The organism is Brevundimonas pishanensis, assembly GCF_022750635.1.
Classification (GTDB): domain Bacteria; phylum Pseudomonadota; class Alphaproteobacteria; order Caulobacterales; family Caulobacteraceae; genus Brevundimonas; species Brevundimonas pishanensis.
Window position 1 is genome coordinate 56,755 of record NZ_JAJKBG010000003.1, and the last position, 52,935, is coordinate 109,689.

The following is a 52,935-nucleotide window of genomic DNA, read 5'->3' on the forward strand; positions in this document are numbered from 1 at the left end:
CTGACCAATGAAGATCGGACCATCATAGTCACGTGCCAACTGCGCCGGATCGCGTTTCATCCACGAGATCAGATAGGGCTGTACCGAAGGACGCAGCAGGGCCATGAGCGCAACGGGCGGATTTTCGACCGTGCGTCCGGCTTCCAATTCCGCCAGCATGTCGAACGTCTCGTCCTTCAACGGCTGGGGCAGTTGGACGCTTAGCTGTTCGCGCAGCACCACGCCCACCGGACGCCCCACACCAGCGAGCAGGATCTGGCCGCAAACCGGTGCATCCTTGTCGGCTGCAGCAGACTGGACCACCAGCGCGCCCTCGGAATGGCCAATCAGCCAGACGCACGGCGCACCCGTTTGTTCTGCGGTCAACCGGGCCCAGTTGCGGGCATCCTCGACATAGGTGTCGAACCTTAACTGTGCCTCCGACACGACGGCAGGAAGGCTGGCAGCGATGCCGCGCTTGTCGATGCGGACGGTGGCGATGCCCCGTGCGGCCAGCCCCTCGGCCAGCTGCTTCAAAGAGCCGTTGCTCACGCCCAACGGGCTGTTCCCGTCGCGGTCGGTTGGGCCGCTTCCGGGGATGATGACGGCGGCAGCGACCATCTCGCCTGCAGGCCGTAGCATCGTGCCGTGCAGAGGGGCAGGGGTCGCTTCTAGCGTCACATGAGTTTCGGTCGGCCCCGCAAACATCAGGGCGGCAGCCATAAGGCTCAGCATCATGCGTCTCCGTTTCGGGGCAGGTTAGAAGCTCTGCGCTTCGGGATCGTTACGCCACACGCGCCAGCTTTCGAACACCGACAGGCCCGCAGCGCCCAGCAGGCCGATGACCAGCGCACCGGTCAGAATATTTGCTGGCACCCACAAGGCTGCGACGAGGCCGGCCACGCCCAGCCAGAACATCAGCCGTCCGGCCAAGCGGTTCGACTTGTCCCACGCCAGACGGGATTTGTAGGCCCACGGGGTCTTCACCCCGATAAAGGCATTGGGGCCGACCTTGCCCAGTACCGCGCCCAGTAGAATGCTGATGCCCGACAGGAACAGGGCGGAGCCGACCATATTATACTGTCCCGATGCCGCCTGAGGGCCGAGAGCCGCCCAAGCGATCATCAACGCCACACCTGCCATGATCAGCACCGATACCAACTGCCCGTTGGCCAGCGCCTTGCGCCGGACAGGATCGGTCGCTGCCTTCGCCTGATGGGCGGTCAGATAGGCAACGACCAGATTGATCAGGCCCAGACCGCCCAGCGTCAGCGCCAGTTCGGTCCGGCTACCGAAACGGTCAGCATTGCCTTGAAAGTCGAAATGCAGCGGCACGGGCGTGGTCGGACCCTTCAGCGCAATCCATGCGCTACCTGCAAAGATCAGAAGGGAGACGGCCAGCGCCAGACGGGTGTTCAGGGTCGTATTCATGGCGTGTCCTCCGTGTTCTGATTTTTGCCTGCTCCGGCCATGTCCATGAGGAAGGCCAATCCTTCCTCGACCGCCGAGATTTCCAACCGGTACCGTACTGACTGACCGTGCTTCTCCGTGCTGACCAGTTCGGCCTCTTTCAGGGCGTTGAGGTGCCCCGTGACCGTTGGCCAGCTCATGTCAAAGGCTGCGGCAATATCGCCCGATGCCTTCGGTCCATCCCTCAGCATGGCGATAATCTGGCGCCGAACCGGATGGGACAAAGCTTTGAAGAGCGCATTCATTAGGAAAAGTCATAATTAGGAACATTCCTAAATGCAAGTTCGAAAATCAATGCTCGGCGAGCGCTTGTGTTGGACCTGCGCCCTGGTGGCGACTAAGGGATCACAACCACGGTTGAGGGGAGCCATCGCATGCACATTTCCGAACAGATCGTCCTCATTACCGGCGGGGCACGCGGTGTCGGCGCTGAAGCGGCGCGGGCCTTCGCCCGTGAAGGGGCGCGGGTGGTAATCAACTGGCGCAGCAGCGGCGATGCTGCCCATGCGCTGGCCGCCGATATCGGTGAGCAGGCCGTCGCCCTGCAGGCCGACGTGATCGACCGGGCCGCTGTCGAGGCGATGTTGGCCAAGGCCGATCAACACTACGGCGGGGCGGTTACGACCGTCATCAACAATGCGCTGGACTATAGCTTCAACGGTGATGCTCGGTCCCAGATGGAAACCATCGGCTGGGATGAGTTCGCCAGCCAGTTTCAGACCGTCATCCATGGCGCGCTGAACGTCATTCAGGCCGCTACGCCGGGGATGAAGGCCAAGGGCTTTGGCCGCGTGGTCAACATCGGCACCAACCTCGTGCAAAATCCGGTGGTGCCCTATCACGACTATACGGCCGCCAAGGCAGCCTTGATGAGCCTGACGCGCACGGCTGCTGGCGATCTGGGTCCGCACGGCATTACAGTTAATATGGTCTCGGGCGGCTTGCTTCGCACCACCAACGCCAGCGCCGCCACGCCCGATGCAGTCTTCGATCTGATCGCAGGCATGACCCCGCTGCGTAGCGTCACCACTCCGCAAGAGTTCGCCGACGCCATCCTCTTCTTCGCCTCGCCGTGGAGCCGCGCCGTTACGGGACAGAACCTTGTCGTCGACGGTGGTTTGGTGCGCGATTAATCACAGCTTTGGCGGCTTGGCCCTTAATCCTTGGCGTGCTGGGCAGGGGTAAGGACAACCGATACGTTCCCGATAATCAGGAACAGGGTTCAGCTTGACGGGTTCTATCTGCGTAGAAGCAGGAGAAACCTATGATCAAATGGGCCATCATCTTCGCTATCATCGCCATCGTAGCCAGTATTCTGGGCTTTGGCGGGGTTGCGGGGGCCGCTGCCGGTATCGCTAAATTCCTGGCGATTGCAGCGATCGTGATCTTCCTGGTCTTCCTTGTCCTCGGTGTGATGGCGGGCAAGAAGATCGTCAAATGACAAAAGGGCCTCCGGATCGGGAGGCCCTTTTTACATGGCAAAGCTTGGGCTAAGTCCTGCACTCCATAGTGCGAGAGCCGGGCATGAAGTCATTTTTGAGAACTACAGCGTGCCTGATCCTGCTCGCGGGGATGGTCGGCTTTGCCCTGAGCCCCTGGGGGCGTGCGCTCGCCGACTGGATCAGGGAAATCGCCTATTGGATCCAGGTGTCGCTGGCCGTGGTCGCGGGCGTAGGCGGGATGGTGTTGGGCATTGCCATGATGTTCCGCGACGCCCGCAAGAAACGCTCGGCCGAAGCCGCAAAAGCGCCGAAAGCCTAGATCGAGAAGCTGACGCCGCAGCCGCAGCTGGAGGCGGCGTTCGGGTTTTGGATCACAAACTGCGCACCGGCCAGTTCGTCGACGAAGGTGATCTCCGATCCCTTCAGGAACGGCACCGACACCTTGTCCACCAGCGCGGCCTGACCGTCGCATTCGATGCGGATGTCGTCGGCCTGCGCCTCTTCGACCAGATCAAGCTGATACTGGAAGCCGGAACAGCCGCCACCCTCGACCGCGACGCGAAGCATCAGGGACTTGCCCTCGGCCTGCGACAGGGCCGCCAGACGGCGCGCCGCCGCTTGCGACAGGGTGATGCCTTCCGGTGCTCGGGCACTGATGGAAAAGGCGGCTGTGGATTGTTCTGTGGATTGGACGGTGCTCACAGGGTTCTATATGAGGCGTGGGAAGCCAATAAAAAAGCCCTGCCTTGTTCAAAGTTGATGTCGTGAGCCAGATCGAACGCGCCCCATACGCCGAACGCCACGAAAACAGCCGTGGTCGCCGCATCCCCGAGCCGCCCAGCCGCACCCGCACACCTTTTGCGCGCGACCGTGACCGCATCATCCACGCAACGGCTTTCCGCCGTCTGAAAGAAAAGACGCAGGTCTTCGTTGCGCACGAAGGCGATACCTATCGCACGCGCCTGACCCACTCGCTGGAAGTGGCGCAGATCGCCCGCTCGCTAGCCCACGCGCTGCGCCTCGATGACGATCTAGCCGAAACAATCGCTCTGGCGCACGACCTCGGCCACCCGCCGTTCTCGCACGCGGGCGAGGACGAACTGGCCGAGCTGATGAAGGACTACGGCGGCTTTGACCACAACGTCCAAAGCTTCCGCGTCGTGACCGAACTCGAGATGCGCTATCCGGCGTTTGCGGGGCTGAACCTGACGTGGGAAACCGTCGAGGGCGTGGTCAAGCACAATGGTCCGGTACTGCATCACCTTGGTGATCCGGCGTGGGCCAGGGTGGCCGAGTATCACGCGGGCGGTTCGATGAACTGGGACCTGCGCCTTGGCACCTTCGCCTCGCTTGAGGCCCAGTGCGCCGCCATTGCGGACGACATTGCCTATAACAACCACGATGTGGACGATGGCGTTCAGGCGGGTCTGTTCACCTTGAACGACCTGTCGCAGATCCCGCTGATCGGCCCGGCCATTGCCGCGGCGCGGGCGGACTATCCCAATATCGACGACCGTATGCTGCGTCTGGAGGCGGTACGCCGCATGATCGGCGTCATGGTCGACGACGTACTGGCCGAGACCGAGCACCGCCTGAAATCGCACCGGATCGAAACGGTCGAAGACGTACGACTGGCCCCCGAAACCCTCGTCCAGTTCTCGGCGGGGATGATGGAGGAGCTGGCCGTTCTGCGCCGCTTCCTGTTCGAGCGGATGTACCGCCACTATCGCGTAAACCGTACCCGCAGTCAGGCCCGCCGCGTGCTGGCGCAACTGTTCAATCTGGCCATGGCCGAGCCCGAGGTTCTGCCGCCGGAGTGGCAGAAGGCGGCGCTGACCGACAATATGACCGAGCGCGCACGCGCTGTGTGTGACTATATCGCCGGTATGACCGACCGCTATGCCATTGAAGTGCATAGAAAGCTGTTCAGCCTCGACGTCACCCTCGATCTATGATTCGAAAGACGGGGGCCGGGGGTGATAAAATAATGACGACCGCGCACCGATTCGCGCGGGCGGAACCGAGTTAAAGGCGCGACCCATGTCCTACGATGATGATAACCGAGGCTACCCCCAACAGGGCCGCGATGCCGGCCGCGAACGCGGGGCCTATACGCCTCCGACCGACGACGACCTGCCGTTCAACCGTGGTGGCTATGATGCCCGCCGCGCCCCGTCGTCGAAGTCTCCGCCGCTGACGCTGATCATCAGCGTTGTCGTGCTGCTGGCGATCGTCATCGGTATTATCCTCGCCTATACGATGGGTGGCTCGCGCAAGGAGGGCCAGATGCCCGCCGCTGTCGGCACGCCGGTCGAGACCATGAAGGTGGACTCTCCGCTGGACGCCCAGCCGGTTAACCCCGAAGCGGGCATCAGCGTCTATCGCGATACGCCGGAAGCCGAAGCCGCCACCCCGACCCTGACGGAAGGTCCTGAAGCCGTTCTGCCGCGTCCGGCACCGTCGGCAGATACCCAAGCTGCTGCGCCCGCTCCGCTGGCACCGGCTCCGGCCCGTCCGGCTCCGACGCCCGCACCGGCACCAGCGCCGGCTGCTGTTGCGCCGAAACCGGCCGCTCCGGTTGCCGCTCCGGCCCCTGCGCCTGCTCCGGCGGCTGCCGCTACGGGCACCTCGCGCGTCCAGATCGGTGCCTTCTCCTCGCGTGAACAGGCCGAGCAACAGTATTCGGCGGCTGCAGGTCGTCACGGCGGTTTGACCGCTGGTGCTCGTCGCCAGATCGAAGCCGTCGAGCGTGACGGCAAGACCCTGTACCGCACGTCGTTCGGCGGTCTGAGCCGCGAACGCGCCACCACGCTGTGCAACGCCATCAAGGCGTCGGGCGGCACCTGCTTCGTCGGCTGAGGCTAGACGATTGACTTCTGCTGCCATTTTCGGCTGCACGGGATACCGGTTGTCGGCACAGGAGCGCGCCTTCTTTGCCGACGCCAATCCGTGGGGCTTTATTCTCTTCCGTCGCAATGTCGAAAGTCCGGATCAGGTTCGCGCCCTGGTTCAGGACCTGCGCGACAGCGTGGGCCGCGACGACGCTCCTGTCCTGATCGATCAGGAAGGTGGGCGGGTGCAACGCCTTGGCCCGCCGTTCTGGCCTAAATATCCGCCGGGTGCGGCCTACCTTCAGGCTGCCGAAGGCGATGTGTTCAAAGCGCGCGAACTGGTGCGCCTCGGGGCGCGCCTGATGGCCCATGACCTTCATGAACTGGGCATCAATGTCGACTGCGTTCCGGTGATGGACGTTCCGGTCCCTGGCGCTCACGACATCATCGGCGACCGCGCCTATGCCCGCGATCCCCAGACGGTGGCCCAACTGGGCCGCGCCGCCGCCGAGGGCATGCTGGCGGGCGGTGTTTTGCCGATCATCAAACACATCCCCGGTCATGGCCGCGCCTTTGCCGACAGCCACCATGACCTCCCGATCGTGGAGACCCCGCTGGCCGAACTGGACGCGTGGGACTTTGTGCCCTTCCGCGCCATGTCGGACATGCCGATGGCCATGACCGCCCACGTGGTGTTCACCGCCGTGGATGCCGAGGCTCCGGCTACGACGTCCAAGGCAGGCATCCGTCTTATCCGCGAGCGTCTCGGCTTTGGCGGCCTGATTATGACCGACGACCTCTCGATGCAGGCTCTGTCGGGCACGCTGAAAGAGCGCACCGAGGCGTCGTTCAAGGCCGGCAATGACATCGTCCTGCACTGCAATGGCAAGCTGGACGAGATGACCGAGATCGCATCAGTGACCAAGACGCTGGGCGGCATTGCCGCTCGCCGCGCCGAGGCTGTGCTGGAACGTGTGGTCCGCACGCCTGAACCGCTAGACGTCGACGCTGCGCGCGCCCGCTTCGCTGCGGCAATGGAAGGCCGCTATCAGGCGGCCAGCGGACCTGACGTGGGCGAAGCCCAAGCGCCGGAACTGGCGTGAACTGATATGGGGCAGGGGGCATGACAGATACCTTCCAGCCGAACCTAGACTTCACCGCGGTCCAGCAGGCCGAGGCGAAGGAGGCGTTCGTCGTTGATCTGGAAGGTTATGAAGGTCCCCTGCACGTCCTTCTGGAACTGGCCCGCAGCCAGAAGGTGGACCTGCTAAAGCTTTCGATCACCCGACTGGCCGAACAGTATCTGCTGTTCGTTCACGAGGCGCGGCGACGTAACTTCTCGCTGGCGGCGGACTATCTGGTGATGGCGTCGTGGCTGGCCTATCTGAAGTCGCGCCTGCTGATCCCGCGTAACGAGAAGGACAAGGGCGAAGAGCCACCCGCAGAGCAGATGGCTGCCGCGCTGGCCTTCCGCCTGCAAAAGCTGGAGGCCATGCGAACCGCCGTGGCCAACCTGACGAAACGCCCGCAACTGGGCCGCGACGTCTTTATGCGCGGCGATCCCGAGCAAACCGTGATCGTGCCATCGGATCAGATCGACGCCAGCCTCTATGAACTGATGACCGCCTATGTGACCCAGCGGGTCAAGCAGGAGCGGCGCAACTATAACCCGACTGCCCGCGTCGAAGCCTTCCAACTGGAAGCCGCCCGCGACTGGCTACGCGAGATTATGCCGCGCCTCGCCGAATGGACGCCGCTGGAGCGCGTTGCCCCGCAGCGACCCGACGATCACGACGGCCCGTCACAGGCCAGCTATACGGCCTCGACCCTCTCGGCCTCGCTGGAACTGGTAAAGGAAGGCGGCATGGACATTCGTCAGGAAAAGCCGTTTGACGATATCTGGCTGCGTCGGCGCGGACCGGCCCCCGCGCTGGAGTTGGAACCGTGAGCCTGAGTTTTGCCCCTGACCATCTGGAAATCGAGCGCCGGATCGAGGCCCTGTTGTTTGCGGCGGCCGCGCCTCTGTCCCGCGAGGAACTGGCGCGTCGTCTGCCGGAAGGTGCCGATGTATCCGGTGCCCTGACCGCACTTCAGGAGCGTTATAAGGGCAGGGGGGTAGAACTCGATTCCGTGGCGGGGCGCTATCGTTTCCGCACCGCCGAGGACCTCGGCTTCCTGATGACGGAAGAGCGCGAAGAGCCTCGACGATTGTCTAAGGCTGCGCTCGAGACGTTGGCTATCATTGCCTATCATCAGCCTTGCACCCGCGCCGAAATTGAAAGCGTGCGCGGTGTGTCGCTGTCGAAAGGCACGCTGGATGTGCTGCTGGAGATGGGATTCGTTCGCCTGCGCGGTCGTCGTCGCACGCCGGGTCGTCCCGTAACCTACGGAACCGCAGACCGATTCTTGGAACATTTCGGTTTGGCGGGTCTGTACGATCTGCCGGGCGTGCAGGAAATGAAGGCGGCGGGACTGCTGGATCTGTCCATGCCTGTCGGCTTCGAAGTTCCGGATCCTTCGCTTTCCCGCGATGAAGACGGCGAAGAATTATTGCCGGGAATGGACGCGGACACGCCGGAATTTGCCCAAGATTTCATAGGCGAAGGCGGCGAGTCGTAGCTTTAGGGGCGACCTTGCGTCGCGTCTGAAAATAAACCACGAAAATCCATACACTTAAGTCTCAAACCTGTCGCCTTGACCTGAAGGCCCTCCGCCTATAGGTTCCGCGCGAAATTCAGACCCCTGCCGACAGCCCGTCGGCGATGAGCGAATTGGCCATGTCCTCTACGAAGGAATCGCGCGAAGAGGCGATGAAACGTCTCTCGGAACGCGCATCCGCCCTAGAGGCGCGGACAAGAACCGCGGTGGTAGCAACCGCCGAGGCTCAAAAGGTCGTTGGTCAGGCTTGGCGCATCGTCGCCGAACTGATCGGTGGCGTTTTTAGCGGTCTGGGACTTGGTGTGGCTGTCGATTACTTCTTCGACACTGCGCCGATAGGCGTAATCGGCGGGGTCCTCGTGGGCTTCGCTTTGTCATTTTTTATGGCCCGCAATACAGCCAAACGGCTTATGGCGGAGGCCAAGGCACTCGGTGAAACCCCTTCGGGTGAGCCGATTGTCGAGGTTAACGAAGACGAGGAACGATAGGCTTCATGGCCGGTCCGATTGAACAATTTGAGGTCAAGCCGCTCGTAGAGTTCGGCACGGTCAATGTTCCCGTTCTCGGTGAGCAAGTGATCGCTATCACCAACTCGCACGTTGCGATGACCATCGCCTTTGCGGTTGTTGTGGGCTTCCTGGGTCTAGCCACCAGCAAGAATGCTGTGGTTCCGGGCCGTATGCAGGCTGCGGGTGAAACCCTGTTCGGCATGGTCGACAACCTGACCTCGTCGATCATCGGTCACGACGGCAAGAAGTATTTCCCGTTCGCCTTCACCATGTTCATGCTGGTTCTGGCAATGAACTTGCTGGGCATGTTCCTGACCTTCACCGCGACCTCGCAACTGGCCGTCACCCTGACGCTGGGCCTGATCTCCTTCCTGACCGTCGTCGTCGTCGGTTTCGTCAAGAATGGTTTGGGCTTCTTCAAGCTGTTCTGGCCGGCTGGCGCGCCTCTGGCGCTGCGCCCTGTCGTTGGTCTGATCGAGTTTGTTTCGTTCCTGCTGCGTCCGGCTACCCTGGCCCTGCGTCTGTTCGGTAACATGCTGGGTGGCCACGTCGCCCTGAAGATCTTTGCCCAGTTCGTTGTGCAACTGGGTGCTGTGGCCATCGCCACCGGCGGTATCGCCTACGCCTTCTTCGGCGTTGCAGCTCTCTCGCTGTGCATGACCGTTGCGATGACCGCACTTGAGTTTCTGGTGGCCTTCCTTCAGGCCTTCGTTTTCACTGTTCTGACCTGCATCTATCTCAATGATGTGGTCAACCTGGGTGAAGGCCACTAAGGCCTAATCTCAGCTACTTCACCCTACCTCTAACGTCTCTCGATTTAGGAAACACATCATGGACGCTGAAGCCGCAAAGTACATCGGCGCTGGTCTGGCCACCCTGGGCATGATCGGTTCGGCTCTGGCCGTTGGTAACATCTTCGGTAACTTCCTGGCTGGCGCTCTGCGCAACCCGGCTGCTGCCGCTGCTCAAGTCGGCAACCTGTTCGTGGGTGCCGCTCTGGCAGAAGCCCTGGGCATCCTGGCCTTCGTGCTGGGCGTCCTGATGATCTTCGGCTAATCCTTAGCCTCTAAGAAGACCACACAGTACCGACGGCGCGTAGGTTCGTCCTACGCGCCGTTGTCCTGATCTAAAGATAGACGGACCATGGCCGCAGAACCCACACTCGAAGCACCGACCGGCGACGTACACGCCGAGACCCATGCCTCCACCGAGCACGCCTCGGGCGGCCTGCCCCAGTTCGAATTCCAGCACTGGGTTGGTCAGATTGGCTACCTGCTGATCCTGTTCGCCATCACCTATGTGCTGATCGCCAAGGTGTTTGCACCGCGCATGCGCCGTGTGATCGACGAACGTGCCGAAACCATCGACGGTGCCGTTGCCACCGCCCGTTCGGTTCAAGCCGAAGCTGAAGCGCAAGCTGAAGCTGCCCGCGCCGAGGTCGAAAAGGCCCGCGCCGACGCCCGCGCTACCGCAGCCGCTGCGAAAGCCCGCGTCACCGAAGAATTCAACGCCCGCCTGGCCGCTGACGAAGCTGTCGTCAACGCCCGCATCGCTGAAGCCGAAGCCAAGATCGCTTCGACCCGCGACGCTGCCATGGGTAACGTCACTGCCATCGCTTCGGACGCCACCAGCGCTATGCTGGAACGTCTGACCGGCAAGGCCCCGACTGCGGCCGAGCTGGAAGCTGCCATCAAGGGAGCTGCCTAATGCCCGCTTTTCTGACCGCCCACTTCTGGGACATCAGCAACCCTGAGTTCTGGGTTGGCGTCGGCCTCGTCATCTTCTTCGCCATCGTCATCTTCGCTGGCGTGCCGAAGCTGGTTGCTGCCGGTCTGGACGCCAAAGCTGCCAAGATCCAGCAAGACCTGGATGAAGCCGCCCGTCTGCGTGCCGAAGCCGAAGCCATGCTGGCCCAGATCCGCAAGGAAAAGGCCGAAGCCGAAGCTCAAGCTGCCGAGCTGCTGTCGACCGCCGAAGCCGAAGCCAAGCGTCTGGAAGCCGACGCCAAGGCCCGCATCGAAGAATCGACTGCCCGTCGTCAGGAACTGGCCGAGCGTCGTATCGCTCAAGCCGAAGCCGAAGCGACCCGCGAAGTGAAGTCGGCTGCTGCTGACCTCGCCGCCATGGCTGCTCAGGAAATCCTGGCTGCCCGCATCGCTGGTGCCAAGACCGATCCGGCTCTGGACGCAGCGATCAGCCAACTGGCTGGCAAGCTGAACTAAGATTGGGGGCAACCCTGAATGTCAAAAGGCCCCGCTTTCGCGGGGCCTTTTTTCTTGTCCTGATCTGCCGAAGCCCTAGTGGGCGGGGGCAGCACCCATGGGGTGGATATGCGCCTTCTCGCGCTTGAGGAGGCGTTCAAAGGTCGAGCCGAGCACTGCACCATAGATAGCGTGCGTGACCAGCATCCAAGCCAAGCCTTCAAAACCACCAGACGGAATGATCCGCTGATCCGGGACAATCATGGTCGCATAGATCATCAGGACCACCCATGCGCCGACGGCAAAGGCGATACCTTTAGCCATAGCAACCTTGGTGGGTAGGCGGTCGTAGAGCAGGCCAAAAAGGCCGCCCAGAACCACAATGCCGAACAGGATATGAAGGGCCCATCCTGCTGCTGCATTCCCCGGCATGCCGAACATCTTGGCGACGATCAGCGGGAACGGGGTGAACATCTTCAACACATACATGTTGATGGCCTCAACTGCGGCCACAATCACCGTTGCGGTAAGACCTGCAACGATGCCGTTTTTTACGCGTGACATCATTAGTTTAGCGCCTCCCAACGCCAACACTTCGAGACTACGCGAGGTCGAGGGTAAGCCTTTTTTTGGCTAATGTCGAAGAACGCTGTTCACATTAACGTGCGGGCGCGCAAATGGGCGGGCTGTCTTAAGCCCGTGGCGCAGCGATATTCCGAGTCAAATCGGGAGGTTAAGCGGCCTTGGAGGCGCTGCGGCGGGCCGCACGGTAGGCCCGCACACGTGCCCGCAAACGCCGGCGCAAACGCGGCAGTGCACGGCGGCGACGGCTGCGGACAACCATCTTCTCCATGCGCAGAGCCTGCTGCCAGAAAACCGGTGCCACTTCAGGGTTCTTCCGCATGAGGCGGCGGAAGGGATAGACCCAGTTCGGCTTGGCGCGCTGCGCCTTGATGAACTGGCGCTTGGCCCAGAACGAGTTGCGCAGCACGATCACCAAACCCAGCGTGATCACCGGAATACCGCCCGGACCCGGCAGCGGCGCGATGATCAGGCCCACCAGCATGATGAACAGCCCCACGCCCATCAACGCCAGACGGCGAAGACGGCGGCTCGCACCTGTACGGGGCGGCGGAGGGATCAGTGGTGTCAGGACCAAGGTCACAGCGAGCTACTTGCGTATAGGAGGAGGCGGGGAGACGCGGGGAGGAAGTACTAAACAGATGGGAATCCGTTGTTCCCACACAAGGCCAGTTTGAGGGCCGAACCATGACTTCCGAATGAACGATCAGTCACGTTGGGCGAAAAGAAAACGCCGTGTCTCGAAAGACACGGCGTTTGGTTAGCTAGGGTTGAAAACAGGCGCTCAGGCGGCCTGGTTCGAACCTTCCGGCTTCACCCAGCGCAGCTTGGGCGAGCGGGCTGCCTTGGTTTCGTCGAGACGACGCATCGGGGCGTGGAACGGTGCGCCCTTGAAGCGGTCAACGTCACCAGCCTTGGCGGCCTGTGCCAGCAGGCGCATGGCCTCGATGAAACGATCCAGTTCGGCCTTGGATTCCGTCTCGGTCGGCTCGATCAGCATGGCCCCGTGGACGACCAGCGGGAAATACATGGTCATCGGGTGGAAGCCCTCGTCGATCAGAGCCTTGGCGAAGTCGAGTGTGGTGATGTCCGTGCCCTTGAGCCATTCATCGTCGAACAGGGCCTCGTGCATGCACGGACCGTCCGGGAAGGCGGCGCTCATCAGGTCCGACAGGCGGGCCTTGATGTAGTTGGCGTTCAGGACAGCGTCCTCGGCGACTTGGCGCAGGCCGTCGGCACCGTGGGACATCATGTAGGAAAGGGCGCGCACATACATGCCCATTTGCCCTTGGAAGGCGCACAGACGGCCAAAGGCTTGTGCAGCCTCGTCCTCTTCACGCTCGACCAGTTTGAAGCCCTCACCGGTGTTCACGACCCATGGAGCGGGCGCGAACGGAGCCAGAGCTTCGGACAGGACAACCGGACCTGCGCCCGGACCGCCGCCGCCGTGCGGCGTCGAGAAGGTCTTGTGCAGGTTGATGTGCATGGCATCGACGCCCAGATCGCCCGGACGCACGCGACCGACGATGGCGTTGAAGTTCGCGCCGTCGCAATAGAAATAGGCACCTGCCTCGTGCGTCAGGCGGCTGATTTCCATGATGTCGCGCTCGAACAGGCCGCAGGTGTTCGGGTTGGTGACCATGATGGCCGCCACGTCCGGACCCAGCTTCGACGCCAGATCAGTCACGTCCACGCGGCCGTCTTCGGTCTGGGCGACCTCGACGACGGTGTAGCCGACGAAGGCGGCGGTGGCAGGGTTGGTGCCGTGGGCCGAGGTCGGGACCAGCACCTTGCGGCGCTGTTCGTGCTCGCCCTTGGCTTCGTGGGCGGCGCGGATGGCCATCAGGCCGCACAGCTCGCCGTGAGCGCCTGCCTTGGGCGACAGAGCCACAGCCGGCATGCCGGTCAGGGTGGTCAGCCAGTGCGACAGGCTATCCATCAGCTCCAGCGCGCCTTGGACCGTCGATTGCGGTTGCAGCGGGTGGATGTCCGAGAAACCGGCCAGACGGGCCATTTTCTCGTTCAGGCGCGGGTTGTGCTTCATCGTGCACGAACCCAGCGGATAGATAGCCAGATCGATGGCGTGGTTCTTCTGGCTCAGGCGCACATAGTGGCGCATGGCTTCCGGCTCCGACAGGCCCGGCAGGCCAATCGGGTCGCGGCGGACCAGATCACCGAGGTCCGAGCCATCGGTCTTCGGGGTGGCAAGGTCCACACCGGTCTTGCCCCAGCCTTCGCCTTCGAAGATCAGCGGCTCGTTCTGCAGCAGGCCACGGCCACCGGTCAGGGTAGCGGGTTTTTCAGAGACGGCGTTCGGGGTGGTCGGGCGGCCGACGTTGTTCATGGTGCTCATGTCTGTTGCCCTTCCTTACGCGACTGCGGCTTTGAGTGCGGTGGCGAGGATCTGTATGTCCGCGTCCAGCGTCGTCTCGGTGGCGGCGACCAGCAAGACGTCGTCCATGCCCGCTTCCGGTGCGAGGCGGCTGTAGGGCACGCCAGCGAGGATGCCTTGGGCGGCAAGGGTCTCGACGACCTCGGCAGCGTTCTTCGGCAGCTTCACGGCGAACTCATTGAAGAAGCGCGGGGTCAGGACCTCGACGCCTTCAATGGCGGCCAGCGCATCGCGGGTAGCCAGTGCCTTTTCGTGGTTCAGCAGGGCCAGTTGGCGCAGACCCGTTTCGCCCAGCAGGCTCATGTGGATGGTGAAGGCGAGGCAGCACAGGCCAGAGTTGGTGCAGATGTTCGACGTCGCCTTGTCGCGGCGGATGTGCTGCTCGCGGGTCGACAGGGTCAGAACGAAGCCGCGCTTGCCCTCGGCATCGACGGTCTCGCCGCAATAGCGGCCCGGGGTCTGGCGCAGCAGCTTTTCGCGGGTGGCGAACAGGCCGATGTACGGACCGCCATAGTTCAGGGCGTTACCGATCGACTGGCCTTCGCCAGCGACGATGTCCGCGCCCATTTCGCCCGGCGACTTCAGCAGGCCCATCGACACAGCTTCGGTCACGACGACGATCAGCAGGGCACCATTGGCCTGAGCCGCCTCGGCGATCTTGGTGACGTCGGTGGCGGTGCCGAACACGTTCGGGGTCTGGACGACGACGCAAGCGGTGTCCGGACCGATCTGGGCGATGACGTCAGCTTCGGCGTCAACGGCAGCCGGAAGGACTTGGGTTTCAACGCCCATGGCGTGAACCACAGTCTCGGTCGCCTTGACGTAGTGCGGGTGAACGCCGCCCGAGATCACAGCCTTGTTGCGGCGGGTGACGCGGGTGGCCATCAGCACGCCCTCGGCCATGGCGGTCGAGCCGTCATAAAGCGACGCGTTGGCGACCGGCATACCCGTCAGGTTCGCAACCTGTGTTTGGAACTCGTACAGGTACTGCAGGGTCCCTTGTGCGATTTCCGGTTGGTACGGGGTGTAGGAAGTCAGGAATTCCGAGCGTTGGATTACGTGATCCACGGTCGCTGGAACATGGTGCTTGTAAGCGCCCGCGCCGCAGAAGAACGGAACCGAACCGGCGGTCTTGTTCTTGGCCGCCATGGCCGACAGGGCACGCTCGACTTCCAGTTCGCCCGCCACGCGCGGCAAGTCCACAGGGCCGCTCAGGCGTGCGCTTTCCGGCACGTCTACAAAGAGGTCATCGATCGACTTGGCCCCGATCGCGGCCAGCATGGCCTCGCGATCATCGGCTGTCAGAGGGAGGTAACGCATGTTCAGTTCCGATCCGTCCGGCATTCGGCCGGATTATGGGGAAGGGGTAGAAGAAACCCGCCCCGAACAAGTCGGGGCGGGCGAAAGGCATTAGAGGGTCGCGAGGAAGGCGTCGTAAGCCGCCTTGTCCATCAGGCCGTCGAGTTCCGAGGCGTCCGACACCTTGATCTTGGCGAACCAGCCTTCGCCTTCCGGCGAGGCGTTCACGGTTTCCGGTGCATCGGCCAGCGCGCCGTTGGCTTCGACGACCTCGCCCGAAACCGGAGCGTAAACGTCCGAAGCGGCCTTGACCGATTCAACCACGGCGAAGCTGTCGCCCTTGGCTACGGTCTTGCCGACGTCCGGCGTTTCAACGAACACAACGTCGCCGAGGGCTTCAGCCGCGTGAGCCGAGATGCCGACGGTGGCGATGTCGCCGTCCAGCGAGACCCATTCGTGATCTTTGGTGAATTTCATGGCTGATCCCTCTCAAGCCTTGGGTTTGCGGTAGTAACGGGTGGGAACGAACGGGCTGGCCACGACCTCGGCCGCAGCAGGGCGGCCACGGACGACGACTTTCAGCTCGGTTCCGATTTCGGTGAACGCGGGCGGCACGAAGCCGATGGCGATCTTGTTGCCGGTCGAAGGCGACGGGCCACCCGAGGTGACCACGCCGATGATATTGCCGTCCTTGTCGGCGATCTCGGCACCCTCGCGGGCCGGAGCGCCTTCCTTGACCAGCAGGTTCACGCGCTTGCGCGACGGGCCTTCAGCCAGTTCCTTGAGAATGCGCTCGGCACCCGGGAAGTTCGCCGCTTCCTTGCGCGACTTCGACAGGGCGAAGGTCAGGTCGGCTTCAACCGGAGAGACGGTGGCATCGAGGTCGTGGCCGTGCAGCGGCAGACCGGCTTCGAGGCGCAGGCTGTCGCGGGCACCCAGACCGATCGGCTTCACGCGTTCGTCACTGAGCAGCAGGTTCCACACGCGCTCGGCATCGGCGGCGGGTACCGAAATCTCGAAGCCATCCTCGCCGGTATAGCCCGAACGCGAGATGTAGCAGTTCACGCCAAAGACGTTCAGCCAGGTGATGTCCATGAACGACAGCTCGGCCAGTGCCGGTTCGTGCTGGACCATGACGTCGATGGCTTCCGGACCCTGAATGGCCAGAAGCGCGCGGTCTTCCAGAACTTCCAGCTTGGCATCGCCCTGAAGGTTCGCACGCAGGTGGGCGAAATCGGCGTCCTTGTTACCGGCGTTGACCACCACATACAGACCATTGTGGTCGGGCTTGCCCGCCATCAGGTCGTCCATGATGCCGCCTTGGTCGTTCAGCAGCAGGGAGTATTTCTGTTTGTGATCCTTGAGGATCTTGTAGTCGCCGGGGACGAAGCGCTCGAACTGTTCGATGGCGTCCTTGCCGGTGATCTTGGCCTGGCCCATGTGGGAAACGTCGAACAGACCGGCATGCTCGCGGGTCCATTTGTGCTCGGCCAGAACGCCTTCGTACTGGACCGGCATGTCATAGCCGCCAAAGCCGACCATACGCGCGCCAAGCGCACGGTGCGCCGCATTCAGGGGGGTGGTTTTCAAAATTTCGTCACTCATGGGCGCACTCCGGAGTCGCGTCATCACGGCGATAGCTTCGCCGTACGCGCCCCCGCTGTCCCTTAGGCCTGAGAGATTCCGATTACCGTTTTGGCGGCAACCTTGCTCCTTCGGCGCGCCTTGGACCCCTCTCGACCCAATAGCGACTTTCCAGCGTTCCGTGCGCCTCGCGGTCCTTTTGCCTGAGCGTTTCCGGGGCGGTTGCGCCTTCGGCTCCGGAAAGATGGTTCCCATCCCCCCGATCTCTCCCGCGAGAGCTAAGGCGACCTAAGCCATCGACTCCGGTTCGAAGTCAAGCGCCGCCACACTTGCGGCATCAATGAACAGGCGTCATTGAGAGGTTCATCCCCAGTCTCTGATTTGGATTTAAAGAAACCATCATGACCGACGTCCGCACCGATCTGTCTGCCCACCTGTCCGCCACGGGCGTCGAGGGTGATCTGGCCGAACTGCTGCTGAAGATCGCGGCCTCGTGCGTGGATATCCGCAAGGTCGTATCGGGCGGCGCGCTGGCCGGTGCGCTGGGCGCGTCGGGCAATGTGAATGTGCAGGACGAAGAGCAGAAGAAGCTGGACGTCATCTCCAACGACATCCTGACCGACAACCTGCTGGCCCTGCCGCTGGTGGCCGGTGTGGCGTCCGAGGAAATGGATAACTGCCAGCCCGCCAAGCACGACGGCGGCAAGTTCCTTGTCCTCTTCGATCCGCTGGATGGATCAAGCAACATCGACATCAACGCCCCGGTGGGGACCATCTTCTCGGTTCTGGCTGCGCCGTCGGGCGAAATCACCGACGCTGCCTTCCTGCAGGACGGCCGCAAGCAACTGGCGGCGGGCTATGTGCTTTACGGCGGCCAAACCATGCTGGTGCTGACGACGGGCTCGGGCGTTGCAGGCTTTACCCTGTCGCTCGACGGCCAGTGGCTGCTGACCCACGCCGACATCAAGATTTCGCCGGACACCAAAGAGTTCGCCATCAACATGTCGAACCAGCGCCACTGGGCTGAAGGTGTGCAGACCTATGTCGCCGGTTGCCTGCAAGGTGCCGAAGGTGGTCGGGGCAAGAATTTCAACATGCGCTGGGTTGCCGCCATGGTCGCCGACGTACACCGCATCATGATGCGCGGCGGCGTCTTCCTCTATCCGTGGGACAAGCGGGAGCCGAACAAGCCGGGCAAGCTGCGCCTGATGTATGAAGGCAATCCGATGAGCTTCCTCGTCGAACAGGCGGGCGGCAAGTCGACGACCGATGGCCGCAACGCCATCCTCGACGTCACCCCGACCCAGCTTCACCAGCGCGTACCGGTCATCCTCGGCTCCGCCAACGAGATCGAGGAAATCGCCGCCTGCTGCGGAGTGTAATCCCATGACCATCCCCGCCTTCGACGTGACGGACCACGACGCCCTGATCGTAGTCGATCCGCAGAATGACTTCTGCGAAGGCGGGGCACTGGCCGTGCAGGGTGGGGCGGGGATCATGCCCCTGATCAACGAGATCGCGGCGCGGTTCAAAACCGTGATCGTGTCTCAGGACTGGCACACGCCGGACCAGATCAGCTTTGCCTCTAACCACGAAGGCGCGGCCCCGTTCACCCAGATCGAGGTCGCTTACGGTCCGCAAATGCTGTGGCCGGATCATTGTGTGCAGGGATCACACGGGGCGGATTTTCACCCCGATGTCGCGCCCGCCATCCAGCGGGCTGCTGCCATCATCCGCAAGGGCGCGAACCCTACGGTCGACAGCTATTCGGCCTTCTTCGAGAACGACCACAAGACGCCGACGGGCCTTGCGGGCCTGTTGCGTGATCTAGGCGTGAAGCGGGTGTTTATCTGCGGGCTCGCCTACGACTATTGCGTGCGCTTCACCGCCGAGGATGCGGTGCACGAAGGCTTTGAAGCCGTCGTGATCGAAGACGCCACCCGCGCCATCGCCGAAGATACGGCGCAGATGGCGCGGGACAGTTTTACAGCTTTGGGTGTGACACGGCTCTAGGCGCGTCAGTCCAGTTCGGTGATCTCGACAACCGCCGCAACCGGCTCTTCGTCCAGCGTACCCACCCAGATGTCATAGACGCCTTCTTGCGGGTCGGAGAAGGTGACTGCAGGGTTTAAGCCGTCGTCGCTGTCATCGTTGCAAGCCCACTCGCCGTTGGGGTCATTCACCACCAGCGTGGTATCTGCACCGGCAATCGCCTTGATGGTCAGGGACGCTTCGTCGGGTTTGTAGGTGAGGCGCAGATCCGGCGGGCCGGCGATCATACCGACACATTCGCCGCCGATGCTGGACGCGGCATCGATATCACCGCCCGCGGTTAGTTCGACGCGATGTGGATCAGGCTCGAAACCGGCCATCAGGGTCAGTTCGCCAAAGGTCGGCTCTGCTGCCAGTTCCTGAGCCATGACTGGGCCAGCCAAAGCGGCGGCAAAGGCGGCGATACATGCGCCGGTGCGGATCAGTCGAAACGTCATCCCGTTCCCCAAAATATGCGCAGCTAGCCGCGGCTTTCACTGAATGGGTGATCGCCGTTTAGGCTCCATATAAATGCAGCTCTATTCCCAGAAATCGTGCTCGTCGGGGATGCGGTTAAAGGCGATCTTGGCCCCCATATATTCCGGCAGGTTGTTGGTCGGGCCGATGCTGACGGTGTCCTTGCCAAAGCGTTGGTTCAGGGCGTCCACGGCCTTGGAAAGCTTCAGCGAGCGGGCATTGCCGCCCTGATCGGGACTGGCTCCGAACAGGTCGGGCGCATGGTCGGCGCGGGCCTTCAGGTCGTGGATATGGACCCCGACCGTATGTGGCCGCGCCCGCCGAAGGGCAGGGGCGATCTGCACCCACAGATCATCCAGCGCCTCCAGCAAGGCAAAGGTATCCTGCGTCGGAGCAATGGGCCGCTGTAGCGACAGACGCTCTCCGCGCTTGCGCTCGAACCGCTCGGGGCTTTCAAGTTCCAGGCTAAGGCCCAGAACCGATCCCGTCATATCCATCCGCCGTAAGCGTGAGCCGCATTTGACCAGCAGGCGTCGCGCCACGGCGCGGGTTTTATCCGGCGTCCGCATCTCCGATTGCAGGACGTGGCTGTGGCCAAGGCTGGCAGGCGGTTTGACGGGCGGCGGCTCGACATGAAGGCCATGCAGGCCACGCCACACCCGCTCGCCTTCGACACTGCCCCAGACCAGACGCGCCTGTTTGGCGTCCATGTTCCAGAGGTCATCGGTGGTCAGGATGCCGGACTGGCGCAGCCGCTCCTGCATACGTTTGCCAATACCCGGAAAATCCGAGATCGGCAGGTGGGCGATGGCGGCGGGCAGTTCGTTCTGGCGGATCACCGTCAGCCCGTCCGGCTTCTTCATGCCGCACGACGTCTTGGCCAGAAACCGGCTGGGGGCCAGCCCCACCGAAGAACGCAGGCATTCGCCGACATTGTCCTTGATGCCCTGCTGGATACGGCGGGCCAGGGCGACGGCATTGGCCTCGATCCGCTGCGGTCCCATCAGCTCGCACGAGCATTCGTCGATGGAGCCGATCTTGTAGATCGGCATGTGACGCTCGATCTCGGCCATGATCTGCTTATGCAGCTTCACATAGACGTCGGGGCGCGCCTCGGCGATGACCACATCGGGGCACAGACGCCGCGCCTCGCGCACGCTGGTGCCAGTGCGGATACCATAGAGGCGGCTCTCATAGCTGGCCGCAATCGCGCCGGAGAACTCGCTGGGGGCAGGGCGCACGATCACCGGCTTGCCGCGCCACTGCGGATTCATCTGCTGTTCGGCGCTGGCAAAAAAGGCGTTCAGGTCGATGAAGAGCCAGCGCAACTGCGCGGGATCATGCTCGGGGTCTGTCTGCTCCATGCGTCGGAACATATCAGGAACATAATCGCGTGTGGAGTCGCTGCCTTGGTCGATCAAACGCGACCACTGTGGATGGATGTGTGGACATCCCTGTGCGCAATCCGGTGGATAAGGGCCCTTGCGACTGTCTAGGGACGCAGGGCCGCATCCAGACCCATAAAGACGCCAAGGGTCGTCAACGGAAACAGGACACCCAGACAAAGTCCGACCCGTGCTGCAAAGGCCAGATACCGGATTAGCGGCGACTTATATTCCGCGTACCAAGGGGTGAATACGATCAGCAGGTTCATCCATCGGCCGACCGGAACACCGGCAAACCTGACAATGTTCAAAAGCGCGGGGGCGTTGCGGTCTGCATCTCCACTGCGGCGTTCTTCTTCAGCCATTGCATCGGCCGCATTGGCGCTCAGCGCGGCCACGACAAGCCCGATCAGGCCGATCCAGATCAGGGAATACACCACCGGATTCATCAGACGACCTCTAGCAACAACCATTACACGCTAGGGACCGGCGATCACCGAGTAAAGCTGAGCAAAAAGCCCCGCCATTTCTGACGGGGCTTGGAAAGTCCTAGTTCGCTGCCACGTAGGCGTCGATTTCGGCCAGATACTGTGCCTTCTTCGCGTCAGGCAGGAAGCTGCCTTCAAACGAGTTGCGGGCGATCTGGATGATCTGTTCGCGGGTCAGGCCGACGGCGTTAGCAAGCTGGATGTAGTTGTCGTTCATGTAGCCGCCGAAATAGGACGGGTCGTCCGAGTTCAGGGTGACGTGAAGACCCTTGGCCAGCATGGCGGGGATCGGGTGATCCTTGAGATCGTCAACCACGCACAGCTTCAGATTCGACAGCGGGCAGACGGTCAGGGTCATCTGTTCCCTGGCCAGACGCGCGACCAGCGCCTCGTCTTCCATGGAGCGGTTGCCGTGGTCCATGCGGTCGATCTTCAACAGGTCCAGCGCTTCGTGCACGTATGCAGGCGGGCCTTCCTCACCGGCGTGGCAGCAGATTTTCAGGCCCAGCTCGCGGCAGGCGGCGAAGACGCGCTCGAACTTCGAGGGCGGGTGGCCGACTTCCGATGAATCGAGGCCGACGCCGATGAAGCGGTCCAGATACGGCTTGGCCATTTCCAGCGTTTCAAATGCGGCGTCTTCCGGCAGGTGGCGCAGGAAGCTGAGGATCAGGCCCGAGGTAACGTTGAGTTCCTCTTCGGCGCGCTTCATGCCCGCAATGATGCCTTCGACGACGGTTTCAAACGAAACGCCGCGGTCGGTGTGGGTCTGCGGGTCGAAGAAGATCTCGGCGTGGCGCACGTTGTCGGCCGCGATGCGCTTGAAATAGGCAAAGGTCAGGTCCTCGAAGTCCTGACGGGTCAGCAGCACCTGCGCGCCCGCATAGTAGATGTCGAGGAAGTCCTGCAGGTTCGAGAAGTCATACGCAGCACGCACGGCCTCTACGCTGTCGTAGGGGATGGCGACGTTGTTGCGCTGGGCCAGTTCGAACATCAGTTCCGGCTCGAGCGAGCCTTCGATGTGCAGGTGGAGTTCGGCCTTGGGCAGGCCGGCGATGAAGGCATCGAGGCCGGATACAGAAACGGCGGGGAGGGTATTGGTCATGCCTGACCTTTAACCCAACCCCGCCGTTCGATCCATCAGCCTAAGTGGTAAGGCTTAGCTGAAGCGTACGTCCGAGACCTTCTTGATCTCGTTGTGCAGGCCCATAGCCACGTTCGGACGCAGGAAGCCGGCGACGTTGACCGTGTTGCCCATGGCCTGAACGGTCACAGTGGCCTGGCCGAAGAAGCGGGTGCTCTTGTTCACGTCCCACGACAGATGGGTGATGTTGTCGAACGGGACGGTCTGGCCCTTATGGGTGACGATGCGGTCCGGATAGACGGTGAAGCTGTGCGGCACAGCATTACCGAACAGACCAAAGCAGATGATGAAGGCCAGCACTGCAATGAACAGGAAGAAGCCGAACGGGGTGGTGAAGGCACCGTAGACGAAGATGGCAATGGCGATGATGCAGATCAGGCCGCTGACCATCGGGGCGAAACGCGAACCCATATAGGTGAATTCAAAGCCACCATCTGCGGTGGGGGTGCGGGCGTAACCCGACTTCGGAGCTTTGGACATTCGGGCAATCCCTCGAAACGAATGGCGATACAAGCCATGTCCAAGCTTAGCCATTAGGGCGCATTTGCTGCAATGCGCAATCAAGGCATTTTTCTCGAAAAGTTGCTTATCAAACAATCAACTAGGATGGCGTGATCCAGAGTTGATCGTGAGCAAAGTTTGCAACCTTCACGAGGCTGAAAAGCTAAACGGCGGATCGAGCGCCGCTCGTCGCGACCTCTGTCCGCCGTTCATTGAGACAGCCCTATGGGCCGGCCTGCGCCCGCTTAGGTTTTGGGGGTCAACGGGACATTTTCGATGTGATCCGTCGTCTGGCTCGTCGGGGCGGTGCCCGTCTGTTGCTGGTTGCGGATGCGCTGTTGTTCGTCTTCCTGATCCTGCGTGGTCAGGGTGTCGGTCACCTGCGGCGTATTCTCTGCAGGCGGAACGGCGTCACCGGTCATGCCCGGACGGATGTAATGCGGATTATTGGCATCGGTCATCTTGCTGTTTCCTCGTCTTGCCTGGTTTTCGCACCAGTTCGTTGATTTACGGATTGTCGGTGTTGGAGCCTTGGTTCACGCCACCGTCCGGCTGCACCATGCCGCTGGATTGTGGTTGGCGCGTCTGGCCGTTGTCGCCCTGCATGGCTTCGTCGGTTTCACGGTCAGCCTGCGTGCGCGGCTGGGCTTCCGGACGGGCACCGCCTAAGGCAAGGCGTTGGTCGTCCGGCTCGTCGTGGGTGTGAGCGCGCGAGCCTTCGCGGGGCACATCGTCCTGCATGCGTTGCTGCAGGTCCTTCTGGGCCGGCGTTTGCGGCGTGAAGGTATCGTCCTGACCCGTGTGGGTCGTAGGTTGGGTTGGATCAGTCATCTGCGTATTCCTTTGGTCAGTGGTTTCGACAAAGGCTCAACCGCCATCAGCCCTGATTGAGCTGGGGGTCGGCGTTGCCGAAACCGCCGGTTGCGGATTGCGAGATGCTGTCGGCACCGTCGCGATTGACGTCCTCGGCCAGTTCCTCGCCGGCTTCTTCCGGACGTTCCTGTCCGGTGCCGTTACCCATGTCGGTACGAAGATCTTCCTCGTCGCGTTGATCGTCGCCGACGAAGTCGGGCTGCGAGGGGTCTTGCGAGGGATTTTCGCCGCCTGCGCCTGTGCCTTGCGGCTGGAGCGGCACGCCGGACGTCGCGTTTTCCTGGCGATCCGTGTTCGGGCTTTGGTCAGTCATCTGGGCCTCTCCTCTTTAAGGCCCCCCGCAATAATCAACCCTGCGCTCCGATAGGTCGTTCCGCTCTATCGCTCTGTGTCCGATTACGAACGTGCCTCTTGCCGAATGGGTCTTTCTCGCTACGCCAGACGTTGGTGCGACATCTATTTACTTTCATCAATGATCCCGTTCGCTCCTCGCGCATTCTATTCGCAGGAGTTCAGTGAACGTTGGTTTTCAATAGGTGCCGATCATGTCGCATGAAGAGGTTTGGACCGCTCAACCCATCCAGGACGCCGCCCATGACACAGCACGCGAGACGGCTGTCAAGGTGAGAGCAACCGAAGAGGAAGCATCCTTCGCGCCGCGCGTGCCGCGCAAGGAGTTCGGGCTTCGCCGCGTGCCGCCGTCTGTACTGAAATCGCTTACCAACTGACCCAATAAAAAAGGCCGGATGAGAGATCATCCGGCCCTTTCCTTATGTCGTGCAGCGCGTGGCTTACATGCGTTCCGGCGTCTGGATGCCCAGCAGGGTCAATGCGGTTTCCAGTTGCAGCAGCGCAGCGGCCGACAGGCTCAGACGCGACCCACGGGTAGCTTCATGGCCTTGGGCCAGCACAGGGCAGGCGGCGTAGAACTTAGAGAAGCTCTGCGCCACGCGATAGGCGTGCTCGGCCACCAGGTGCGGCATACGCTTGTCATAGGCATCCGACACGGCGGCGCTGAATGCATCCAGCGTCAGAGCCAGATCGCGCTCGGCCTGCTCGGCGATAACGATCTCACCGTGTTCGGCACCTTGGTCAGCAGCCTTGCGCAGCAGGGATTTGATGCGGACGGCTTGGTACAGCAGGTACGGGCCGGTCTTGCCCTCGAAGCTGGTGAAGCGGTCGAGGTCGAACACGTAAGATGTCGTGCGGGCGTTCGACAGGTCGGCGAACTTCAAGGCGGCGATAGCCACCTTGTGCGCGATCTCTTCGAACTCTGCCTCGGTCAGGTCCTCACCCAGTTTCGCATCCTTCAGACGCTCGCGCGCCATGTCGGTGGTCATGGTGATGAGGTCGTGCAGTTTCAGCACGCCGCCCGCGCGGGTCTTGAACGGCTTGCCGTCGGTGCCGTTCATGGTGCCGAAGCCAAGGTGCTCCAGCGACTTCTCGGGCGCATAACGGGCGAGGTACGAGGCGCGGAAGACCTGTTCAAAGTGCTCGGCCTGACGCTCGTCCACGACGTAGAGGATCAGGTCCGGCGACAGCGACTTCTTGCGATCCAGAATGGTGGCCAGGTCGGTGGTGCCATACATGGCCGAACCTTCCGACGAGATGACCAGCAGCGGTGGCGGCGAAGGGACCTGAACGACCGAACCGTCATCCAACTTCTTCTTGCGGAACTCGCCTTCGCGGGCGACGTGCACGACTTGCGCGCCGTTGTCCTCGACCAGCAGGTTCTTGGCCTTCAGGTCGGCGATCATTTCTTCCATGACCGGATCGGCGTCAGACTCGCCGTTCCAGAGGTCAAAGGTCACGTCCAGCGCCGAGAACTCGCGGGTCAGGGCCGTGCGGCTGACAGCCACGAAATGCTGCCACAGGGCGCGGTAGCCCGCACGGCCGGCTTGCAGTTCTGCGGTCGCCTTACGGGCGCGGTCGCGGAAGGCAGGGTCTTCCTTGGCCTTGCCGGCAGCTTGCGGATACAGGCGCTCGAGGTCGGCCAGCGAGACAGGCGATTCAGACGGGAAGGGCCCATCGCCTTCGGCCATGAAGGCGTCGGCGATACCTTCGTCACCGCAGGCGGTGATCAGCAGGCCCATCTGGAAACCCCAGTCGCCGAAGTGGGCATCGCCGATCACTTCGTCGCCACGGAAGCGGAAGATGCGCTTCAGGCTTTCACCGATGATGGAGGAGCGCAGGTGGCCGACGTGCATCGGCTTGGCCACGTTCGGGCCGCCAAAGTCGATCACGACCTTGCGGGCGTCGGTGACGGTTGCGGCACCGGCCTTGTCGGCATCGGCGGCGACTTCACGCGCACGCTGCGACAGGGCGGCGTCGGACAGCTTCATATTGATGAAGCCCGGACCGGCGATCTCGACCGCCGACAGGGCAGGGTGCCCCTCGAGGTGAGCGGCGACCTTGGTGGCCAGATCGCGCGGATTCATCTTCAGCGCCTTGGCGGCAGCCAGCGCCCCGTTCGACTGGAAGTCGGCGAGGTCGGGACGATCCGACGGGGTCACGCGGGCAAGGGTCTTGTCCACGCCTTCGGCAGCGAAGGCGGTGGCGACCGCTTCGCTGAGAACAGTTTTGAGGTCAGTCATAATCTTAGTTGGTTTGTCCGGCGGTCGGACGGAAGCGGCTGCCCGAGCGATTGAACTCGGCCTGTTCCGGCGAGACTTCAAAACCGATCAGGATCTCGAAATTACCGCCCGAGGTGGTGGCCTCTGCGCGGGGAATGACGATGGTGTGCGACGGTTCTGCGGTGGCGCGGTCCGAACCGCCGAAGTTCACCGGCAGGTCGAAATATTCTTTCTCGAGGATGGCCGAGTTACGCTCGGTCACGGCAACCCAGTAGCGATAGGTCTTGCCGTCACCCTGGGCCGACGGGCCCTTGCCCAGCGAGAACAGGAGGTTGAAGTCCACGCGGATCGGATCGTTCTCGCGGTATTCGCAGTCCGAGCTGACGCCTTCGATCTCGCCGGTAAAGCCTACGCCGTTCACGGTCGGGCGTTGATAGTCGTTCAGTTCGACATAGCGGGCGGCATCGTACAGAACCTTCACATACGGGCACGGACCGGAGTTGGCGCGGCGGGCCAGCGGCTGAAGGCGGAACTGGCGCTGGGGAGCAGCGTCGTCTTTCTTGGCGCCGCTCTGTTGGCGTTGCTGGGCATCGGCAGCGTGCGGCATCACCGTGGCAGCGATGGAGAAGGCAGCAAGGGCAGTCAGGACGCGACGCATCGGGTTCTTTCCAGCAATCCAAAGGAACGGGTGATCTTACAGACCGCGAAGTCTGCAATAACACGCTGTGTGGTGATAGCGGCTAAAGCGAGGCGCGGCAAACGGCCAGTGCGCCTTCGTGAACATGTATGACGGATTGGCCCGATGTCGCGGTGGCGAAACAGGCTGCAAAAGACTAGGTTAGCGCTATGAACGCCCCAGTGACCGCCGCCCTTTCCCCGAATGACGCAACTGCACGTGCAAAGCGCCCGTTGACCATCCGTATGGCCACGCCGCGCGGCTTCTGCGCGGGGGTGGATCGTGCGATTCAGATCGTCGAACGCGCCATCGAGAAATACGGCGCTCCGGTCTATGTGCGGCACGAGATCGTGCACAACCGCCACGTGGTGGACCGCCTGAAAGGGCTGGGCGCGGTATTCGTCAAGGAACTGGACGAATGCCCCGATGATCGCCCGGTGGTGTTCTCGGCCCATGGCGTGCCCAAGTCGGTGCCCGAGGCGGCCAAGTCACGCCAGATGCTATACCTCGATGCGACCTGCCCGCTGGTGTCCAAGGTCCACGTCGAGGCCGAGCGCAACTTCAAAAACGATCGCCACATCATCCTGATCGGCCACGCAGGCCACCCCGAGGTCGTCGGCACCATGGGGCAGCTTCCTGCGGGCGCGATCTCGCTGGTCGAGACGGTAGAGGATGCCGAAGCGTTCGAGCGTCCGGGTGATGTACGGCTGGCCTATGCCACCCAGACCACGCTGTCGGTGGACGACACCGCCGACATTCTGGGGGTGCTCAAGCGCCGCTTCCCCGAACTGCCGGACCCGCACAAGGAAGACATCTGCTACGCCACCACCAACCGTCAGGAAGCTGTGAAAAAGCTGGGTGACGGTTGCGATCTGGTGCTGGTGGTCGGCTCCAAGAACTCGTCCAACTCGGCGCGTCTGGTGGATGTGGCGCTGAAAGCCGGTGCCAAGGCCGCCCGACTGGTCGATGACGCAGGCGATGTGGACTGGAGCTGGTTCGAGGGCGTTCAGGTTCTGGGCGTTACCGCCGGTGCATCGGCCCCCGAACCGCTGGTCGAAGGCCTGATCGACGCCGTGCGCGAGCGTTTCGATGTCACCCTGACCGAGGACGATGGTGCCCGCGAGACCATCACCTTCAAACTGCCGCGCGTGCTGCAGGGATAGGCCGCGTCAGGCGCTGTACTGCGTCCAGACGCCTTGCTCGTGGTCGTATAGGGCGGCGGTGTCGCCTGTGACCTCGATGTTGAAGTGGGTCTCGGTCTTGTAGTCGTAGCCGGTGTATTTGCCGTTCTCGCCTGTCATGTGGACGTGGCTGGAGCGGCTGTGGTCGATGAAGGCGGGCAAGGTGCCGTTGACCTTGGCCTTGCGCTCCAGATCGATGGCATTGACCGTCTGACCCGATGCGCTGGCGATCAGGTTCAGATGGCGTGACTGGGCATGATCGTAGAGGCCGGTGACATTTCCACCCTTGGTGTGGGCGATAGCGATGGCAGCAAAGATAGCGCGGGCGTCGACGGGGATCATGCGGGCTCCGGTAAGCGAACTGGTCGTGGTGAACAGTTAAGCCTTCAAACTGTTCCAGGGGCAAAGAAAAAGGGCGTAACGGCCAAGCCTGTCACGCCCTTTTACAATCCGGTTAGTGGCGGGTCTTAAAGACCCGGCAGCTTGAAGCGGCGGCTGTCCTGACGCGGGACGATGGTGATGCCTTCGCGGCCACCGGTCAGGGCTTGCACGCGCTGATGCTCGGTCATGGCGTCAACGGTGCGCGAACCATCCGGACCTTGCAGCGTGGACGCAGCCTGGGTGGACGGGTCGTTCTTGCGCCAGAACATCAGGCGGTTGGCCCAGCTTTCTTCTTTGTGGGCCAGATCGCCGAACTCGTCGTCGATGACATAGCGGGCCAGCGGGTCGGCGCGGTCGCCACCGGCGTTGGCCACCAGAACCTGTTCACCCGGCGTGCGGGTCACAGCCTGACGCTGGCCGAGCAGGATTTGGCGGGCTGCCGATTCGGGTGCCAGTTCTTGCGGGCGCGGGGCACCCGGCGACGGCGGGGTCAGGCCGTATTCCGGCGGAACGACCAGCGGGGCGGACGCCACGGTGACGAACTCGTCCGGCGTTACCTTGGTCAGACCAATACCCTGTTTCAGCGAGCTGCAAGCGCCAAGGCTCAGCATCGCAGCAGCGGTAACAGACAGGGTGAGGACGTTACGAATACGCATGTTCAGGCTCGGCTCCGGTCGGTTAGCACCCTGCAGGGTGCTGCTCGGGTCGAATAGGAAGGAATGTGATTACGACTTTTCGTGGGCCACGCCAACCTTGGAGCGACGTTCTCCAAGGAAGGAATCGAGGATTAGCAAGGCAACACCCACGGTTATACCGCTGTCGGCGATGTTGAAAATCCACGGAAACACGCCGGTACCCGAAAAATCGAGGAAGTCGACGACGCCGCCGAAACGGATACGGTCGATGACATTGCCGATGGCTCCGCCAATAACCATGCCTATCGCAGCGGCCAGCAGGCGACGCTCGGCCTTATAGGCCCAGACGGCCAGCGCGATAGCCACGATGATCGAGAAGGTGCTGAGGATCCAGCGGGCTTCACCGCCGCCAAACATGCCAAAGCTGACGCCCGTGTTCAGGACGAAGGTCAGGTTGAAGTAGGGCGGCAGCACCTCGGCGATGCGGAAACCGTCCAGCATGGACGACGGCGTCGCGGGCATGGCGTTGATCACCATTGCCTTGGTGATCTGGTCCAGAACGATGATGATGAGGGCCAGAGCGTAGGCCATCCAGGCAAGGCGAGAAATCTTCATAGGCTTCGCCTAACAGGAACTTGGGGCAGGGGGGAGAATAAAAAACGCCCCACCGTGTCCGATGGGGCGTTTTTCGTAGCTCAGCTTTAGGCTTCCAGGCTGTCCAGATAGCGGACGGTGTCCGCGTCGCGGGCCGACAGATCCGGATATTCGGGGTCGGAACCCACGTCCGGAACCTTGCGCCACGAGCGGGCGCATTTCGGATAGTCGGCGGTTTTGACTACTGCGGTGATCTCCGCGCCCTCGGTCAGATCGGCACCCGAGGTACGGAAGACTTCGGCAGCGTCCAGACCTTCATAGGCGGCCAGCAGGTCGGCAGGGGCCGTAACGGTCGGCCATGCGTCCAGAGCACCACCGATGACCTTGTCGCGGCGGGCCGCTTCGAGGGCTTCGTTGACCACTTCCATGACCTTTTGGACCTTGGCCCAGCGGGCGGCCTCGGCGTCGTTCTGCCATTCAGCCGGAGCCGACGGCAGAACGCGGGCCGAGTTGGCACCGGCTTCGGCTTCAGGGAAGCGCGAGGTCCATGCCTCGTCCATGGTAAATGGGGTGATTGGCGACAGCCATGCGGTCAGACGGGCGAAGACTTCGTCCATGACGGTGCGAACGGCGCGGCGCTTGATGCTGTCCGGACGGTCGCAATACAGGCTGTCCTTGCGGACGTCGAAATACAGCGACGACAGGTCGCCGGTGCAGAACTCGATCACCGGACGGACCACGTCCTGGAAGCGGTATTCCTCGAACGCCTTCTTCACGTGGGCGTCCAACTCCCACAGTCGGTGCAGGATGTACTGCTCCAGGGGCGGGAACTGCGAATAGTCGGTGATGCGCTCTTCATCGGTGAAGCCGTTCACAGCGCCCAGCAGGTAGCGCACGGTGTTGCGCAGCTTGCGATAGGCATCGACCGTGGTTTGCAGGATCTGCTTACCGATGCGCTGGTCTTCCGAATAGTCGACCATCGCCACCCATAGACGCAGGATGTCGGCACCCGATTCCTTGATGACGGTCGCAGGGTCAACGGTGTTGCCCTTGGACTTCGACATCTTCTCACCCTTCTCATCGAGGGTGAAACCGTGGGTCAGGACGGCGTCGTATGGCGCACGGCCACGCGAGCCGCAGCCTTCCAGCAGCGAGGACTGGAACCAGCCGCGGTGCTGGTCCGAACCTTCGAGGTACAGGTTCGCCGGCCAGTGCGACGGACGGTCGCCCTGATAGCCGTGGGCCGGATCGCGCGCTTCGAGGGTGAAGGCGTGGGTCGAGCCGGAATCGAACCAGACATCGAGGATGTCGGCGATCTTTTCGTACTGGGCCGGATTGTGGTTGCCGAGGAAGTCTTCGTCCGGTGCGGTGAACCACACGTCTGCGCCACCTTGGGCGACAGCAGCGACGATGCGGGCGTCGACTTCGGCGTCGATCAACGGCTGGCCGGTGGTCTTGTCGACATACATGGCCAGCGGGGTGCCCCATGCGCGCTGACGGCTGATCAGCCAGTCGGGACGGCCCTCGACCATTGAGCGGATGCGGTTCTTGCCAGCCGCAGGGTGGAAGGCGGTGTTGTCCAGCGCGGTCAGAGCCCGCTCGCGCAGGGTCTCGCCGTTGGCCAGTTCCTCATCCATGCGGATGAACCACTGCGGCGTGTTGCGGAAGATGACCGGAGCCTTGGAGCGCCACGAGTGCGGATAGGAGTGCTCGACGCGGCCACGCGCCAGCAGGTTGCCCGCCTCGATCAGCTTTTCCATCACCGCGCCATTGGCGGGACCGAACTTGCCGGTCTTCTTGCCTTCGGTTTCCAAAACCTTGAGGCCTGCGAACAGCGGCACGTGCGGATAATAGGCACCGTCCGGATCGACGGTGTCCGGCACATCGCGATGACCGTGGGCCAGCCAGACGGCATAGTCGTCCGCGCCGTGTCCCGGAGCGGTGTGGACGAAGCCCGTACCGGCATCGTCGGTGACGTGGTCGCCCGACAGCAGCGGCACCGAGAAGCCGTAGCCGCTATCCAGTTCGGCCAGCGGGTGGGCGCATTCCAGACCCGACGGGTCGATGTCGTAGATGCGCGTGAAGGTCGCGACCTTGCCAGCCTTCAGAACATCTTCGACCAACTTGTCGGCGATGATGAAGCGGTCACCGGCCTTGGCCCACGGCTCGAACTCCAGACCTTCTTCCATGGCCGTGACTTCGTACAGGCCGTACTTGATCTCGGGGCCATAGGAGATGGCGCGGTTGGCCGGAATGGTCCACGGAGTGGTGGTCCAGATCACGACCGAAGGGGTCTGGTTGCGGAAGGCCAGCAGGTCGTCCGGATGGCTGTCCGACATGCCGGTGACGGGGAATTTCACCCAGATCGTCGGCGAGACGTGGTCGTGGTACTCGACCTCGGCGTCGGCCAGAGCGGTGCGCTCGACGGGCGACCACATCACCGGCTTGGAGCCGCGATAGAGTTGGCCCGAGTTCTTGAAGCGGTGGAACTCGCCCACGATGGCGGCCTCGGACTTGAAGTCCATGGTGGCATAGCGGTTGGCGAAGTCGCCCGTGATGCCGAGGCGCAGGAACTGGTCACGCTGCAGGTCGATGAACTTGCCCGCATATTCACGGCAGGCGGTGCGGAACTCGTCTTTGGAGACCTCGTCCTTGCGGCGGCCCTTCTTGCGGTACTCTTCCTCGATCTTCCACTCGATCGGCAAGCCGTGGCAGTCCCAGCCAGGAACGTAGTCCACGTCATTGCCCATCAGGAACTGCGAGCGGACGACGAAGTCCTTCAGCGTCTTGTTCAGGGCGTGGCCGATGTGGATGTCGCCGTTGGCATAGGGCGGGCCATCGTGCAGCACGAACAGCGGTGCGCCCTCGGCCTGACGCTTGGCGCGCAGGGTGCCGTACAGGTCGCCCCACTTTTCGAGGATTTCCGGCTCCTTCTTCGGCAGACCGCCGCGCATCGGGAAGTCGGTTTCAGGCAGGAAGACGGTGTCGCGGTAATCGCGGCCAGCAGTCTCGGTCGAGGTGTTTTCGGCGTCGGACATGGGTTGTCTTTTTCGTCTATGCGCACGGCATCCCGACGGACGGGATGCGAAATATCATGGCAGTGTAGCGTGAAGTGACGACACGCCCCAAGGGCGCACATCGTCTAGGCGTTCGGATATGTCGATCCCGGCGCGCGCGGGGCGGTTCGCCCCAGTCTCCAAACTCGGGGTTCGGAGCGCTACGCCGGGCGGCTAATCGAAATCGTGCCTGTCACGCAAAAGGTCATGCGAGGGGATGTAGCAAGACGGACCGCGTCAGGCCAGACCCGACGCTGCATCAGTGCTTGAAAGACTTGCAGTTCTTACGCAACGTCGTCTGGAAAACCAGAGGGAGGGTAACGTGAAAATAGGACTGCGAAAACCGAGCCTGCGGAAAAGCCTAGCTGCTCGAACTTCGGTCAAGCGTGCCGTGCGGCATAATCTCGGCCTGAAAGCGCCTCGAGGCGCGGGCTGGATCACCAATCCCAAGCGCGCAGGCTACAACCGCGTGTACAACCGTACTTCCGTCAGCGTTTGGACGATCTTAGCAAAGTTGCTTCGCTGAAATGAGAATGTTCCTGAAGTCCGCGCTTCTATTATCGCTTGCTTGTGTTTGCGTCTCGGCTTGCTCGCAACCCGCCGAGCCGGAGCCTGCGGCTCCCCCTGCGCCCAAGCTGGTCGGGCGTGCGGCGGCGAAGGCGGCGGGCGAGGTGTCGCCCGAGGCATTCGTTCGCGCGCTTTACGAGGTCTATCAGAACCCGCCTGCCGAGCCTGTTCAGCCGGGGCGCGATGACCTGATGCAGCGCAGCCTGAACGCCATGATCTTTTATGACTGGAAGAATGCCCGCGATGCGGGGCGTAAGCCGGTGCTGCAAAACGATCCGGTCTGTGGCTGCACGGGAGGTGATGTGGTGCTGAAGTCGGTGAAGATCACCGAGGGCGAGCGCAATTTTGCAGACGCGGATGTCGTCTTTACCGTCGATGGTACGGAGAAGACCCAGATCGTGATGCTGGAAAAGGAAGGCGGCCGCTGGAAGGTGCTGGACATCGTCAAGCCGGGCGAAAAGCCGCTGACCGAACAGCTTCTGGCCGCGATTGGCTGAGTGAAAAGAAAACGGCCCCGCACAGGATGCGGGGCCGCCCTTACCGCACCGATGGCGAACGGTGCGGTGACGCCGAAGGGTCTGACCCCTCTTCGGCGAAGCTTAGGCTCCGAAGGCCCCGTCGATGGTGTGCATCGCGCCGGTGACAAAGCCTGCATCCGGTCCGGCCAGATAGGCGACCATGGCAGCCACCTCGTCCGAACGGCCATGGCGTTTGATGGCCATGAAGCTGTGCAGCACCTCCTTCATCGGGCCGTCGGCGGGATTGGCGTCGGTGTCGATGGGGCCGGGCTGGACGACGTTGATGGTGATGCCGCGCGGGCCGAAGTCACGCGCCAGACCGCGAGCCATGCCCTGAAGCGCGGACTTGGACAGCGCATAGGCGGCCATGCCCGGTACCGGCATGCGGTCGCCGTTGACCGAGCCGATGACGATGATGCGTCCGTCCTCAGGCATCTGGCGCGCGGCCTCGACCGAGGCGTGGTAGGGCGCGTGGACGTTGATCGCCAGCAGACGGTCGATATCGTCTGGGTTGAGATCCAGCGCATCGCCAAACACGCCGATCCCTGCATTCACCACCAGAATATCCAGCGGGCCGCTGTCGCGAACGCGAGCGATGACGGCGTCGCGGTCGGCGCTGTCGGTCTGGACGGCGGTGGTGCCGGTCTCACGGGCAAGGGTGTGGGCGGCATCGGGCGAGCCGGAATAGGTGAAGACGACCCTTGCGCCATCCTTGGCAAAGCGACGGACAATGGCCGCGCCAATGCCGCGGCTGCCACCCAGAACCAGTACGGATTTGTCTTTAAAAGCGGCCACGAGGGCCTCCTGTGATCAAATGTAATGATCGCCACATAAATGGTCGCCTCGTCCGCGCAACCTTTATTTAATGATCGTTACATTAACTCGCTTGCGGTCCCCGCTCAGGCTCGTCCGAGACCGAGCGGAGGATATCGACGCCGCCCTTCAAGGCGATGGCGGCCACGATCATCCCGACGACAAGATCGGGCCATGACTGTTTGAGCCCCATGACGAGTCCGCCCGCGACCAGAATGCCGCCATTGGAGGCAAAGTCGTTGAAGCTGAAGGTCTCGGCGGCCCTCATATTCACGTCGTTGCTCTTCTGGCGGCGGATCAGCTGCAGACAGCTCAGGTTGATCACTGCGGCCACTACCGCCAGCGTCATCATCGTCCAGCCGCCTGGTTCGCTGCCATAGACAAACCGGCGGATGGCATCGATCAGAACCGCCGCCGCTATGACCAGCAGCATGATGCCGGAGGTTCGCGCCGTCCGCTGCTTCCAGATTAGCGCGCGCCCAACGGCCAGAAAGCTGAGCAGATAGACGACCGCATCGGATCCGTTATCGACGGCATTGGCCAGAAGGGCGCTGGAGTTGGCGAACAACCCGCCAAGGCCCAGCACCACAAAAAGCAGAAAGTTCAACGCGAGCACGATCAGCAAGACGCGCTTTTGCAGATGGTCGGTGTCGCTGTGGTTGCCGCTCATGGGGACCGCCGTGGGGAGGGGGATCACCTCAAAGCGGTCGAGCGCGCAAATGGCTGCACCTAGCGCATCAAGCCATAGTGGACCGCCAGCGCCTGTAGCCCCTGTTTCAGCACGGTCTTCCCCTGACGGCGGCGCAAGCTCAGTTCCTGCTCGGCCAGTTGCAGGGATGATCCGCGTACACAGACATGTTCGAGCATGGCCCGAAGGCGCGGCCCCGCCGCCGCCAAGGCCGCCTCGACGCGCGCCGAGGCCGACAGGGCGCGGTCGCTTGGTTCAATACGGGCCGGAGAGGCACCGGACTGGCTGCGTGGCAGGCCGTCCCAACGCATGGTCAGGGAGGGACCGGCCAGCGCCATCTCCGCTTCGGCCCGCAGACGTTCTCCAGCCGCAACTTCCTGAGGGGTAAGCCACGGGCGGCCGCTGTGGTCCTTGCGACGGGCCAGCCATGCGATCGGGCTTTCACCCAGATTGGCGGTGTGGGTCGTGGCGCGCCCGTCGGCCTGCATCAAGGTGCGCTCTCCAAGGATCTGACCCGGACGTCCGGCAGCGGTAGATGTGTTCTCGGAGCCTTGACGCCTTGCCTGCCAGCCGCCGCCGTTTCGACGGCGAAGACCTGGCGTCTGGGCCATGGCGCGAAATGCGGCTTCGTCCAGCGTCAGGACCACGCGGCCGCGACGGTCCCCGCCCAGACGCAAAGGGTATCCGGCGGCTGTCTCGTCCAGCCATGCATCGGGGCGCTGCATCAAACGGCGGGCGCGTTCGGTCAGGCGGGCGGCGCTCATCGGCGCACCTTCAGGCCATGCTCGGGCGCAAGATCGACCAGCGGCATATCCATGACCCCGCGCAGCGCACCCTCCAGCCCATCCATCAGCAAATCGTAATCATCGCGGTCGCGTTCATCCTCGGCCCAGCGGCAGGCGGTTGAGGCGGTGGCGCGGTTAAGTCCGAACGCATGCGCCACCCGTTCCAGCGGCCAGCCATAGGACACATGCGCCAGATACATCGCAGACCAGCGGGCACGGCACGCCCGCAGCCTTACTCGCTCGCGCCGGTTCATCTCCTCGACGGGGATGTGAAAAGCGAGGGCCGACAGGCTAAGGGCGGCATCGGCCCTGATCCGGTCACCCTCAAGAACAGGAACGCGGTAAGCTTCCATCACTCGGTAAATCTCCCAACTCCCAACAGAAGGCCATCATGCGGCGCAGGGTTGGGTTGGCTAGGAAAATGTTCCTACCGTGCGTCAACTTCGGACGCTTCGCCTTGTAAAGCTTAGCTTTGGGATAATGGTGATTGGTGAATCGTCTGGGGATAGTTCGCCAGCGAGGGGATTTGGCTTTGGTGACCGAACCTGATTCTCCAAAAAATTAAAGAATCGTTGACTCACCCCCTAGACGGCGATTCGCAAATCAGCCTAGGCGTTTCATATCGGGACCCGTTAACCATTTCTAAGCTTTTTAATCGTTAACGTACGAACAAGGTTACCCGGATCGCGTAGTACGCGCGGTTTCAGCCAAGCTTTGCCTGGAGGGGCATGAATGCGCGTCCTGTTGATTGAAGATGATCACGCCACGGCTCAAAGCATCGAGCTGATGCTGAAGTCGGAAGGCTTCAACGTTTACACGACCGATCTGGGTGAAGAAGGCATCGATCTGGGCAAGATCTATGACTACGACCTGATCCTGCTCGATCTCAACCTGCCGGACATGAGCGGTCTTGAGGTTCTGCGCCAACTGCGCAACGGCAAGGTCAATACTCCGGTCATGATCCTCTCGGGCAGCCACGAGATTGAAACCAAGGTCAAGACTTTCGGCGGCGGTGCCGACGACTACCTGACCAAGCCGTTCCACAAGGACGAGCTGATCGCCCGCACCCACGCTGTGGTTCGTCGCTCCAAGGGCCACGCCCAGGCGATCATCCACACCGGCGAAATCGCTGTGAACCTCGACGCCAAGACCGTAGAAGTGAATGGTCACCGCGTGCACCTGACCGGCAAAGAATACCAGATGCTGGAACTGCTCTCCCTGCGTAAGGGCACGACGCTGACCAAGGAAATGTTCCTGAACCACCTGTACGGTGGCATGGACGAGCCGGAACTGAAGATCATCGACGTCTTCATCTGCAAGCTGCGCAAGAAGCTGGCGACGGCTGCCGGTGGCAAGCACTACATCGAAACCGTCTGGGGCCGTGGCTACGTGCTGCGCGACCCGTCGGAAGTCGGCCAGATCATCGCCGCCTAAGTCGATACGTATCCGATTTGAAAACGCCCGCTGGAAACAGCGGGCGTTTTTCGTTTCAGCCCTGTTTCCACAGCCAGTCGGCGGGCAGGCCCATCCGCACGGATGATTGTCCGGCAGGGGACTGTTTCAGGGGAAACCGCTCGGCTCCTTGCGCCAGCGTCTTAACGAGCGGGCGCTGCCATGATGCGAGGCCGTCAGAGTGTTTGAGGCCGACGAACTTGGCGACCTGCGGCGGGGTCATGTCTATGGCGGCGCGGATCAGCAGGTGCTGGATCGGACGCGCATAGGCGGGGAAAGCATTGGCCCTGCGCATGATATCGAGAAACTCGAGTACGATGGGCGAGGGCGTCAGGTGCGGCAGCATGGCGGCCAGCTGGGTCTGCCATTCAGCCTCCGACTTGGGGGCACCGACCGCGCCATAGTGGATGGCGGTCGGATAGGCGTCTGACCATGCGCGGTCTCGTTCCTGAGGAGATAGCGGGCGGACATATCGGTGGAAGGCTTCGGTAAAGCCATAGCCTGCGGTCGCCTGTACCCAATCCAGCAGCCCCGGATCATTGGCATTATAGGGTTGGCCATCATCGGCGGTGCCGGTCACGCGGGCATGGCGACGGCGGATACCGGCAATCATCGCCTCGGCCTTGGAGGCGGGAGCATAAACGGTGACCATCGCCGCCAGCCCTGTGCGTTTCAGGCGCGGCACCGGATCGGTGCGGAAGTTCGTGTGGTCCCAGACGCCTGCCCGCACCCGCGCCTCGGCCAGTTCGAGGATCACCGCCGTCACCCCGCCGATAAACAGGCTGACCGGGTTCTTGAAGATCTGCCACGAAATGCTGTCGTGCGGGATCAGCGCGGCCTCGCCCGCGGGCGAGGTAAAGTCGAAATGTGGCATGTCCTTGGGCTGCATATAATCGGCAGCGGCCCGGTCCAGACGGTCCTTGATACGCGATGCTGTCATGCCGGATTAACGGCTCTCTTCACCGGCGCGTTCCGGCAAAGGGTCAGGTCCAGCTTTCGGCCAGGGCGCGGGCGACGGCGGTGGGGCGTTCAAAGGCGTCGAAGGCCAGCGGGCTGTCTTTGCCGTCGTCATGGGGCGGACGTCTAAGCCACGAGTCCGTATCGCGCACGCCCCAAAGGGTTAATCCGTAACGCTTGTGTTCAGGTAACCTTGAATAAGCGGTCGTTAATTCTGCAATGCGATCAAACTGTTGAGTGGTCCGGAATGAAACACTTCTGACATCCGGCGGGCCACCTTCCCGGCGGCGCGAGGCATCCAGTTCCGAGATGTGCAGCGGTAATCCGAACTGTGCAGCCTCATGGATGAAGGCGCTGATCTGGCCCTCGGGGATTTCGATATCGAGGTGGCTCTGGGTCCCGATGCCGCCGACGGGTGCGCCCGCATTTAACAGCCGCTCGACCAGTTTCAGGAAGGTCGCGCCCTTCTTCGGATTGTTCTCGAGATTGTAGTCGTTGATGAACAGGACGGCGTCTGGATCAGCCAGCTTGGCCTGTTCAAAGGCGCGCACCATGTGGTCGAGTTCGCCAAGGTTCTGCGCCCAGTGATGCTGGCGAAGGCCATTACCATCCTCGGCCACCGCCTCGTTGATGACGTCCCAGCCGCGCACCTTTCCGGCATAGCGTCCGGCGACGGCGGCGATGTAGCGGTCGAACTGTTGACGATAGTCCACGGGGGACAGGCCGCGAAACGCCTCTTCGCCCTGCGAGTACCAGACGAGCGTCGTGCCGTGCAGGGCCATGCCGTGGGCCTCACACCAATCGGCAATGCGGTCAGGTGCATCGAAGCGATAGCCGTCGGGGGTGAGGATGTATTCCATCTTCATCTCCCACTCGGGCGTGATCTGGTTGTAATGCTCCAGCGCCAGCCGCGTCCATGCGGGATCGTCAAGCTGGCCCGTCATGGCGCAGGTGCCGACGCGGTAGGGCGCAATCGATTTGAGGGGAGGGACGGCGGTGTCCGGCTGGGCCGAAGCCCGACAGCCCGATGCCATCAATCCTGCCGCGCCGAGAAGTAGTGAACGACGCGAAGGCATACGGGGATCAGCCCGCGTTACGGCGGCGCAGGCCCATTTCGTCAAATGTCGCGGCCTCGCGACGGTTGGCTTCGATGCGTTTGTTCACGCGGGTGGTTTCAGCCACGTGCTCGAACTTTTTCAGTTCCTCGAAGGCGGCGGTCAGGGCGTCTCGGGCACCCTCTTCCTCGCGCAGCAGCGCTTCGACCATGCCCTCGGCATTGGCGCGGCGCAGCTTCCAGCCATTCAGATAGGCGCGAAGCATGGCGGCATGTTGGGGATCGGCTGTGGCCTGCGCCTTTTCACCCTCGGCCTCGGCGTCCAGCATGACCAGCTTCATCTCCGCATCGGCGCGGCGAGCGGCGATCTCGGCCATGCGCTTTTGCAGGGTCTCGACCTCATAGTTGGTGAGGCGGATCAGGGATTGCGCCCATGCGGTCATGCGGCTTCTCCGGTCAAGCTTCTAGCATGCCCATGTTGAGGATAGATTCAAGTCGGTCGAAACTGTCGGCCAGACGGGTGACGTCTTCCTTGTCCTGACGCAGGAAGTCTTCGAGCATCGGATTAAGGGCGATGGCGCGGTCCACAATGGGGTCGGCTCCGCTGCGATAGGCACCGATTTTGATCAGCTCTTCCATGTTGGAATAGGCAGAAAGACACTGGCGGGCGCGGCGGTTCAGCTCGCGTTCGCGCGGGTCTTGGCACTCCGGCATGGTCCGGCTGACGGACTTCAGCACGTCGATGGCGGGGAAGCGGCCTCGCTCGGCAATCTTGCGGTCCATGACGATGTGGCCGTCCAGAATACCGCGCACGGCATCGGCGATGGGTTCGTCGTGGTCGCCGCCGTCCACCAGCACGGTGAACAGGGCGGTGATGGGTCCGGCTTGGCGACCGTCCGGCAGGCGCGGGCCGGGACCAGCGCGCTCCAGCAGCTTCGGCAGTTCGGTAAAGACGGTCGGCGTATAGCCTTTGGTCGTCGGCGGCTCGCCCGCCGCCAGACCGATCTCGCGCTGGGCCATGGCAAAGCGCGTGACGGAGTCCATCAGGCACAGGACTTCCAGACCCTGATCGCGGAAGTATTCGGCCACCGCCATGGTCATATAAGCAGCTTGGCGGCGTTTCAGGGCTGGTTCGTCCGAGGTGGCGACCACGACGACCGCGCGGCGCAGGCCGTCCTCGCCCAGTGTCTCTTCGATGAACTCGCGCACTTCGCGGCCTCGTTCACCGATCAGGCCGACGACCACGACATCACAGGTCGCCTGACGCGCCAGCATGGACAGCAACACCGACTTACCCACGCCGGAACCTGCGAAGATGCCAAGCCGCTGGCCACGGCAGGTGGTGGTGAACACGTCCATCGAGCGCACGCCGAGGTCCAGACGCTCGCCCACACGGTCGCGCGAGTGCGCGGGAGGGGGCGAGGCCTTGAGCGTATAGGGCTGGCCGCCCTGGGGCAGCGGGCCCTTGCTGTCGATCGGCTCTCCGAAGGCGTCGATGATACGGCCAAGCCATTGGGTGGTCGGGCTGACCGACGCGGCGGCTTCCAAAATCTTGATATCGGCACCGGGGGCTACGCCCTCGACAGGGCCATAGGGCATCAGCAGCGCCTTGGCATCGCGGAAGCCGACAACCTCTGCAGGCAGGGGCGGTTGGCCACGGCGGCTGATCTCGGCGCGTGCACCGACCGCCAAGCGCGACAAGCCGCCACGGCTTTCGATCAGCAGGCCGTTAACGCCCGCCACCTTGCCGGTGACCACGATGGGGTCGATGGATTGGGCGGCTGCGATTAGCTGGCGCAAGGCGGATATCCGGCGCGTACGCGCGCGTTAAATGGGCTCAACCTTTGCTGTGCCGCAGTTATGGTTAATCGCGGGTAAACCTTAGGCTGCGCGTTTTGACGTAACGCTGTCATTAGAAAAAGAAAGGTTTTCGAAGCCATGATCCACGGTGAAGGCTGACCCCAACCCACATCAAGTTCGAAAGCGCTCCATGTTCAGAAAGAACCCCCAAGCTGCGCAGGATACTGTCCGACTTCAAGAGTTGGAGCGCCGTATGGCCGCCATAGGTCGCTCCCAGGCAGTGATCGAGTTTGAACTCGACGGCACCATCATTGATGCCAACGAAAACCTGCTGAAGACCATGGGCTATTCGCTGGATGAGATCCGCGGCCAGCACCACCGCATGTTCATGGATCCGGCCGAAGCCGCCACGGCCGAATACGCTGCTTTCTGGCGTGAACTGAATGACGGGCGCTTTGTCGCCAAGAAATTCCGCCGCATGGCCAAGGGCCAGCGAGAAGTGTGGCTGGAAGCCTCTTATAACCCCGTTCTGGACGACAACGGCCGTGCGGTGAAGGTGGTCAAACTGGCCATAAACATCACCGAGGCCGAACAGGCCGCCCGCCGTGCCGAGGCCGAGCGTCAATCCGCCGAAGCGGCCCAAAGCCGTCTGGTCGAAGTTCTGGCCGACAACCTTGCCAAGCTTTCGGAAGGGGACTTGCGGGCCTCCATCGAGGTGGCGCTGGAAGGGGCCCATCAGCGCGTGAAGGACGACTTCAACGGTGCCACGTCGAGCCTGCGCACCGCGCTGGATCAGGTGCTCGATGCGGTCGGTGTGCTGAAAACCGGCTCGGAAGAAATCGCCAACTCGGCAGACGACCTGTCCCGCCGCACCGAACAGCAAGCCGCCAGTCTGGAAGAGACGGCTGCGGCACTGGACCAGATCACGGCCACCGTCCAACGCAGCGCGGAAGGGGCACGTCAGGCCTCGACCGCTGCCGTCGAGGCGCGCGCCGAGACCGACCGCTCCGGCGAGGTCATGCAAAAGGCACAGGCTGCGATGGATGGCATCAGCCGTCGCTCGGCCGAGATTGGCGACATCATCGGTGTGATCGACGAGATTGCCTTCCAGACCAACCTGCTGGCCCTGAACGCAGGCGTCGAAGCGGCGCGTGCCGGCGAGAGCGGTCGCGGCTTTGCCGTGGTGGCATCCGAAGTGCGCACCCTTGCGCAACGCTCTGCCGAAGCCGCCAAGGAGATCAAGGCTCTGATCTCGGCCTCCGCTCACGAAGTGGCGGAAGGCGTGAAGCTGGTCGGTGAATCGGGTCGTGCGCTGGAAACCATTGCGGCCAAGGTCGCCGAGATGGATGCGCTGGCCGCCGAGATCGCCGCGTCCTCGCAAGAACAGGCCACCGGTCTGGGTCAGGTGAACGCCGCCGTGAACCAGATGGATCAGGTCACGCAGCAGAACGCTGCTATGGTGGAAGAAACCACCGCCGCCGCCACCGGGCTTCAGAACGAAACCCGCCAACTGGCCGCTCTGGTCAGCCGGTTCAATACCGGTCGCAACCAGGACGCCTCTTCCCGGGTAATGGTATCCCGGGAACCAAATCATTCCGAACAACGCTTACGCGGAGGAATGTCCCCCGCTTTAGTAAGCCAAAGATCTCGCCTGAAAGCAGTCGTCAACGGTTCCCCCTCCGCTGAGTTTGCAGACTTCTAAAGGCGAGGCGGCCCTGGTCACTTAACTTTCCCCCCCTCAGTAGTACCAGGGCCGCATCACTATACGACTGGATTTCCAGTCAGGAATGTCCCCTCACTTCCCGCCTTTGCTCCCCCCGGCAGAGGCGGGTTTTCTTTTGCGTGCTTAGAGGAGAGCCTGATCGGAGGGCGTGGTCTTGCTGTTTACGCGGGCGGCGTGGGTCGTGGTGAGGACGGCACCGATGGAGGCGGTCATGATGGCTGCAATCGCCAGCCACTGCATGAAGGTCAGATGCTCGTTCAGGAACAGGAGGCCAGCCAGCGCGCCCACGGCCGGATCGGCACTGACGGCAACACCGAAGGTGCGTTTGGGAATGCTGCGAAGGGCGACCATGTCCAGCGAATACGGAATGGCGCTGGATGCGAGGGCTACCAGCACGCCCATGCCCAATATCGCGGGCGACAGCAGGGAGGCACCGGCAGTCACCGTGCCGAACGGCACCACCACCATGGCCGCAAAGCCCATGCCGACGGCAACGGTCGCACCTGACGGAAGGTGCGCTACGCGCTGACCGAACACGATGTAGCCCGCCCAGAAGAGAGCTGCCAGCGCGGCAAAGCCACAGCCTACGGGATCGAGGTTGGATACCGAGGTGTCGAACGGGAACAGAAGTGCCAGTCCCAGCGCAGCCACCGCCACCCAGACGAGGTGGATCAGCTTGCGCGCGTTGAACAGCGCCACGGACAGCGGGCCTGTGAACTCGATAGCCAGCGCAACGCCCAGCGGGATGGTGTTCAGCGCCATATAGAAGCTGAGGTTCATCAACCCCATAACTGCACCGTACAGCGCCAGTCCTTTGATGTCGGCGCGCGTAAACCGCGCGCGCCAAGGGCGGAACACGGCTGTCAGAATGAGAGCCGACAACCCCACGCGCAGGGCCGCTGTGCCCATCGGTCCGACGTGGGGGTACAGGGTCTTGGCGAAGGACGTTCCGCCAGACAGGAACAGGATGCCGCCCACCAGTGCGAGGTAGGGCAGATACACACCAAGGCGCGAAGTGACGGGGAAGGACGCGGTACGGATCATGGTTTGAACCTACGACCGCGCCGTGCGTTTGTGTTGGCAAGTTTGCTCGCGCGGATGCAAGTTTCCGGCGCAGGGGAATCTTTAATGCAAGAAACGCTCGCACTCGATGATTTCGATCACCGCCTTTTGGACCTTGTACGCCAGAACAACCTGACGCCTGCACGGGAACTGGCGGAGAAGGTGGGGTTGTCGGAATCGGCCGTGTCGCGACGCCTGCGTCGCTTGCGGGCCGAAAAGGTGATCGTTGCCGATGTTGCGGTGGTGGATCGCGGGCGGTTGGAAAAGGCGCTGACCATGCATGTGCTGGTCGAGATGGAGCGCGAAGGGACTGCCGTCATCGACGCCTTGATGCGCAAGCTGAAGTCACGGCCCGAGGTTCACGGTCTTTGGTACACAACCGGACATGTGGACTTCATTCTGTATGTCGTTGTGCCGGATATGGAGGCCTATGACACCTTTACTCGCGAGGCGCTGAGTGATGATGACAGGGTGCGCAACTTCACCACCTTGCTGACGATCCGCGAGGTGATGTCGTTTGATCCTTCACAGCGCGTTATCTCTCGCACGCGCTCGTGATGAGCGGTCACGTGCCAGTTTTTCTAAAAATATCTTGAGAAATCCTGTGACGCTCTGCCTTGTGGGCAGGCGTATACGCTCTATGTCTGATGCCAAGATTCAACGCCAAGGAGTTCGCCATGTCCAACACCTCTTATGATGCCAGCCGCCACAAGAAGTCCGGGCGGGGCAAGGTGTTCGACAGCATCGTCGATACGATTGGCGATACGCCTCTGGTGGCGCTGCCGAACCTGACCAAGGAATTGAAACCCAAGGCGCGAGTGCTGGCCAAGCTGGAGTTCTTCAATCCGATCGCCTCGGTCAAGGATCGCATCGGTGTGGCCATGGTCGAAGCTCTGGAGCAGGCGGGTAAAATCCAGCCCGGCGCGACCCTGATCGAGCCGACCAGCGGCAATACCGGTATCGCGCTGGCGTTTGTGGCGGCGTCCAAGGGTTACAACCTGATCCTGTGCATGCCCGAGAGCATGTCGATCGAGCGTCGCAAAATGCTGGCCCTGCTGGGGGCCAAGCTGGAACTGACGCCTGCCGAAAAGGGCATGAAGGGCGCGATTGCCCGCGCCGAGGAACTTCTGGCTGAAATCCCCGGCTCGATCTCTCCGGCACAGTTCGAAAACGACGCCAATCCGGCGATCCACGAGGTCACCACGGCCGAGGAAATCTGGAACGACACCGCCGGTTCGGTGGATGTGGTCATTGCCGGTGTTGGCACGGGCGGCACTATCACCGGCGTCGGCCATGCGCTGAAGGCCAAGAAACCAAGCGTGAAGATGGTGGCCGTCGAGCCGACCGCTTCGCCGGTTCTTTCGGGTGGTGCGCCTGGTCCGCACAAGATTCAGGGCATCGGTGCCGGTTTCGTGCCGCCCGTGATCGACACAGGCGTTATCGACAGCATCGAGCAGGTCGCCAACGAAGACGCGTTCGAAATGGCGCGCAAGGTTGCCCGTACCGAAGGCATTCCTGTCGGCATTTCTTCGGGTGCTGCACTGGTCGCCGCGTTCCGGCTCGCCGAGCAGGAAGAGTATGCGGGCAAGACCATTGTGGTCATCATTCCGAGTTTTGCAGAACGTTACCTTTCGACCGCACTGTTCGAAGGTCTGTAAAAACAAGGATATCTGCGACTTTACTGTCGCAGTTGACATCTGAGGTGCAGAAATATGCGGCGGGGCCATTTTCGGCCCCGCTTTGCACTTGTAGTTAACCCGCGGCTGCCAGAGTGGCCGTATGGGAAGTGCCGCAGTGTTCAAACCTGACTCCAAGCCAGCCGCCGATACAGACAGGGCGCGCTTGATGCTGCTTCGCCGCTTGGCGGACGTGGTCAGCTTGCCTGCGAGCCGTATCAATGCCTTTGAACGCTCGGTCGTCGCGGACCTGCTGGTGGACATGATGCGGCAGGCTTCGGTCGAGGAGCGTCGCCGGATTGCCGCGCGACTGGTGCCGCTGACCGACATCCCGAACAATATTCTGCGTCTGCTGCTGCGTGATGAAGTTGTGGTCGCGCGCGAACTGCTGCTGGAGTGCGCGTCTTTGAGTGATCATGACCTGATCACCTGCGCGCGCGATACCACCACCGAACACCGCAAGCTGATCGCCGGTCGTCGTGGACTTTCGCCGGCGGTTTGTGCGGCTCTGATAGAGCGCGGCGAGGTTGAGGTGATTGAGCTGGTGCTGAACAACCGCGAGGCGGTGGTGCCCACGACTTCGCTTGAAGAAGCTGTGGCTCTGTCGCGCCAATATCCGCAACTGTGCGGCGCATTGCTCAAGCGCCCGGAACTGCGCCCCTCCAGTGCCTATGTCATGTTCTGGTGGTGCAACCATGAAGAGCGCAGCGTCATCCTGCGCCGCTTTGCCGTATCGCGCGAAGTCCTGCAGGGCTCGGTGGTCGACATGTTCAGCGTGGCCGCCAAGGACGGTTGGTCCGATCCGGTTGTGCGCAAGGCGTTGCAATTCATCGAGCGTCGCCAGCGTAACCGCGAGGCCGCCAAGAAGTCGCCGTTCGAAGGCCTTGAGGGCATTATTGCCTCGGCGGCAGAAACAGGTTTGACGCCGGATCTGGTTGCCGAGATCGGCCATCTGGCGGGCGTGAAGCCTTTGACGGCGGCGAAGATCCTCAGCGACGAGGGTGGAGAGTCCATAGCGGTCCTTTGCAAGTCCACGGGCCTGACCAAGCGCTACTTGGCCCTCTTGTGGAAGGCGATGCGCCGTCCCGGTTCGGACGATTCTTCCGACCCTCGCTGGGAACGTGTTCAGATCGTCTATGACATGCTGGCTGTCGACAGGGCCCAGACCGTCGTGCGGTACTGGAACTGGTCGCTGACGTCCGCCCTGACGCCTCAACTCATCCGTGCAATTCGCGAGGGTGAGGACCACCTGATCGATCAGTTCTCTGCGGCAGAGCGCGCGGCCATGCTGGCGCTGTCGGACGATTTCAAAAATTGACGCGGCGTCAAAGTTCCGTTGAGATTAGTGGTACTTAACTCTTTATACCGTTACTTCAAACTGTAGCGCAGTTGGTGCGGCCCATTGTGCTTTGGCCCGCAGGAATTCGATTCAATCTCTGCGCGAAAGCTCAGTCGCCTTCTTTAAGTATCAGCATTCTTTATAAAAGACGCTTCGGCTCTAAGCTTCCAAAATACAGTTTGCGATCTGTTTTGGACATTAAAGCTTGCGCTCTATTTACGCTTTTAAAGAATACGGACTTGACAACATGCGACGTCTGACCACCATGCGTCCCCGCTAACAAAAGAAATATAGGGCCAGCCAAATGGCCCGAAATTGCAATCAATCTGGCGGGATTAAAATGGACGAAAAACCTGAACTGCTCGAAATGACAGCAGACATCGTGTCTGCGTACGTCAGCAACAACATGGTACCTGCAGAAGCCGTGCCGGCTCTGATCTCGCAGGTTCACGCCGCGCTGACGGGCATCACTGTTGCTCCGGTCGAAGAAGAACCGGAACCGCGTGAACCGGCAGTTCCGCTGCGCAAGTCCATTACGCCTGATTTCCTGATCTGCCTGGAAGACGGTCGCAAGTTCAAGTCGCTGAAGCGTCACCTGCGCACCAAGTACAACATGAGCCCGGAAGAATACCGCGCCAAGTGGGGTCTGGCTAAAGACTACCCGATGGTTGCTCCGAACTATGCCAAGGCTCGTTCCGATCTGGCCAAGCAAATGGGTCTGGGCCAAGGCGGCCGTAAGCCGGCCCGCGCCACCCGCGCCAAGAAGTAAGTCTGGACCTCAGGTCTATGGAAAAGGCCCGCATCGGGGGATGCGGGCCTTTTTTATTGTCCGTGTACAGTAGATCAGGCGGCGGTTTGCATCGCGGCGCGGCGTGTACGCCAGAAGCGCAAGGTGCGCTGGGCTGTATCGCGGTCAAGCGAGGTATACATGGCCGCATAACCGCGCGCCTTGCCCATGGCATTGCCGTCATTGTTCAGAAGGACCACGGCATAGGTCAGGAAGAGCGCCTTATCCAGATCGGCAGCGCGGCAAACCACAGCCAACGCATCCAGCTCTCGGCGCTCGACGATGTTGCGCGCGACGTGGAAGTCGATTTCGGCCAGTTGCGACAGTGCGATCAGGAAGCAGGAGCGGCTGCCCGAGCGCAGGAAGCGGGCCAAGGTCTGGGGTGTCAGTTGGCTGGCCGCGCGCAGTTCCTCGACATAGGCGAGGCTCTCCGCATAGTCGGGCGGCAGGGAGCCGTCATCGGTAGCGACACGGGTACGCCCCGCAGCCAGCGCTTCTTCCAGCGCGGCGGGATCAAGGCGGGCGTTTTCTTCGAGGATCTTCTCGCGCAGGCGCTCTTCGACCTCGAAATACATTTCGTTCAGTAGGTCGATGGGCAGGCTGGTGCGCGAAACCGTGACCTGATGAAGCTCGGGGTTGGCCTTGGCACGATCAACAGCCGTTTCGTTTGCCGAGCGCGACAGGCGGGCACCTTCGTTGGACAGAAGGGCGTGGAGGGTGACGTCGTCGCCGTGTTCGACGATGGCGTCGGAGACCGCTTCTGCCACGTGCTCGCGCTGGGTGACGGCGCGCATGTGCTCCTGGCTGTTGCGGGTCCGGATGACGTGGATCAGGTCATCGTCGGTGAGTACCGGCGATTGCGACAGCACCGGAGCGGCGACGGCGGCTTCGTCATTGGCCAGTTGGCGAATGAGCTGATGCGGCGCATCGGGCGCGGAAGCGAAGCGCTCGGCCAGTTGGGCGCGGACCTCGATCTCCATGGCACGGCTGATGTCGCTCAGGACAGCTCCGTACAGTTCCTGCTCGATAGGCGTGCGTTCGGGTGCGCCGAAGAAGTTGTCCGTCAACTCGCGCAGCAGGGTGCGGCGGGCACCGCTGTCGGTCTGCTTGGCCAGATTCATCAGTTCCGGCAGGCGGGACTGGATGGCGGTGTCGGAAGAAGCGGTTGTGGACATGGTTACGTCGGATCTTGGTAGTCGGCCACGGCGCGCAAGCGGCCGTTGGCATCGCGGATCATTTGTGGCGCTGCCGGGGGGGCGGCCAGATCGTCACTGGACGGGACGGTGGTCAGATCGACCGGAAGGGCATCAAGGTAGATCGGCGCTGGACGGGGCGGCGCATCGGGCGTGCGACCGGCCTGACGGTGGACAGAATAGTAACGCGACCCATCGGTATCCGAGCGCGGCTTCGCCTCACCGGCGACCGGTGCGGCTTCGCCGAGACGAAATATCGGGGCATCGGGGCGCGGCGCGTAGGGATCGGCGGGAGCCACCATGGCCGACGTGGGCGTAGCGGCGCGCGGATAGTTCCAGCCACCGTGCGGGATAACCACAGCCTCGTTGCCCGTGACAGCAGCATAGGCCGGCGCACCAAGCGCCGCCATTGTGGCTGTCAGAACAAGGGTCGAAACTGGGCGCAAGCAAGCGGCTCCGGTCAGGCGCGGCAATAAGTCTCTAACAGTGACGCTTGTGGCTTAATCTCGCACTAACGGAGCGATTATTTTAGGGCCGGAAGATAGCTCGGTGTGAAGGCTTCGCGCCAGTCCGGATCGGAGGCGTAGGCCCCGCGGCTTTGTTCGGCGAAGGTTTCCCAGCGTTGGGCCGTCATCGCGCCGAGACCGTAAAGGGCGGCATCTCCGCCATCGACGATGCTGTGGGTCTTGAGCAGTTCGCGGGCTGTATCCAGCGAGCCTTGCGGGGTCGCCGGATTGGCACGACGGATCAGGCCGTGGGCCGGGTCTGGCTCGCCGTTCAGATAGTTGCGCCAACCCTCTGCGGAGGCGGCGATGAAGTGCTTGAGCGCCTCGGTATTGTCGCGGGCAAAGGCGTTCGGTGCCAGCACAATACCGGAATAGGAGGCAAAGCCGTCGTCTGCGGGCAGATAGAGGCGCGTGGCCAGATCGGGCTTGGTCGCATCGACCAAGGCAGGCTCGCGCGTCAGAGAGCCGATCAGTAGGCTGCGCGGGTCTTCGAGGAATGGCTCCAGCGCCCCGCCTTCGGGACGGTGTATCTGGTTCTGGGCCAACTGGTATTTCGGTTGCAGCCAGGCCCAGAAGTCCGACCATTCGGGATCTTCGGTATAGAGCGGGCGCTCGCCCAGCGCCTTGAGGTCGCTGAGGGCCATGATGTCTCGTGGGGCCTCGCTGCCGTGGGCGATGAGGACGCGCAGGTCTTTTTGCAGGAAGGCGGCGACAGCCTTTACCGGCGCGCGGTCGGCAATCATGCGCAGGGCGGCGAAGCTGTCGCGGGCAAGGCCCAGCTCGGCCTGGCCTGCGGCGAGGCGCTGGGAGACGTCGGTGGCCGAGTTGCCGTGGAAAATCTGGACGTTCAGGCCGCGACGCGCATAGGAGCCGTCGGCGATGGCCTGATAGAAACCGGCGTGCTCGGCGCGGGCAGGGCCGGGCGCGGCAAGACGCAGGCGAACGCGACCCTGCTCGTCGACAGGTGCGTTCTGGCTGCATCCGGACAAGGTAAGACCTACCGTCGCCCCGGTGAGGCCGTAGATCAGTTCACGTCTGGAGGGCCGAGCAAGAGACATTATCGGCTGCAATAAGCATGGAGCCCGCGAATGGAAAGGGTTGGGCCCGTAATTGATGGTCGAAGTTTTGACCGGACAGATACTGGGAGAGAGGTGGATGGGGACCACCTCTCTCCTGAAGATCTGAAAATATCAGTGAAAACAATCGATCGATCAGGATTCGCCGGGGGACGCGTAGCGCGGGCTCGGTCTTTGAGCGTGACCTAGCTGCGGCACATAACCTGCAGAGAACAGCGGCGACGGGGGATACGGCCCTTCGCAGGCTCAACCTTACCGACAAAACATATCCACTGACGCAGACCTTAATGTGCCAAAGGCGTGCGGACCGAGGTGGCGGAACCCCGCATTTTCCGTGATCACGTCATTTGACATAACGTTGGTGTCTCAAATTACAGAGCTTGGCAAGGTGGCGCACCATTAAGCTTCACTGTATCGGTGGATAACTGTGATTTTCAGAGATGTGGGCCAGCGGGGAAGCGCGGGGATGCTGAGCGTATTGATGGTGCTATTGGCGGGCGGAGCGGGGGCTTCGCCAATTGCAGAGGCGGCCGTTCGCGGGACCGACCTGTGCGTGCAGATGCAGTCGGGCCAGCTGAACCTTCGCGGCGATGACCAAAGCCAGTCCAAAAACATGGTGCTGGCGTCCGAAGAAGGGCCGGGGGGCGTGTTTCTGGGACTGAGCCCCAATGGATGCGACGTGTTGATCGGCAGCGATGGCGAGGCGTCGCTCAAGGCGGTGCGGGACTGGGTGCAGGCCGAGGACGGGCTGGGCTGGCGGCAGGTGCCCAGTCTGGGGGCGCTGGGACAGGGCGAGCGCGGGGATGGCGCACACTATTTCGTCTCGAACGATTATTCTATGTCCTTGGCTATTGCCAAGTCGGTGAATGACATGGGGCGGGTGGTGGTTCTGCCCCCGATACCGGCACCGTTGCTGAAGCTTCGAGTGGATACCGCTACACACGCCAGCCAGCGTGATGCGGGGCGGGCGGTGCTGGATGCCGTTACCGATGTCTGTCCGCTGATGGGGGACGAGCTGGACGCCCTGACGCCGGAAAAGCGGGCTGTGCTGATGGCGCAGTTGCGGACCTTTTCGGGCGGAGCGGGCGAGGTGGCCCACGCCGATGAAGCGCGCGATACCGTGATTGCGCGAGCCGATACGTGGGGATGTCAGGTTGCCGTCCGTGCGCTGGCCAATACCCGTATTGCCAGTCTGGAAGACGAGGTGCCGCATCTGTTGGAAGAACACGGCTGGCGTCTGCAAGGTGAAGGGGACTGGCAAAGTGCCGAGGGGGCGAGCCTGCAAATCCATTCCGGTCCGGGGATAATGCTGGTGGAAGTCAAAACGGCGCGCTGAGAATAAAAATAGGGCGGCAGGATGATCCTGCCGCCCTTGAAGTTTGGTCCGATAGCTTGGGCGCCTAGGGCTTAAGCAATCGGGCGGCGACGCAGGTGGCGCTCGATGGCCACCAGCAGGAAGAAGAACATCACGACGAAGAAGCCGCCGATGATGAGGAAGGCCAGCTGCAGGCGCGGGCCGATGCCGTCGCGGAGCAGTTGGCGTTTTTCGGACTCTTCGACTGCGGTCGAGCGTTTGGCCGCTTCGTCGCCGAGCCAACTGCTGGCGAACACGGCATCGGCGCGTTCGAATGCGGCGGCCGGTGTCATGACCGAATCCGGGAAGACGGCTTCGCAACGGCGATCCTGTACGGTGCGCGTATAGCTGCAGTCATAGACGTAGTAGTAGCCGCAGACACGGGCTACGCGTTCGGTGCGCGGCGTGGTGGTGCAGCGCTGCTCGGACTTCGACGCGGACTTATAGGCCGTCAGCTTACTGACGACCGGCGCTGCGGTCATGATTTCCTGAACATGTTTGAGCGCCGCTTGCTGATAGGCAGCGTCGTCAACCATGCGGCGGATGGACTTGGCGTAGTCCGGAGCATCGTCAGCGTAGGCCTGTCGGTAGCTGTCGAGGTCATAGCCGAGCGCAGCCATCATATCATCGGACGAAATCAGTTGGT

62 protein-coding genes and 1 riboswitch (2 of these 63 cut by a window edge) are annotated in these 52,935 nt (G+C 62.3%); of the genes, 25 read left to right on the forward strand and 37 right to left on the reverse strand.

The annotated features are described in order from the left end of the window. The 3 genes in view from LOX95_RS06560 to LOX95_RS06570 are tightly spaced (at most 21 nt apart) and all read right to left on the reverse strand, a layout consistent with a single transcriptional unit that may run on beyond the window. Positions 1-717, reverse strand: partial view of an alpha/beta hydrolase gene (locus tag LOX95_RS06560; protein ID WP_242913674.1) — the 5' portion only. The gene continues 216 nt to the left of window position 1, outside the view; only the first 717 of its 933 coding nucleotides appear in the window; the start codon lies at positions 715-717; its stop codon lies beyond the left edge, outside the window. 21 nt (positions 718-738) lie between these two features. Beyond that, a complete protein-coding gene (locus LOX95_RS06565) occupies positions 739-1,410 on the reverse strand; it encodes an SdpI family protein (protein WP_242913675.1) in 672 nt (223 codons plus the stop codon). Then, positions 1,407-1,694, reverse strand: a complete 288-nt coding sequence (locus tag LOX95_RS06570; RefSeq protein ID WP_242913676.1) for a metalloregulator ArsR/SmtB family transcription factor — start codon at positions 1,692-1,694, stop codon at positions 1,407-1,409. The genes LOX95_RS06565 and LOX95_RS06570 overlap by 4 nt, the downstream gene beginning before the upstream one ends. 129 nt (positions 1,695-1,823) lie before the next feature. On the opposite strand from LOX95_RS06570, the gene LOX95_RS06575 reads away from it, so the two are divergent. The 3 genes from LOX95_RS06575 (at position 1,824) to LOX95_RS06585 (ending at position 3,210) form a co-directional block, all read left to right on the forward strand. Then, complete coding sequence (locus LOX95_RS06575) at positions 1,824-2,582, forward strand: 3-oxoacyl-ACP reductase (RefSeq protein ID WP_242913678.1); 759 nt, start codon at positions 1,824-1,826, stop codon at positions 2,580-2,582. A 131-nt stretch (positions 2,583-2,713) separates the two neighbouring features. Beyond that, on the forward strand, positions 2,714-2,890 hold the full coding sequence (locus LOX95_RS06580) for a DUF1328 family protein (RefSeq protein WP_242913679.1): 177 nt from the start codon (positions 2,714-2,716) through the stop codon (positions 2,888-2,890). Between the two features lie 83 nt (positions 2,891-2,973). Beyond that, entirely contained in the window at positions 2,974-3,210 is a 237-nt protein-coding gene (locus LOX95_RS06585; protein ID WP_242913680.1) for a hypothetical protein, read from the forward strand. Here LOX95_RS06585 and erpA read toward each other — a convergent pair. Continuing rightward, the gene (gene erpA / locus LOX95_RS06590) at positions 3,207-3,548 is read right to left on the reverse strand and encodes an iron-sulfur cluster insertion protein ErpA (protein ID WP_242914062.1); all 342 of its coding nucleotides are present in this window, start codon (positions 3,546-3,548) and stop codon (positions 3,207-3,209) included. The genes LOX95_RS06585 and erpA overlap by 4 nt on opposite strands. Positions 3,549-3,655: 107 nt before the next feature. On the opposite strand from erpA, the gene LOX95_RS06595 reads away from it, so the two are divergent. The 10 genes from LOX95_RS06595 (at position 3,656) to LOX95_RS06640 (ending at position 11,111) form a co-directional block, all read left to right on the forward strand. Beyond that, entirely contained in the window at positions 3,656-4,846 is a 1,191-nt protein-coding gene (locus LOX95_RS06595; protein WP_242914063.1) for a deoxyguanosinetriphosphate triphosphohydrolase, read from the forward strand. A gap of 85 nt (positions 4,847-4,931) precedes the next feature. Further along, on the forward strand, positions 4,932-5,750 hold the full coding sequence (locus LOX95_RS06600) for an SPOR domain-containing protein (protein WP_242913681.1): 819 nt from the start codon (positions 4,932-4,934) through the stop codon (positions 5,748-5,750). A gap of 10 nt (positions 5,751-5,760) precedes the next feature. Further along, entirely contained in the window at positions 5,761-6,825 is a 1,065-nt protein-coding gene (nagZ, locus tag LOX95_RS06605; RefSeq protein ID WP_242913682.1) for a beta-N-acetylhexosaminidase, read from the forward strand. Positions 6,826-6,845: 20 nt separating this feature from the next. Next, the gene (locus LOX95_RS06610) at positions 6,846-7,670 is read left to right on the forward strand and encodes a segregation and condensation protein A (protein ID WP_242913683.1); all 825 of its coding nucleotides are present in this window, start codon (positions 6,846-6,848) and stop codon (positions 7,668-7,670) included. After that, entirely contained in the window at positions 7,667-8,341 is a 675-nt protein-coding gene (gene scpB, locus LOX95_RS06615) for an SMC-Scp complex subunit ScpB (protein WP_242913684.1), read from the forward strand. Before LOX95_RS06610 ends, scpB begins: the two co-directional genes overlap by 4 nt. Positions 8,342-8,499: 158 nt before the next feature. Beyond that, positions 8,500-8,868: an AtpZ/AtpI family protein gene (locus LOX95_RS06620; protein ID WP_242913685.1), complete on the forward strand. Its 369-nt coding sequence runs from the start codon at positions 8,500-8,502 to the stop codon at positions 8,866-8,868. A 5-nt stretch (positions 8,869-8,873) separates the two neighbouring features. Next, on the forward strand, positions 8,874-9,662 hold the full coding sequence (locus tag LOX95_RS06625; RefSeq protein WP_242913686.1) for a F0F1 ATP synthase subunit A: 789 nt from the start codon (positions 8,874-8,876) through the stop codon (positions 9,660-9,662). A 58-nt stretch (positions 9,663-9,720) separates the two neighbouring features. Beyond that, positions 9,721-9,945 carry a F0F1 ATP synthase subunit C gene (locus LOX95_RS06630; protein WP_242913687.1) on the forward strand — a complete coding sequence of 75 codons (225 nt, stop codon included), beginning with the start codon at positions 9,721-9,723 and terminating at the stop codon, positions 9,943-9,945. A gap of 87 nt (positions 9,946-10,032) precedes the next feature. After that, entirely contained in the window at positions 10,033-10,596 is a 564-nt protein-coding gene (locus tag LOX95_RS06635) for a F0F1 ATP synthase subunit B family protein (RefSeq protein WP_242913688.1), read from the forward strand. Beyond that, a complete protein-coding gene (locus tag LOX95_RS06640) occupies positions 10,596-11,111 on the forward strand; it encodes a F0F1 ATP synthase subunit B (protein WP_242913689.1) in 516 nt (171 codons plus the stop codon). Before LOX95_RS06635 ends, LOX95_RS06640 begins: the two co-directional genes overlap by 1 nt. A gap of 75 nt (positions 11,112-11,186) precedes the next feature. On the opposite strand, the gene LOX95_RS06645 is transcribed toward LOX95_RS06640, so the two are convergent. From LOX95_RS06645 to gcvT, 6 genes are all read right to left on the reverse strand, one after another. Beyond that, entirely contained in the window at positions 11,187-11,657 is a 471-nt protein-coding gene (locus LOX95_RS06645; protein WP_242913690.1) for a DUF6789 family protein, read from the reverse strand. A gap of 166 nt (positions 11,658-11,823) precedes the next feature. After that, a complete protein-coding gene (locus LOX95_RS06650; RefSeq protein WP_242913691.1) occupies positions 11,824-12,255 on the reverse strand; it encodes a PGPGW domain-containing protein in 432 nt (143 codons plus the stop codon). Positions 12,256-12,456: 201 nt separating this feature from the next. Beyond that, positions 12,457-14,025 carry an aminomethyl-transferring glycine dehydrogenase subunit GcvPB gene (gcvPB, locus tag LOX95_RS06655; protein ID WP_242913692.1) on the reverse strand — a complete coding sequence of 523 codons (1,569 nt, stop codon included), beginning with the start codon at positions 14,023-14,025 and terminating at the stop codon, positions 12,457-12,459. Between the two features lie 15 nt (positions 14,026-14,040). Continuing rightward, a complete protein-coding gene (gene gcvPA / locus LOX95_RS06660) occupies positions 14,041-15,384 on the reverse strand; it encodes an aminomethyl-transferring glycine dehydrogenase subunit GcvPA (protein ID WP_242913693.1) in 1,344 nt (447 codons plus the stop codon). A gap of 90 nt (positions 15,385-15,474) precedes the next feature. Continuing rightward, positions 15,475-15,840: a glycine cleavage system protein GcvH gene (gene gcvH, locus LOX95_RS06665; protein WP_242913694.1), complete on the reverse strand. Its 366-nt coding sequence runs from the start codon at positions 15,838-15,840 to the stop codon at positions 15,475-15,477. Between the two features lie 12 nt (positions 15,841-15,852). Continuing rightward, positions 15,853-16,968, reverse strand: a complete 1,116-nt coding sequence (gene gcvT, locus LOX95_RS06670; protein ID WP_242913695.1) for a glycine cleavage system aminomethyltransferase GcvT — start codon at positions 16,966-16,968, stop codon at positions 15,853-15,855. 160 nt (positions 16,969-17,128) lie between these two features. Further along, a riboswitch (glycine riboswitch) is annotated at positions 17,129-17,229 on the reverse strand. Positions 17,230-17,348: 119 nt separating this feature from the next. Here gcvT and LOX95_RS06675 point away from each other — a divergent pair. Both LOX95_RS06675 and pncA read left to right on the forward strand, forming a co-directional pair. After that, positions 17,349-18,329 (forward strand): class 1 fructose-bisphosphatase, encoded by a 981-nt coding sequence (locus tag LOX95_RS06675; protein WP_242913696.1) that lies wholly within the window; start codon positions 17,349-17,351, stop codon positions 18,327-18,329. Positions 18,330-18,333: 4 nt separating this feature from the next. Beyond that, positions 18,334-18,960, forward strand: a complete 627-nt coding sequence (gene pncA, locus LOX95_RS06680) for a bifunctional nicotinamidase/pyrazinamidase (RefSeq protein WP_242913697.1) — start codon at positions 18,334-18,336, stop codon at positions 18,958-18,960. Positions 18,961-18,965: 5 nt separating this feature from the next. Here the strand turns inward: pncA and LOX95_RS06685 are convergent, their stop codons facing one another. From LOX95_RS06685 to LOX95_RS06720, 8 genes are all read right to left on the reverse strand, one after another. Further along, positions 18,966-19,436 (reverse strand): peptidase S1, encoded by a 471-nt coding sequence (locus LOX95_RS06685; protein ID WP_242913698.1) that lies wholly within the window; start codon positions 19,434-19,436, stop codon positions 18,966-18,968. Between the two features lie 81 nt (positions 19,437-19,517). Beyond that, positions 19,518-20,831 (reverse strand): Y-family DNA polymerase, encoded by a 1,314-nt coding sequence (locus LOX95_RS06690; RefSeq protein WP_242913699.1) that lies wholly within the window; start codon positions 20,829-20,831, stop codon positions 19,518-19,520. 116 nt (positions 20,832-20,947) lie between these two features. Beyond that, complete coding sequence (locus LOX95_RS06695; RefSeq protein ID WP_242913700.1) at positions 20,948-21,313, reverse strand: hypothetical protein; 366 nt, start codon at positions 21,311-21,313, stop codon at positions 20,948-20,950. Positions 21,314-21,389: 76 nt separating this feature from the next. Continuing rightward, positions 21,390-22,430, reverse strand: a complete 1,041-nt coding sequence (locus LOX95_RS06700) for an adenosine deaminase (protein WP_242913701.1) — start codon at positions 22,428-22,430, stop codon at positions 21,390-21,392. Positions 22,431-22,484: 54 nt separating this feature from the next. After that, a complete protein-coding gene (locus tag LOX95_RS06705; RefSeq protein ID WP_242913702.1) occupies positions 22,485-22,949 on the reverse strand; it encodes a hypothetical protein in 465 nt (154 codons plus the stop codon). 266 nt (positions 22,950-23,215) lie between these two features. Next, positions 23,216-23,431, reverse strand: coding sequence for a hypothetical protein (locus tag LOX95_RS06710; RefSeq protein WP_242913703.1), 216 nt, complete (start codon positions 23,429-23,431; stop codon positions 23,216-23,218). 46 nt (positions 23,432-23,477) lie between these two features. Next, on the reverse strand, positions 23,478-23,801 hold the full coding sequence (locus LOX95_RS06715) for a hypothetical protein (RefSeq protein WP_242913704.1): 324 nt from the start codon (positions 23,799-23,801) through the stop codon (positions 23,478-23,480). Positions 23,802-23,847: 46 nt separating this feature from the next. Beyond that, positions 23,848-24,156, reverse strand: coding sequence for a hypothetical protein (locus LOX95_RS06720; RefSeq protein ID WP_242913705.1), 309 nt, complete (start codon positions 24,154-24,156; stop codon positions 23,848-23,850). A gap of 232 nt (positions 24,157-24,388) precedes the next feature. On the opposite strand from LOX95_RS06720, the gene LOX95_RS06725 reads away from it, so the two are divergent. Further along, a complete protein-coding gene (locus LOX95_RS06725; RefSeq protein WP_242913706.1) occupies positions 24,389-24,571 on the forward strand; it encodes a hypothetical protein in 183 nt (60 codons plus the stop codon). Between the two features lie 63 nt (positions 24,572-24,634). On the opposite strand, the gene argS is transcribed toward LOX95_RS06725, so the two are convergent. Together argS and LOX95_RS06735 are read right to left on the reverse strand one after the other, a co-directional pair. Continuing rightward, a complete protein-coding gene (gene argS, locus LOX95_RS06730; protein WP_242913707.1) occupies positions 24,635-26,437 on the reverse strand; it encodes an arginine--tRNA ligase in 1,803 nt (600 codons plus the stop codon). 4 nt (positions 26,438-26,441) lie between these two features. Further along, positions 26,442-27,074 (reverse strand): Tat pathway signal sequence domain protein, encoded by a 633-nt coding sequence (locus tag LOX95_RS06735; protein WP_242913708.1) that lies wholly within the window; start codon positions 27,072-27,074, stop codon positions 26,442-26,444. Between the two features lie 188 nt (positions 27,075-27,262). Between LOX95_RS06735 and ispH the strand changes: the two genes are divergently transcribed. Beyond that, positions 27,263-28,255 carry a 4-hydroxy-3-methylbut-2-enyl diphosphate reductase gene (ispH, locus tag LOX95_RS06740; protein WP_242913709.1) on the forward strand — a complete coding sequence of 331 codons (993 nt, stop codon included), beginning with the start codon at positions 27,263-27,265 and terminating at the stop codon, positions 28,253-28,255. A gap of 6 nt (positions 28,256-28,261) precedes the next feature. On the opposite strand, the gene LOX95_RS06745 is transcribed toward ispH, so the two are convergent. The 4 genes from LOX95_RS06745 to ileS all read right to left on the reverse strand — a co-directional run bounded on the left by LOX95_RS06745 (position 28,262) and on the right by ileS (position 32,921). Further along, positions 28,262-28,615 carry a hypothetical protein gene (locus LOX95_RS06745; RefSeq protein ID WP_242913710.1) on the reverse strand — a complete coding sequence of 118 codons (354 nt, stop codon included), beginning with the start codon at positions 28,613-28,615 and terminating at the stop codon, positions 28,262-28,264. Between the two features lie 125 nt (positions 28,616-28,740). After that, entirely contained in the window at positions 28,741-29,310 is a 570-nt protein-coding gene (locus LOX95_RS06750; protein ID WP_242913711.1) for a DUF3035 domain-containing protein, read from the reverse strand. Positions 29,311-29,379: 69 nt separating this feature from the next. Continuing rightward, positions 29,380-29,904 (reverse strand): signal peptidase II, encoded by a 525-nt coding sequence (gene lspA, locus LOX95_RS06755; RefSeq protein WP_242913712.1) that lies wholly within the window; start codon positions 29,902-29,904, stop codon positions 29,380-29,382. 86 nt (positions 29,905-29,990) lie between these two features. Next, complete coding sequence (gene ileS / locus LOX95_RS06760) at positions 29,991-32,921, reverse strand: isoleucine--tRNA ligase (RefSeq protein ID WP_242913713.1); 2,931 nt, start codon at positions 32,919-32,921, stop codon at positions 29,991-29,993. Between the two features lie 551 nt (positions 32,922-33,472). Here ileS and LOX95_RS06765 point away from each other — a divergent pair. Next, a complete protein-coding gene (locus LOX95_RS06765) occupies positions 33,473-34,003 on the forward strand; it encodes a DUF3828 domain-containing protein (protein ID WP_242913714.1) in 531 nt (176 codons plus the stop codon). Positions 34,004-34,105: 102 nt separating this feature from the next. Here the strand turns inward: LOX95_RS06765 and bdcA are convergent, their stop codons facing one another. The 4 genes from bdcA to LOX95_RS06785 form a co-directional block, all read right to left on the reverse strand. Continuing rightward, a complete protein-coding gene (gene bdcA / locus LOX95_RS06770; protein WP_242913715.1) occupies positions 34,106-34,819 on the reverse strand; it encodes an SDR family oxidoreductase in 714 nt (237 codons plus the stop codon). Between the two features lie 82 nt (positions 34,820-34,901). After that, the gene (locus LOX95_RS06775) at positions 34,902-35,507 is read right to left on the reverse strand and encodes a cation efflux transmembrane domain-containing protein (RefSeq protein WP_242913716.1); all 606 of its coding nucleotides are present in this window, start codon (positions 35,505-35,507) and stop codon (positions 34,902-34,904) included. 59 nt (positions 35,508-35,566) lie between these two features. Continuing rightward, positions 35,567-36,289: a DUF6456 domain-containing protein gene (locus tag LOX95_RS06780; protein WP_242913717.1), complete on the reverse strand. Its 723-nt coding sequence runs from the start codon at positions 36,287-36,289 to the stop codon at positions 35,567-35,569. Then, positions 36,286-36,663 carry a chromosomal replication initiator DnaA gene (locus tag LOX95_RS06785; protein ID WP_242914064.1) on the reverse strand — a complete coding sequence of 126 codons (378 nt, stop codon included), beginning with the start codon at positions 36,661-36,663 and terminating at the stop codon, positions 36,286-36,288. The genes LOX95_RS06780 and LOX95_RS06785 overlap by 4 nt, the downstream gene beginning before the upstream one ends. A 379-nt stretch (positions 36,664-37,042) precedes the next feature. Between LOX95_RS06785 and ctrA the strand changes: the two genes are divergently transcribed. After that, a complete protein-coding gene (gene ctrA, locus LOX95_RS06790) occupies positions 37,043-37,744 on the forward strand; it encodes a response regulator transcription factor CtrA (RefSeq protein WP_242913718.1) in 702 nt (233 codons plus the stop codon). 55 nt (positions 37,745-37,799) lie between these two features. Here ctrA and LOX95_RS06795 read toward each other — a convergent pair whose 3' ends face one another. Genes LOX95_RS06795 through fliI form a run of 4 tightly spaced genes read right to left on the reverse strand, consistent with a single transcriptional unit; the run spans position 37,800 to position 41,573 of the window. Beyond that, positions 37,800-38,702 (reverse strand): oxygenase MpaB family protein, encoded by a 903-nt coding sequence (locus LOX95_RS06795; RefSeq protein WP_242913719.1) that lies wholly within the window; start codon positions 38,700-38,702, stop codon positions 37,800-37,802. A 43-nt stretch (positions 38,703-38,745) separates the two neighbouring features. Next, positions 38,746-39,795 carry an endo-1,4-beta-xylanase gene (locus tag LOX95_RS06800; protein ID WP_242913720.1) on the reverse strand — a complete coding sequence of 350 codons (1,050 nt, stop codon included), beginning with the start codon at positions 39,793-39,795 and terminating at the stop codon, positions 38,746-38,748. A 7-nt stretch (positions 39,796-39,802) separates the two neighbouring features. Beyond that, positions 39,803-40,216 (reverse strand): flagellar FliJ family protein, encoded by a 414-nt coding sequence (locus tag LOX95_RS06805; RefSeq protein WP_242913721.1) that lies wholly within the window; start codon positions 40,214-40,216, stop codon positions 39,803-39,805. A 13-nt stretch (positions 40,217-40,229) separates the two neighbouring features. Beyond that, on the reverse strand, positions 40,230-41,573 hold the full coding sequence (gene fliI, locus LOX95_RS06810; RefSeq protein ID WP_242913722.1) for a flagellar protein export ATPase FliI: 1,344 nt from the start codon (positions 41,571-41,573) through the stop codon (positions 40,230-40,232). Positions 41,574-41,763: 190 nt separating this feature from the next. Between fliI and LOX95_RS06815 the strand changes: the two genes are divergently transcribed. Further along, positions 41,764-43,275, forward strand: coding sequence for a PAS domain-containing methyl-accepting chemotaxis protein (locus tag LOX95_RS06815; protein ID WP_242913723.1), 1,512 nt, complete (start codon positions 41,764-41,766; stop codon positions 43,273-43,275). A 144-nt stretch (positions 43,276-43,419) separates the two neighbouring features. On the opposite strand, the gene LOX95_RS06820 is transcribed toward LOX95_RS06815, so the two are convergent. Then, positions 43,420-44,340: an EamA family transporter gene (locus tag LOX95_RS06820; RefSeq protein WP_242913724.1), complete on the reverse strand. Its 921-nt coding sequence runs from the start codon at positions 44,338-44,340 to the stop codon at positions 43,420-43,422. An 84-nt stretch (positions 44,341-44,424) separates the two neighbouring features. Between LOX95_RS06820 and LOX95_RS06825 the strand changes: the two genes are divergently transcribed. From LOX95_RS06825 to LOX95_RS06840, 4 genes are all read left to right on the forward strand, one after another. Beyond that, complete coding sequence (locus LOX95_RS06825; protein ID WP_242913725.1) at positions 44,425-44,916, forward strand: Lrp/AsnC family transcriptional regulator; 492 nt, start codon at positions 44,425-44,427, stop codon at positions 44,914-44,916. 119 nt (positions 44,917-45,035) lie between these two features. Next, positions 45,036-46,016: a cysteine synthase A gene (gene cysK, locus LOX95_RS06830; protein WP_242913726.1), complete on the forward strand. Its 981-nt coding sequence runs from the start codon at positions 45,036-45,038 to the stop codon at positions 46,014-46,016. 121 nt (positions 46,017-46,137) lie between these two features. Then, positions 46,138-47,352 (forward strand): DUF2336 domain-containing protein, encoded by a 1,215-nt coding sequence (locus LOX95_RS06835; protein WP_242913727.1) that lies wholly within the window; start codon positions 46,138-46,140, stop codon positions 47,350-47,352. Between the two features lie 361 nt (positions 47,353-47,713). Further along, on the forward strand, positions 47,714-48,142 hold the full coding sequence (locus LOX95_RS06840) for a Ros/MucR family transcriptional regulator (RefSeq protein ID WP_242913728.1): 429 nt from the start codon (positions 47,714-47,716) through the stop codon (positions 48,140-48,142). 74 nt (positions 48,143-48,216) lie between these two features. Here LOX95_RS06840 and LOX95_RS06845 read toward each other — a convergent pair whose 3' ends face one another. From LOX95_RS06845 to LOX95_RS06855, 3 genes are all read right to left on the reverse strand, one after another. After that, positions 48,217-49,335 (reverse strand): DUF2336 domain-containing protein, encoded by a 1,119-nt coding sequence (locus tag LOX95_RS06845; protein WP_242913729.1) that lies wholly within the window; start codon positions 49,333-49,335, stop codon positions 48,217-48,219. 2 nt (positions 49,336-49,337) lie between these two features. Next, complete coding sequence (locus LOX95_RS06850) at positions 49,338-49,763, reverse strand: hypothetical protein (RefSeq protein WP_242913730.1); 426 nt, start codon at positions 49,761-49,763, stop codon at positions 49,338-49,340. A 113-nt stretch (positions 49,764-49,876) separates the two neighbouring features. Next, positions 49,877-50,917 carry an ABC transporter substrate-binding protein gene (locus LOX95_RS06855; protein WP_242913731.1) on the reverse strand — a complete coding sequence of 347 codons (1,041 nt, stop codon included), beginning with the start codon at positions 50,915-50,917 and terminating at the stop codon, positions 49,877-49,879. Between the two features lie 484 nt (positions 50,918-51,401). On the opposite strand from LOX95_RS06855, the gene LOX95_RS06860 reads away from it, so the two are divergent. After that, positions 51,402-52,271 (forward strand): hypothetical protein, encoded by an 870-nt coding sequence (locus tag LOX95_RS06860; RefSeq protein ID WP_242913732.1) that lies wholly within the window; start codon positions 51,402-51,404, stop codon positions 52,269-52,271. 71 nt (positions 52,272-52,342) lie between these two features. Here LOX95_RS06860 and LOX95_RS06865 read toward each other — a convergent pair whose 3' ends face one another. Continuing rightward, positions 52,343-52,935 carry the 3' portion of a hypothetical protein gene (locus LOX95_RS06865; protein ID WP_242913733.1) on the reverse strand. 349 nt of this gene lie beyond the right edge of the window, so the window shows 593 of its 942 coding nt (coding positions 350-942); its start codon lies off the right edge, out of view; its stop codon occupies positions 52,343-52,345.

What these genes read in the sequence shown, in the direction of transcription:
- LOX95_RS06565 (WP_242913675.1), bottom strand. Translation starts at nt 1,410, where the DNA reads ATGAATACGACCCTGAACACCCGTCTGGCGCTGGCCGTCTCCCTTCTG.
- LOX95_RS06570 (WP_242913676.1), bottom strand. Translation starts at nt 1,694, where the DNA reads ATGAATGCGCTCTTCAAAGCTTTGTCCCATCCGGTTCGGCGCCAGATT.
- LOX95_RS06575 (WP_242913678.1), top strand. Translation starts at nt 1,824, where the DNA reads ATGCACATTTCCGAACAGATCGTCCTCATTACCGGCGGGGCACGCGGT.
- LOX95_RS06580 (WP_242913679.1), top strand. Translation starts at nt 2,714, where the DNA reads ATGATCAAATGGGCCATCATCTTCGCTATCATCGCCATCGTAGCCAGT.
- LOX95_RS06585 (WP_242913680.1), top strand. Translation starts at nt 2,974, where the DNA reads ATGAAGTCATTTTTGAGAACTACAGCGTGCCTGATCCTGCTCGCGGGG.
- LOX95_RS06600 (WP_242913681.1), top strand. Translation starts at nt 4,932, where the DNA reads ATGTCCTACGATGATGATAACCGAGGCTACCCCCAACAGGGCCGCGAT.
- LOX95_RS06610 (WP_242913683.1), top strand. Translation starts at nt 6,846, where the DNA reads ATGACAGATACCTTCCAGCCGAACCTAGACTTCACCGCGGTCCAGCAG.
- LOX95_RS06620 (WP_242913685.1), top strand. Translation starts at nt 8,500, where the DNA reads ATGTCCTCTACGAAGGAATCGCGCGAAGAGGCGATGAAACGTCTCTCG.
- LOX95_RS06625 (WP_242913686.1), top strand. Translation starts at nt 8,874, where the DNA reads ATGGCCGGTCCGATTGAACAATTTGAGGTCAAGCCGCTCGTAGAGTTC.
- LOX95_RS06630 (WP_242913687.1), top strand. Translation starts at nt 9,721, where the DNA reads ATGGACGCTGAAGCCGCAAAGTACATCGGCGCTGGTCTGGCCACCCTG.
- LOX95_RS06635 (WP_242913688.1), top strand. Translation starts at nt 10,033, where the DNA reads ATGGCCGCAGAACCCACACTCGAAGCACCGACCGGCGACGTACACGCC.
- LOX95_RS06640 (WP_242913689.1), top strand. Translation starts at nt 10,596, where the DNA reads ATGCCCGCTTTTCTGACCGCCCACTTCTGGGACATCAGCAACCCTGAG.
- LOX95_RS06645 (WP_242913690.1), bottom strand. Translation starts at nt 11,657, where the DNA reads ATGATGTCACGCGTAAAAAACGGCATCGTTGCAGGTCTTACCGCAACG.
- gcvPB (WP_242913692.1), bottom strand. Translation starts at nt 14,025, where the DNA reads ATGAGCACCATGAACAACGTCGGCCGCCCGACCACCCCGAACGCCGTC.
- gcvPA (WP_242913693.1), bottom strand. Translation starts at nt 15,384, where the DNA reads ATGCGTTACCTCCCTCTGACAGCCGATGATCGCGAGGCCATGCTGGCC.
- gcvH (WP_242913694.1), bottom strand. Translation starts at nt 15,840, where the DNA reads ATGAAATTCACCAAAGATCACGAATGGGTCTCGCTGGACGGCGACATC.
- gcvT (WP_242913695.1), bottom strand. Translation starts at nt 16,968, where the DNA reads ATGAGTGACGAAATTTTGAAAACCACCCCCCTGAATGCGGCGCACCGT.
- LOX95_RS06675 (WP_242913696.1), top strand. Translation starts at nt 17,349, where the DNA reads ATGACCGACGTCCGCACCGATCTGTCTGCCCACCTGTCCGCCACGGGC.
- pncA (WP_242913697.1), top strand. Translation starts at nt 18,334, where the DNA reads ATGACCATCCCCGCCTTCGACGTGACGGACCACGACGCCCTGATCGTA.
- LOX95_RS06685 (WP_242913698.1), bottom strand. Translation starts at nt 19,436, where the DNA reads ATGACGTTTCGACTGATCCGCACCGGCGCATGTATCGCCGCCTTTGCC.
- LOX95_RS06690 (WP_242913699.1), bottom strand. Translation starts at nt 20,831, where the DNA reads ATGTTCCGACGCATGGAGCAGACAGACCCCGAGCATGATCCCGCGCAG.
- LOX95_RS06695 (WP_242913700.1), bottom strand. Translation starts at nt 21,313, where the DNA reads ATGGTTGTTGCTAGAGGTCGTCTGATGAATCCGGTGGTGTATTCCCTG.
- LOX95_RS06700 (WP_242913701.1), bottom strand. Translation starts at nt 22,430, where the DNA reads ATGACCAATACCCTCCCCGCCGTTTCTGTATCCGGCCTCGATGCCTTC.
- LOX95_RS06705 (WP_242913702.1), bottom strand. Translation starts at nt 22,949, where the DNA reads ATGTCCAAAGCTCCGAAGTCGGGTTACGCCCGCACCCCCACCGCAGAT.
- LOX95_RS06710 (WP_242913703.1), bottom strand. Translation starts at nt 23,431, where the DNA reads ATGACCGATGCCAATAATCCGCATTACATCCGTCCGGGCATGACCGGT.
- LOX95_RS06715 (WP_242913704.1), bottom strand. Translation starts at nt 23,801, where the DNA reads ATGACTGATCCAACCCAACCTACGACCCACACGGGTCAGGACGATACC.
- LOX95_RS06720 (WP_242913705.1), bottom strand. Translation starts at nt 24,156, where the DNA reads ATGACTGACCAAAGCCCGAACACGGATCGCCAGGAAAACGCGACGTCC.
- LOX95_RS06725 (WP_242913706.1), top strand. Translation starts at nt 24,389, where the DNA reads ATGTCGCATGAAGAGGTTTGGACCGCTCAACCCATCCAGGACGCCGCC.
- argS (WP_242913707.1), bottom strand. Translation starts at nt 26,437, where the DNA reads ATGACTGACCTCAAAACTGTTCTCAGCGAAGCGGTCGCCACCGCCTTC.
- LOX95_RS06735 (WP_242913708.1), bottom strand. Translation starts at nt 27,074, where the DNA reads ATGCGTCGCGTCCTGACTGCCCTTGCTGCCTTCTCCATCGCTGCCACG.
- ispH (WP_242913709.1), top strand. Translation starts at nt 27,263, where the DNA reads ATGAACGCCCCAGTGACCGCCGCCCTTTCCCCGAATGACGCAACTGCA.
- LOX95_RS06745 (WP_242913710.1), bottom strand. Translation starts at nt 28,615, where the DNA reads ATGATCCCCGTCGACGCCCGCGCTATCTTTGCTGCCATCGCTATCGCC.
- LOX95_RS06750 (WP_242913711.1), bottom strand. Translation starts at nt 29,310, where the DNA reads ATGCGTATTCGTAACGTCCTCACCCTGTCTGTTACCGCTGCTGCGATG.
- lspA (WP_242913712.1), bottom strand. Translation starts at nt 29,904, where the DNA reads ATGAAGATTTCTCGCCTTGCCTGGATGGCCTACGCTCTGGCCCTCATC.
- ileS (WP_242913713.1), bottom strand. Translation starts at nt 32,921, where the DNA reads ATGTCCGACGCCGAAAACACCTCGACCGAGACTGCTGGCCGCGATTAC.
- LOX95_RS06765 (WP_242913714.1), top strand. Translation starts at nt 33,473, where the DNA reads ATGTTCCTGAAGTCCGCGCTTCTATTATCGCTTGCTTGTGTTTGCGTC.
- LOX95_RS06775 (WP_242913716.1), bottom strand. Translation starts at nt 35,507, where the DNA reads ATGAGCGGCAACCACAGCGACACCGACCATCTGCAAAAGCGCGTCTTG.
- LOX95_RS06780 (WP_242913717.1), bottom strand. Translation starts at nt 36,289, where the DNA reads ATGAGCGCCGCCCGCCTGACCGAACGCGCCCGCCGTTTGATGCAGCGC.
- LOX95_RS06785 (WP_242914064.1), bottom strand. Translation starts at nt 36,663, where the DNA reads ATGGAAGCTTACCGCGTTCCTGTTCTTGAGGGTGACCGGATCAGGGCC.
- ctrA (WP_242913718.1), top strand. Translation starts at nt 37,043, where the DNA reads ATGCGCGTCCTGTTGATTGAAGATGATCACGCCACGGCTCAAAGCATC.
- LOX95_RS06795 (WP_242913719.1), bottom strand. Translation starts at nt 38,702, where the DNA reads ATGACAGCATCGCGTATCAAGGACCGTCTGGACCGGGCCGCTGCCGAT.
- LOX95_RS06800 (WP_242913720.1), bottom strand. Translation starts at nt 39,795, where the DNA reads ATGCCTTCGCGTCGTTCACTACTTCTCGGCGCGGCAGGATTGATGGCA.
- LOX95_RS06805 (WP_242913721.1), bottom strand. Translation starts at nt 40,216, where the DNA reads ATGACCGCATGGGCGCAATCCCTGATCCGCCTCACCAACTATGAGGTC.
- LOX95_RS06815 (WP_242913723.1), top strand. Translation starts at nt 41,764, where the DNA reads ATGTTCAGAAAGAACCCCCAAGCTGCGCAGGATACTGTCCGACTTCAA.
- LOX95_RS06820 (WP_242913724.1), bottom strand. Translation starts at nt 44,340, where the DNA reads ATGATCCGTACCGCGTCCTTCCCCGTCACTTCGCGCCTTGGTGTGTAT.
- LOX95_RS06825 (WP_242913725.1), top strand. Translation starts at nt 44,425, where the DNA reads ATGCAAGAAACGCTCGCACTCGATGATTTCGATCACCGCCTTTTGGAC.
- cysK (WP_242913726.1), top strand. Translation starts at nt 45,036, where the DNA reads ATGTCCAACACCTCTTATGATGCCAGCCGCCACAAGAAGTCCGGGCGG.
- LOX95_RS06835 (WP_242913727.1), top strand. Translation starts at nt 46,138, where the DNA reads ATGGGAAGTGCCGCAGTGTTCAAACCTGACTCCAAGCCAGCCGCCGAT.
- LOX95_RS06840 (WP_242913728.1), top strand. Translation starts at nt 47,714, where the DNA reads ATGGACGAAAAACCTGAACTGCTCGAAATGACAGCAGACATCGTGTCT.
- LOX95_RS06845 (WP_242913729.1), bottom strand. Translation starts at nt 49,335, where the DNA reads ATGTCCACAACCGCTTCTTCCGACACCGCCATCCAGTCCCGCCTGCCG.
- LOX95_RS06850 (WP_242913730.1), bottom strand. Translation starts at nt 49,763, where the DNA reads ATGGCGGCGCTTGGTGCGCCGGCCTATGCTGCTGTCACGGGCAACGAG.
- LOX95_RS06855 (WP_242913731.1), bottom strand. Translation starts at nt 50,917, where the DNA reads ATGTCTCTTGCTCGGCCCTCCAGACGTGAACTGATCTACGGCCTCACC.
- LOX95_RS06860 (WP_242913732.1), top strand. Translation starts at nt 51,402, where the DNA reads ATGCTGAGCGTATTGATGGTGCTATTGGCGGGCGGAGCGGGGGCTTCG.